This window comes from Streptomyces sp. NPDC005866, assembly GCF_040629895.1.
Classification (GTDB): domain Bacteria; phylum Actinomycetota; class Actinomycetes; order Streptomycetales; family Streptomycetaceae; genus Streptomyces.
Window position 1 is genome coordinate 55,980 of sequence record NZ_JBEXWP010000003.1, and the last position, 54,571, is coordinate 110,550.

The 54,571-nt window shown below is 69.2% G+C and carries 54 protein-coding genes, 1 tRNA gene and 6 pseudogenes (2 of these 61 only partly in view); 31 read left to right on the forward strand and 30 right to left on the reverse strand.

The genetic code is table 11. The annotated features are described in order from the left end of the window. Positions 1-816, reverse strand: partial view of a metallophosphoesterase gene (locus tag ABZ396_RS04930; RefSeq protein WP_358920325.1) — the 5' portion only. 168 nt of this gene lie to the left of the window's left edge; 816 of the gene's 984 nt are visible here — the first part of the coding sequence; it begins with the start codon at positions 814-816; its stop codon lies off the left edge, out of view. Positions 817-1,272: 456 nt separating this feature from the next. Between ABZ396_RS04930 and ABZ396_RS04935 the strand changes: the two genes are divergently transcribed. The 4 genes from ABZ396_RS04935 to ABZ396_RS04950 all read left to right on the forward strand — a co-directional run bounded on the left by ABZ396_RS04935 (position 1,273) and on the right by ABZ396_RS04950 (position 4,127). Beyond that, positions 1,273-1,413 (forward strand): hypothetical protein, encoded by a 141-nt coding sequence (locus tag ABZ396_RS04935; protein ID WP_358920327.1) that lies wholly within the window; start codon positions 1,273-1,275, stop codon positions 1,411-1,413. Positions 1,414-1,483: 70 nt separating this feature from the next. Continuing rightward, positions 1,484-2,920 (forward strand): molybdopterin-dependent oxidoreductase, encoded by a 1,437-nt coding sequence (locus tag ABZ396_RS04940; RefSeq protein ID WP_358920328.1) that lies wholly within the window; start codon positions 1,484-1,486, stop codon positions 2,918-2,920. 2 nt (positions 2,921-2,922) lie between these two features. Continuing rightward, complete coding sequence (locus ABZ396_RS04945; RefSeq protein ID WP_358920417.1) at positions 2,923-3,426, forward strand: hypothetical protein; 504 nt, start codon at positions 2,923-2,925, stop codon at positions 3,424-3,426. Next, the gene (locus ABZ396_RS04950) at positions 3,423-4,127 is read left to right on the forward strand and encodes a methyltransferase domain-containing protein (RefSeq protein WP_358920330.1); all 705 of its coding nucleotides are present in this window, start codon (positions 3,423-3,425) and stop codon (positions 4,125-4,127) included. The genes ABZ396_RS04945 and ABZ396_RS04950 overlap by 4 nt, the downstream gene beginning before the upstream one ends. Here the strand turns inward: ABZ396_RS04950 and ABZ396_RS04955 are convergent, their stop codons facing one another. The 5 genes from ABZ396_RS04955 to ABZ396_RS04975 all read right to left on the reverse strand — a co-directional run bounded on the left by ABZ396_RS04955 (position 4,128) and on the right by ABZ396_RS04975 (position 8,564). Beyond that, positions 4,128-4,478 carry a MerR family transcriptional regulator gene (locus ABZ396_RS04955; RefSeq protein ID WP_358920332.1) on the reverse strand — a complete coding sequence of 117 codons (351 nt, stop codon included), beginning with the start codon at positions 4,476-4,478 and terminating at the stop codon, positions 4,128-4,130. Positions 4,479-5,048: 570 nt separating this feature from the next. Beyond that, positions 5,049-5,375: a CBS domain-containing protein gene (locus tag ABZ396_RS04960; RefSeq protein ID WP_358920334.1), complete on the reverse strand. Its 327-nt coding sequence runs from the start codon at positions 5,373-5,375 to the stop codon at positions 5,049-5,051. A gap of 46 nt (positions 5,376-5,421) precedes the next feature. Further along, entirely contained in the window at positions 5,422-6,942 is a 1,521-nt protein-coding gene (locus tag ABZ396_RS04965) for a DEAD/DEAH box helicase (RefSeq protein WP_358920336.1), read from the reverse strand. Between the two features lie 248 nt (positions 6,943-7,190). Next, the gene (locus tag ABZ396_RS04970; protein WP_126916548.1) at positions 7,191-7,394 is read right to left on the reverse strand and encodes a cold-shock protein; all 204 of its coding nucleotides are present in this window, start codon (positions 7,392-7,394) and stop codon (positions 7,191-7,193) included. A 432-nt stretch (positions 7,395-7,826) separates the two neighbouring features. After that, positions 7,827-8,564 carry an SDR family oxidoreductase gene (locus tag ABZ396_RS04975; RefSeq protein ID WP_358920338.1) on the reverse strand — a complete coding sequence of 246 codons (738 nt, stop codon included), beginning with the start codon at positions 8,562-8,564 and terminating at the stop codon, positions 7,827-7,829. 196 nt (positions 8,565-8,760) lie between these two features. Here ABZ396_RS04975 and ABZ396_RS04980 point away from each other — a divergent pair, with 196 nt between their 5' ends. The 5 genes from ABZ396_RS04980 to ABZ396_RS05000 all read left to right on the forward strand — a co-directional run bounded on the left by ABZ396_RS04980 (position 8,761) and on the right by ABZ396_RS05000 (position 11,943). Further along, positions 8,761-9,588 carry a helix-turn-helix transcriptional regulator gene (locus tag ABZ396_RS04980; protein WP_358920340.1) on the forward strand — a complete coding sequence of 276 codons (828 nt, stop codon included), beginning with the start codon at positions 8,761-8,763 and terminating at the stop codon, positions 9,586-9,588. 165 nt (positions 9,589-9,753) lie between these two features. Beyond that, entirely contained in the window at positions 9,754-10,056 is a 303-nt protein-coding gene (locus tag ABZ396_RS04985) for a hypothetical protein (RefSeq protein WP_358920342.1), read from the forward strand. Further along, the gene (locus tag ABZ396_RS04990) at positions 10,053-11,189 is read left to right on the forward strand and encodes a DNA alkylation repair protein (RefSeq protein WP_358920344.1); all 1,137 of its coding nucleotides are present in this window, start codon (positions 10,053-10,055) and stop codon (positions 11,187-11,189) included. Before ABZ396_RS04985 ends, ABZ396_RS04990 begins: the two co-directional genes overlap by 4 nt. 44 nt (positions 11,190-11,233) lie before the next feature. Further along, a complete protein-coding gene (locus tag ABZ396_RS04995) occupies positions 11,234-11,668 on the forward strand; it encodes a VOC family protein (RefSeq protein WP_358920346.1) in 435 nt (144 codons plus the stop codon). Positions 11,669-11,814: 146 nt separating this feature from the next. After that, positions 11,815-11,943, forward strand: coding sequence for a hypothetical protein (locus tag ABZ396_RS05000; protein ID WP_358920348.1), 129 nt, complete (start codon positions 11,815-11,817; stop codon positions 11,941-11,943). A gap of 83 nt (positions 11,944-12,026) precedes the next feature. Here ABZ396_RS05000 and ABZ396_RS05005 read toward each other — a convergent pair whose 3' ends face one another. Both ABZ396_RS05005 and ABZ396_RS05010 read right to left on the reverse strand, forming a co-directional pair. Then, positions 12,027-13,460, reverse strand: coding sequence for a gluconate:H+ symporter (locus tag ABZ396_RS05005; RefSeq protein ID WP_358920350.1), 1,434 nt, complete (start codon positions 13,458-13,460; stop codon positions 12,027-12,029). A 144-nt stretch (positions 13,461-13,604) separates the two neighbouring features. After that, positions 13,605-13,808: a hypothetical protein gene (locus tag ABZ396_RS05010; protein ID WP_358920419.1), complete on the reverse strand. Its 204-nt coding sequence runs from the start codon at positions 13,806-13,808 to the stop codon at positions 13,605-13,607. 48 nt (positions 13,809-13,856) lie between these two features. Between ABZ396_RS05010 and ABZ396_RS05015 the strand changes: the two are divergent. After that, a pseudogene (locus ABZ396_RS05015) lies at positions 13,857-14,156 on the forward strand (ATP-binding protein); the annotation flags it as partial. After that, positions 14,153-14,872, forward strand: coding sequence for a response regulator (locus ABZ396_RS05020; RefSeq protein ID WP_358920352.1), 720 nt, complete (start codon positions 14,153-14,155; stop codon positions 14,870-14,872). The pseudogene ABZ396_RS05015 and the gene ABZ396_RS05020, both read left to right, overlap by 4 nt. 168 nt (positions 14,873-15,040) lie before the next feature. Here ABZ396_RS05020 and ABZ396_RS05025 read toward each other — a convergent pair whose 3' ends face one another. Continuing rightward, complete coding sequence (locus ABZ396_RS05025; RefSeq protein WP_358920354.1) at positions 15,041-15,880, reverse strand: DUF1206 domain-containing protein; 840 nt, start codon at positions 15,878-15,880, stop codon at positions 15,041-15,043. Between the two features lie 199 nt (positions 15,881-16,079). Here ABZ396_RS05025 and ABZ396_RS05030 point away from each other — a divergent pair, with 199 nt between their 5' ends. The 3 genes and pseudogenes from ABZ396_RS05030 to ABZ396_RS05040 all read left to right on the forward strand — a co-directional run. Beyond that, positions 16,080-17,663 (forward strand): FMN-binding glutamate synthase family protein, encoded by a 1,584-nt coding sequence (locus ABZ396_RS05030; protein WP_358920356.1) that lies wholly within the window; start codon positions 16,080-16,082, stop codon positions 17,661-17,663. A 14-nt stretch (positions 17,664-17,677) separates the two neighbouring features. After that, positions 17,678-19,441: a thiamine pyrophosphate-dependent enzyme gene (locus ABZ396_RS05035; RefSeq protein WP_358920358.1), complete on the forward strand. Its 1,764-nt coding sequence runs from the start codon at positions 17,678-17,680 to the stop codon at positions 19,439-19,441. A gap of 195 nt (positions 19,442-19,636) precedes the next feature. After that, positions 19,637-19,830 (forward strand): annotated as a pseudogene (locus ABZ396_RS05040) (sigma-70 family RNA polymerase sigma factor); the annotation flags it as partial. Here ABZ396_RS05040 and ABZ396_RS05045 read toward each other — a convergent pair. Both ABZ396_RS05045 and ABZ396_RS05050 read right to left on the reverse strand, forming a co-directional pair. Beyond that, positions 19,823-20,287: an ATP-binding protein gene (locus ABZ396_RS05045; RefSeq protein ID WP_358920360.1), complete on the reverse strand. Its 465-nt coding sequence runs from the start codon at positions 20,285-20,287 to the stop codon at positions 19,823-19,825. The pseudogene ABZ396_RS05040 and the gene ABZ396_RS05045 overlap by 8 nt on opposite strands. A gap of 183 nt (positions 20,288-20,470) precedes the next feature. Continuing rightward, on the reverse strand, positions 20,471-20,665 hold the full coding sequence (locus ABZ396_RS05050; RefSeq protein WP_358920362.1) for a CsbD family protein: 195 nt from the start codon (positions 20,663-20,665) through the stop codon (positions 20,471-20,473). A gap of 140 nt (positions 20,666-20,805) precedes the next feature. Between ABZ396_RS05050 and ABZ396_RS05055 the strand changes: the two genes are divergently transcribed. Then, entirely contained in the window at positions 20,806-20,976 is a 171-nt protein-coding gene (locus ABZ396_RS05055; protein WP_358920363.1) for a hydrophobic protein, read from the forward strand. A gap of 312 nt (positions 20,977-21,288) precedes the next feature. Continuing rightward, positions 21,289-21,801 carry a hypothetical protein gene (locus ABZ396_RS05060; RefSeq protein ID WP_358920365.1) on the forward strand — a complete coding sequence of 171 codons (513 nt, stop codon included), beginning with the start codon at positions 21,289-21,291 and terminating at the stop codon, positions 21,799-21,801. A gap of 176 nt (positions 21,802-21,977) precedes the next feature. On the opposite strand, the gene ABZ396_RS05065 is transcribed toward ABZ396_RS05060, so the two are convergent. From ABZ396_RS05065 to ABZ396_RS05075, 3 genes are all read right to left on the reverse strand, one after another. Further along, positions 21,978-22,661: a DUF6766 family protein gene (locus ABZ396_RS05065; protein ID WP_358920366.1), complete on the reverse strand. Its 684-nt coding sequence runs from the start codon at positions 22,659-22,661 to the stop codon at positions 21,978-21,980. Positions 22,662-22,748: 87 nt separating this feature from the next. Continuing rightward, positions 22,749-23,129: a hypothetical protein gene (locus ABZ396_RS05070; protein WP_358920368.1), complete on the reverse strand. Its 381-nt coding sequence runs from the start codon at positions 23,127-23,129 to the stop codon at positions 22,749-22,751. A 243-nt stretch (positions 23,130-23,372) separates the two neighbouring features. Next, positions 23,373-24,902, reverse strand: coding sequence for an FAD-dependent oxidoreductase (locus ABZ396_RS05075; RefSeq protein ID WP_358920370.1), 1,530 nt, complete (start codon positions 24,900-24,902; stop codon positions 23,373-23,375). 659 nt (positions 24,903-25,561) lie between these two features. Here ABZ396_RS05075 and ABZ396_RS05080 point away from each other — a divergent pair. Continuing rightward, the gene (locus ABZ396_RS05080) at positions 25,562-27,724 is read left to right on the forward strand and encodes a SpoIIE family protein phosphatase (RefSeq protein WP_358920372.1); all 2,163 of its coding nucleotides are present in this window, start codon (positions 25,562-25,564) and stop codon (positions 27,722-27,724) included. Positions 27,725-27,788: 64 nt separating this feature from the next. Here the strand turns inward: ABZ396_RS05080 and ABZ396_RS05085 are convergent, their stop codons facing one another. After that, the gene (locus ABZ396_RS05085; RefSeq protein ID WP_358920374.1) at positions 27,789-28,973 is read right to left on the reverse strand and encodes a type III polyketide synthase; all 1,185 of its coding nucleotides are present in this window, start codon (positions 28,971-28,973) and stop codon (positions 27,789-27,791) included. 757 nt (positions 28,974-29,730) lie between these two features. Between ABZ396_RS05085 and dacB the strand changes: the two genes are divergently transcribed. Further along, positions 29,731-31,011, forward strand: a complete 1,281-nt coding sequence (gene dacB / locus ABZ396_RS05090; protein WP_358920376.1) for a D-alanyl-D-alanine carboxypeptidase/D-alanyl-D-alanine-endopeptidase — start codon at positions 29,731-29,733, stop codon at positions 31,009-31,011. 24 nt (positions 31,012-31,035) lie between these two features. On the opposite strand, the gene ABZ396_RS05095 is transcribed toward dacB, so the two are convergent. Together ABZ396_RS05095 and ABZ396_RS05100 are read right to left on the reverse strand one after the other, a co-directional pair. Continuing rightward, complete coding sequence (locus tag ABZ396_RS05095) at positions 31,036-31,488, reverse strand: hypothetical protein (protein ID WP_358920378.1); 453 nt, start codon at positions 31,486-31,488, stop codon at positions 31,036-31,038. 704 nt (positions 31,489-32,192) lie between these two features. Further along, a pseudogene (locus tag ABZ396_RS05100) lies at positions 32,193-32,369 on the reverse strand (helix-turn-helix transcriptional regulator); the annotation flags it as partial. Between the two features lie 174 nt (positions 32,370-32,543). Between ABZ396_RS05100 and ABZ396_RS05105 the strand changes: the two are divergent. Together ABZ396_RS05105 and ABZ396_RS05110 are read left to right on the forward strand one after the other, a co-directional pair. Continuing rightward, a complete protein-coding gene (locus ABZ396_RS05105; protein ID WP_358920380.1) occupies positions 32,544-33,278 on the forward strand; it encodes a DUF4232 domain-containing protein in 735 nt (244 codons plus the stop codon). 62 nt (positions 33,279-33,340) lie between these two features. Beyond that, positions 33,341-33,472 carry a hypothetical protein gene (locus ABZ396_RS05110; RefSeq protein ID WP_358920382.1) on the forward strand — a complete coding sequence of 44 codons (132 nt, stop codon included), beginning with the start codon at positions 33,341-33,343 and terminating at the stop codon, positions 33,470-33,472. 121 nt (positions 33,473-33,593) lie between these two features. Here ABZ396_RS05110 and ABZ396_RS05115 read toward each other — a convergent pair whose 3' ends face one another. Beyond that, positions 33,594-33,737 carry a ricin-type beta-trefoil lectin domain protein gene (locus tag ABZ396_RS05115; protein WP_358920384.1) on the reverse strand — a complete coding sequence of 48 codons (144 nt, stop codon included), beginning with the start codon at positions 33,735-33,737 and terminating at the stop codon, positions 33,594-33,596. Between the two features lie 465 nt (positions 33,738-34,202). Here ABZ396_RS05115 and ABZ396_RS05120 point away from each other — a divergent pair, with 465 nt between their 5' ends. From ABZ396_RS05120 to ABZ396_RS05130, 3 genes are all read left to right on the forward strand, one after another. Beyond that, positions 34,203-34,862, forward strand: coding sequence for an RNA polymerase sigma factor (locus ABZ396_RS05120; protein ID WP_358920386.1), 660 nt, complete (start codon positions 34,203-34,205; stop codon positions 34,860-34,862). A 658-nt stretch (positions 34,863-35,520) separates the two neighbouring features. Beyond that, positions 35,521-36,678, forward strand: coding sequence for a hypothetical protein (locus ABZ396_RS05125; RefSeq protein ID WP_358920388.1), 1,158 nt, complete (start codon positions 35,521-35,523; stop codon positions 36,676-36,678). Between the two features lie 208 nt (positions 36,679-36,886). After that, a complete protein-coding gene (locus tag ABZ396_RS05130) occupies positions 36,887-37,027 on the forward strand; it encodes a hypothetical protein (protein WP_358920390.1) in 141 nt (46 codons plus the stop codon). Positions 37,028-37,084: 57 nt separating this feature from the next. Here ABZ396_RS05130 and ABZ396_RS05135 read toward each other — a convergent pair whose 3' ends face one another. Then, positions 37,085-37,438: a hypothetical protein gene (locus ABZ396_RS05135; RefSeq protein WP_358920392.1), complete on the reverse strand. Its 354-nt coding sequence runs from the start codon at positions 37,436-37,438 to the stop codon at positions 37,085-37,087. Positions 37,439-38,145: 707 nt separating this feature from the next. On the opposite strand from ABZ396_RS05135, the gene ABZ396_RS05140 reads away from it, so the two are divergent. Further along, positions 38,146-39,417, forward strand: coding sequence for a protein kinase (locus ABZ396_RS05140; protein ID WP_358920394.1), 1,272 nt, complete (start codon positions 38,146-38,148; stop codon positions 39,415-39,417). Between the two features lie 151 nt (positions 39,418-39,568). After that, positions 39,569-40,045: an ATP-binding protein gene (locus tag ABZ396_RS05145; RefSeq protein WP_358920396.1), complete on the forward strand. Its 477-nt coding sequence runs from the start codon at positions 39,569-39,571 to the stop codon at positions 40,043-40,045. Between the two features lie 360 nt (positions 40,046-40,405). On the opposite strand, the gene ABZ396_RS05150 is transcribed toward ABZ396_RS05145, so the two are convergent. From ABZ396_RS05150 to ABZ396_RS05170, 5 genes are all read right to left on the reverse strand, one after another. Continuing rightward, on the reverse strand, positions 40,406-41,674 hold the full coding sequence (locus tag ABZ396_RS05150; RefSeq protein ID WP_358920398.1) for a S53 family peptidase: 1,269 nt from the start codon (positions 41,672-41,674) through the stop codon (positions 40,406-40,408). A gap of 439 nt (positions 41,675-42,113) precedes the next feature. Then, positions 42,114-42,338, reverse strand: coding sequence for a hypothetical protein (locus ABZ396_RS05155; RefSeq protein ID WP_358920400.1), 225 nt, complete (start codon positions 42,336-42,338; stop codon positions 42,114-42,116). Between the two features lie 249 nt (positions 42,339-42,587). Then, a complete protein-coding gene (locus ABZ396_RS05160; RefSeq protein WP_358920402.1) occupies positions 42,588-43,283 on the reverse strand; it encodes a hypothetical protein in 696 nt (231 codons plus the stop codon). A gap of 137 nt (positions 43,284-43,420) precedes the next feature. After that, positions 43,421-44,167, reverse strand: coding sequence for a hypothetical protein (locus ABZ396_RS05165; protein ID WP_358920403.1), 747 nt, complete (start codon positions 44,165-44,167; stop codon positions 43,421-43,423). A 61-nt stretch (positions 44,168-44,228) separates the two neighbouring features. Beyond that, positions 44,229-44,774, reverse strand: coding sequence for an RNA polymerase sigma factor (locus ABZ396_RS05170; protein ID WP_358920404.1), 546 nt, complete (start codon positions 44,772-44,774; stop codon positions 44,229-44,231). Between the two features lie 108 nt (positions 44,775-44,882). Between ABZ396_RS05170 and ABZ396_RS05175 the strand changes: the two genes are divergently transcribed. After that, positions 44,883-45,791 (forward strand): serine/threonine-protein kinase, encoded by a 909-nt coding sequence (locus tag ABZ396_RS05175; protein WP_358920406.1) that lies wholly within the window; start codon positions 44,883-44,885, stop codon positions 45,789-45,791. 626 nt (positions 45,792-46,417) lie between these two features. Here the strand turns inward: ABZ396_RS05175 and ABZ396_RS05180 are convergent. The 5 genes and pseudogenes from ABZ396_RS05180 to ABZ396_RS05200 form a co-directional block, all read right to left on the reverse strand. After that, a complete protein-coding gene (locus ABZ396_RS05180; protein WP_358920408.1) occupies positions 46,418-46,945 on the reverse strand; it encodes a YcxB family protein in 528 nt (175 codons plus the stop codon). Positions 46,946-47,140: 195 nt separating this feature from the next. Then, positions 47,141-47,902 (reverse strand): annotated as a pseudogene (locus tag ABZ396_RS05185) (IS481 family transposase); the annotation flags it as partial. A 383-nt stretch (positions 47,903-48,285) separates the two neighbouring features. Next, positions 48,286-48,960, reverse strand: coding sequence for an LAETG motif-containing sortase-dependent surface protein (locus ABZ396_RS05190; RefSeq protein ID WP_358920410.1), 675 nt, complete (start codon positions 48,958-48,960; stop codon positions 48,286-48,288). A gap of 636 nt (positions 48,961-49,596) precedes the next feature. Then, on the reverse strand, positions 49,597-49,821 hold the full coding sequence (locus ABZ396_RS05195; protein ID WP_358914794.1) for a hypothetical protein: 225 nt from the start codon (positions 49,819-49,821) through the stop codon (positions 49,597-49,599). Further along, on the reverse strand, positions 49,818-50,936 hold the full coding sequence (locus ABZ396_RS05200) for a DUF1152 domain-containing protein (RefSeq protein ID WP_358914796.1): 1,119 nt from the start codon (positions 50,934-50,936) through the stop codon (positions 49,818-49,820). The genes ABZ396_RS05195 and ABZ396_RS05200 overlap by 4 nt, the downstream gene beginning before the upstream one ends. A gap of 81 nt (positions 50,937-51,017) precedes the next feature. Between ABZ396_RS05200 and ABZ396_RS05205 the strand changes: the two genes are divergently transcribed. The 3 genes and pseudogenes from ABZ396_RS05205 to ABZ396_RS05215 all read left to right on the forward strand — a co-directional run. Then, a complete protein-coding gene (locus ABZ396_RS05205; RefSeq protein ID WP_358914798.1) occupies positions 51,018-51,758 on the forward strand; it encodes a GntR family transcriptional regulator in 741 nt (246 codons plus the stop codon). A gap of 310 nt (positions 51,759-52,068) precedes the next feature. Beyond that, positions 52,069-52,448, forward strand: a pseudogene (locus tag ABZ396_RS05210) (ATP-binding protein). 52 nt (positions 52,449-52,500) lie between these two features. After that, positions 52,501-53,301 (forward strand): annotated as a pseudogene (locus ABZ396_RS05215) (tyrosine-type recombinase/integrase); the annotation flags it as partial. 89 nt (positions 53,302-53,390) lie between these two features. Here ABZ396_RS05215 and ABZ396_RS05220 read toward each other — a convergent pair. Next, a tRNA-Gly gene (locus ABZ396_RS05220) sits at positions 53,391-53,464 on the reverse strand. A gap of 283 nt (positions 53,465-53,747) precedes the next feature. On the opposite strand from ABZ396_RS05220, the gene ABZ396_RS05225 reads away from it, so the two are divergent. Both ABZ396_RS05225 and dcd read left to right on the forward strand, forming a co-directional pair. Next, positions 53,748-53,945: a hypothetical protein gene (locus tag ABZ396_RS05225; protein WP_358914800.1), complete on the forward strand. Its 198-nt coding sequence runs from the start codon at positions 53,748-53,750 to the stop codon at positions 53,943-53,945. Between the two features lie 86 nt (positions 53,946-54,031). Further along, on the forward strand, positions 54,032-54,571 hold the 5' portion of the coding sequence (gene dcd / locus ABZ396_RS05230) for a dCTP deaminase (RefSeq protein ID WP_358914802.1). Its footprint extends 36 nt past the window's final position; 540 of the gene's 576 nt are visible here — the first part of the coding sequence; its start codon is at positions 54,032-54,034; its stop codon lies off the right edge, out of view.

Sequence of the window (54,571 nt, forward strand, 5' to 3'; positions counted from 1 at the left end):
CAGCGGCTGGTCGGCGTTGTAGGCGTGGCTGTCGCCGTTGAACAGGTACACCGGGCCGTGGAACCGGGCGGATTCCTGGGCGATCGCGTCGACGATCGGCTGGAAGGCGTAGTAGTCGGCGTACGAGGGGTCGGTCACGGTGGGGTCGAACATGTCGGCCTGGGTGAGCAGGGCGACGGCCTTGTCGTGGTGGCGGCGGGCCCCGTCGAAGGTGTCGCGGATCGACTGGACCACGGCGGCGGTGCGGCCGAGGACCTCAGCGGCCTGCTCGGGGGTGGGCTGGGTGTTGCCGGTCCACGGCGCCATGCTGTTGTTGCTGCCGACGATGTGCAGCGCGGCGAAGGCCACGTCGGCCCGGGTGTAGCGGACGTCCTCGGGGTATCCCTGGTCCGCCTGCGAGGCGACGCGGACACTGTGCTGCCCGAGTGTCGAGCCGGGCCGCGGGAAGAACACCTTGCGGATCGTGGCGAGGCGGTCGAGCGGGTTGTAGGGGCCGTTGTTCGGCCGGTGGCAGTCGGTCCACTCATTGTCGCCGACGGTGTAGACCAGCGGGTCCTTGAACTGGTCGAAGTCCGACTTGATCATCTGGAAGTAGGCGTCGCTGCATACGGACGAGCCGTTCTTGATGTCGCCGAGGTGATCCACGAACTGCACGTCGGGGTCGGCGTTGATCTGCTGGATGACTTTGGGGAACTGGGCGATCTCGGCGTCCCCGTAGGGAATGTCACCGATCACCGCGAAAGTGAACCGGGAGTCCGGGGAGCCCGCGGTGGCCGCGCCGGCCGACCCCGAGCCGCTGGACAGGGTGACGGCCAACACGCTCAGGGCAACCGCTGCGGATACTGCATGACGCCGCTGTCTCATCGTGTTCCTCCTGTGATCGGAAAGGCGCGTCAATCTCCCGGGCGTGATCGACCAACAGGTCCCTTCACGGAGGACAGGCGGTGAACAGTGCCCGGCGAGGCCGAACGCGGCTCGGCGAACCGCTCGCACAGTTCGCCCTGCCCGGTCACGCTGATCAGGCGTCATACTCCTCACGGCATGCCAAGCGCACCGCATGGGACGCCGGTTGGGACCCCGACGGCCGGGGCAGCCGCGCGCGGCCCGGAAGTGGCGTCCGTCTGCGCCGCCGGGCGGGCGCGGTGCCGGGTCGTCAGTCCAGCACGCCGAGAGCCGCGAGGATGTCGCCGGGTTCGGCTCGGGCGGTGTCGTCGGAGTGGACGAAGGCCCAGCGGATGGCGCCGGCGCGGTCGGCGAACCAAGCAGTCAGCCATGACCCGCGCGACGCCGTACCGCTTCGGTGAATTCGCCGCCCTGTTCATCAGCTGCGAGCCCCCTGTGGTCGCGGGTGGTTCGGCCGTTCGGCTGGAGACGGGCACCGGCTTGCGCCTCAGGCCCGGACAGCCCACCTGACCTGTGCCAACGTGTAGGCGCGGGGGACGTTCCTTTGCGAGCGCGGCTCCAAGACTGGAGGAGACGGCCGATGGCAAATGGCGGGCGGCCGTCGGGTCCGGCCCCGACCGGTGGGTCGAGACGCCGGAGACCGGAAGAGACATCGGCGCTGAAGCGACTCAGGCGCCTCCGTGGCGCTGTGGCCGCCGCCGCGGCCGCGGCCCGTGCTCGCACTCGTGCAACGGCACGGCGTGCCGGGCAGCTGCCGCCGCCCCCGGGCCCGTTCCGTCCTGGGTTCTGGCGCAGTCCGATCCGCGGGCCCTGGCTCACCTCGGTGTTCGGCCTGGTCCTCCTGATCGGCATCCCGGTGCTGTTCATCACCGGACTGCTCTCCTACGCCTCCTACAACCCCGGGCTGAGCCCCCTCAACGACGAGACCCCCGACAAGGGCGTCCTGGGCTTCTACCTCTTCAGCTGGCCCACACATCCCTACTGGTTGTACCGGCTGATCCAGGGCGTGCACGTGACGCTGGGCGTGGTACTGGTGCCGGTGCTGCTGGCCAAGCTGTGGTCGGTGATCCCGAAGCTGTTCGAATGGCTGCCGGTACGCTCCGTCGCCCACGGCCTGGAGAGGCTGTCCCTGCTGATGCTGGTCGGCGGCGTCATCTTCGAATTCGTCACCGGCATCCTCAACATCCAGCTCTACTACGTCTTCCCGGGCTCGTTCTACCGCCTGCACTTCTATGGCGCCTGGGTGTTCATCGCCGCCTTCGTCGTCCACGTGTGCCTCAGACTCGGCCGGCTGACGCGGGCACTGCGCTCGCGCGGCCTGGGCGCCGAGCTGCGTACCGACCTTGCCCACACCGTGCCCGAACCACCGGATCCCGACGGCCTGGTGGCAACCGCTCCCGCCGCGCCGACGATGACCCGGCGCGGCGCGGTGGGCATGGTGGGAGCGGGTTCGCTTCTCCTCCTCGTGGTGACCGCCGGTCAGAGCATCGGCGGACGGCTGCGCGACACGGCGCTGCTCGCCCCGCACAACCGTGATCCGGGCAGCGGCCCGAACAGCTTCCAGATCAACAAGACGGCGGCGAAAGTGGGCGTCACCGCCGCGCTCGTCGGACCGACCTGGCAGCTGGAGGTGTACGGACGCGGAGCGCCACGGGTCTTCACCCGCGATCAGCTTCTGGCGATGCCCCAGCACGCCGCCGCACTGCCGATCGCCTGCGTGGAGGGATGGTCCACCGAGGACCAGCACTGGAGCGGCCTACGGCTGGCCGACCTCGCCGCTCTGGCCGGACTGCCCGACGCGGGAAGTGTCCTGGTCAGGTCGATCCAACCCCCCGGCCCCTTCACCAGGGTGATGCTGCGGGGCAACCAGATCCACGATCCCCGGTCGCTGCTCGCGCTCCGCGTCAACGGCGCGGACCTCTCGCTCGATCACGGCTACCCGGCCCGCGTCATCGTTCCGGCCAACCCCGGTGTGAACAACACCAAGTGGGTTCACCAGCTCACCTTCAGGGCGTGACCATGGCACGATTCGTCCGCTGGTACGGCTCCGGACCTCTGCACCTGCTCGTCCTGATCGCCTCGTTCGCCCTGACCGGCTACGCCATGGAGCGCCTGTTCACCGTCCAGCCCTGGGACGTGGCGATCTGGTTCGTCGGTGCGGCGATCCTCCATGACCTCGTCCTCCTGCCGTTGTACTCGCTCGCCGACCTGTCGGCCCTGTCGGTACTGCGGCACCGAGCCGCCGCCGGCCCGAGGGTGCCGTGGATCAACTATCTGCGCGTCCCCGTCTTCCTGTCAGGTCTGCTCCTGCTGGTCTGGTTCCCTCTCGTCTTCCGTCTGGCGGTTCCCTACCCCGGCGACACCGGGCTGTCCGACAGCGTCTACCTGGGCCGATGGCTGGCGATCACCGGTGTGCTCTTCGCGGCCTCCGCGGTGGCCTTCGCGATGAGACTGCGCCGGGCGAGACGGGCCGGCCAGGGCGACGAGAGCCGACCCGCTGCGGGGCATGGCACGACACTATGACAGCGGACGACGAGCTGTACGACGCCGACGAGGATCCCTACGCGCTCACCCTGCGACCTGACCGGGAACCGGTGTACCTGCGGCTGGCCGACGGACGCCGGATCCGGATGCCGGTGCACCGCTGGCACGAGCGGCCCACGATGGCCGACAGGACCGTACTGGAACGCTGCATCGGTCCCGTCCTCGATGTCGGCTGCGGCCCGGGCCGTATGTGCAGGACCCTCCTGAGCCGGGGAGTCTTCGCTCTCGGGGTCGACATCGCGCCTCGGGCGGTCGCCCTGACCACCGCTCTGGGCGGGCTCGCACTGTGCCGATCGGTCTTCGACCAGTTGCCGGCCGAGAGAGTCTGGCAGACGGTGCTGCTCATCGACGGCAACATCGGCATCGGAGGCGACCCCCATGGCCTGCTGCGCCGCTGCGGCGGGCTTGTCGCTCCGACCGGGCGCCTCGTCGTCGAGGTTGACCCCGACGACGTCGAGGAGCTGTGCACCGCCCGGTTCGAGGACCTCCAGGGCCAGAGCGGTCCCTTCTTTCCCTGGGCACGGCTCGGACGACGAGCGCTCCAGGGGATCGCCGCCGGCCTTGACCTCAGCGTCACCGATCAGTGGACGAGCGGGCACCGCTGCTTTGCCACCCTCGTGCACCAGGGCTCATCCGGGCCCCCTCCCAGCAACGGCGACCGCCGCCCCACGCCCGCGTGATCAGCTGGAACCGGGACTGGAACTGCCGGACGCTTCGTTCGCGGCACGGCGGTACTCGGCGTTGATGCGCTGAGCTTCCTCGAGCTGGTCCTCGAGGATGACGATGCGGCAAGCAGCCTCGATCGGGGTTCCCCTGTCGACGAGCTCGCGGGCGCGGGCGGCGATCCGCAGTTGGTAACGGGAGTACCGGCGATGTCCTCCCTCCGAACGCAGCGGAGTGATCAGACGAGCCTCACCGATGGCTCGGAGGAAGCCAGGGGTGGTGCCGAGCATTTCGGCGGCCCGGCCCATGGTGTACGCGGGGTAGTCGTCGTCATCCAGACGACCGCTGAGCGGAGTATCTGCTGCCATGTCACCTCGTTGTGCAACGCGTCGAGGGGCCCTGGTGCCGTACGGCACCAGGGCCCCGAAGGAAATTGAACACCATCGGTCGGCCCTAATGCTGCGCCGACCTTCTGTTTCCGCTACCCGGCCCGGTAAGGGGAGGGGTGCGAGGATCGCGGCTGCGTGACCGGGGACCACCTTCCATTCCGGGTTGTCTTGCGGTACCTGGACCGAGAGCTTCTCGGACCGAGCGTCCTGATGGCGTCTGCTCCTCCGTCCTTCCTCTGAACCAACCGACCTGCGAACTTCACGTACTGCTACCCGCCAGTTCGTGTCTGCCGGGTCTCACTTGACCGTGTCAACGAGAAGAACACTAACCATCCCGGGAGCCAATGTCTACTCCGACAAGGATAGATTTTCGCGTCCAGGAACCACAGGGCAGCCGCCCCGGCCAGGAGGATCCGAACGGACGGCGACACGGCGACACGTAAAGACCCAGAGACCCAAGAGACCCGGTGGGGGTCTCTGGGTCTCTGGGCCTGTGGGTCTCTGGTGGCGGTCGCCGCCTGTCCTTCACACCTTCACGGAAGTGGTGCCTTAGCGGACGTGCTCCCCGGCGGTGCCGGGCCGGGCGCCGTGCATGGTGAACGGTCCGGCGAGGACGTCCCGTAGACGGACCCGGTCCGTGTAGGTGGGGCTGTCGCGGAGGAGGGCGAGCCGGGTCCGGGTGATCAGGCCCGTGCGCTGGTCGTCCCCGTCGCACAGGACGAGGTGATCGACACGGGCGCCGGCCATGAGCGACAGGGCCACCTCGATCGTCATGTCGTCACGGACCCGGGGTCCGGCGGCATACGCGTCCCTGTCGTCCACGACGCCCTTGGGGAAGCGATCCGCTACATGGTGCTGTGTCTGAGCCGGCGCCATAGGTGCCTCCTGCCGAAGGAAAGGGTGACCTGTGATCACAGCGGCTCTAGGCAGCCGAGCCGACGCTGGGCCGCCGCTCCGCCCTGCGGCGCGCCGCCTCGCCGACGGGCCGGCCCTGGCCCGCGCGGCCCCGGCGACCCCGGCGCCCCTGGGACCGCCCCTGGGACGAAGAAGACGCGCCGCCGGGACGTTCCACGGCCGGCGCGGCGATGACGACCGGGACACCGGACGGAGCCTGGGCACCCGTGATGCGGCTCAGCTCCGCCTCGCCCGAACGAACCTGGGCGACCTGGGGGGTGATGCCTGCCGAAGCCATCAGTCGGCTCATGTCGCGCCGCTGAGCAGGGGTCACCAGAGTGACGACGCTGCCGGACTGGCCGGCGCGGGCCGTACGACCGCCGCGGTGCAGGTAGTCCTTGTGGTCGCTGGGCGGATCCACATTGACGACCAGGTCGAGGTTGTCGACGTGGATCCCGCGCGCCGCGACGTTGGTCGCCACCAGTGCCGTCACATGCCCGCTCTTGAACTGGGCCAGCGTCCGCGTGCGCTGTGGCTGGGACTTGCCACCGTGCAGGGCCGCGGCGCGGACACCGCTGCTCAGCAGGTGCTTGGTCAGCCGGTCCACCGCGTGCTTGGTGTCGAGGAACATGATCACTCGGCCGTCTCGCGCCGCGATCTCGGTGGTCGTCCGGTGCTTGTCCGCGTCGTGCACATGGAGGACGTGGTGCTCCATCGTGGTGACCGCGCCCGCCGACGGGTCGACGGAGTGGACCACCGGGTCCGTCAGGTAGCGGCGGACCAGCAGGTCGACGTTGCGGTCCAGGGTGGCCGAGAAGAGCATCCGCTGCCCGTCGGGCCGTACCTGGTCGAGCAGGGCCGTGACCTGGGGCATGAAGCCCATGTCGGCCATCTGGTCGGCCTCGTCGAGGACGGTGATGGCGACGGCGTCCAGCCGGCAGTCGCCCCGGTCGATGAGGTCCTTGAGCCGCCCGGGCGTCGCGACGACCACCTCGGCCCCGGTGCGCAGCGCACCGGCCTGCCTGCCGATGGACATCCCGCCGACGACGGTGGCCAGCCGCAGGCTCACCGAGCGGGCGTACGGCGTGAGCGCGTCGGTGACCTGCTGGGCGAGTTCGCGGGTGGGGACGAGGACGAGGGCGAGCGGCTGCCGTGGTTCGGCGCGCCGTCCCGCGGTACGGGCCAGTGCGGCGAGTCCGAAGGCGAGGGTCTTGCCCGAGCCGGTGCGGCCACGGCCGAGTACGTCACGACCGGCCAGGGAGTTCGGCAGGGTCGCCGCCTGGATCGGGAAGGGTACGGTCACGCCTTCGTGGCCGAGCGTTGCCAACAGCCGTGCAGGCAGGGCGAGTTCGGCGAACGACTCGACAGCCGGCAGCGCGGGCGTGATCGTCTTCGGCGTCGCGAACTCGCCCTGTACGGCTCCGGCCTGTCCGGGCCGCCCGGACTGTCGATTTCCGTAGCCCTTGGAACGGCGCGGACCAGCGGAACGCTTGGCGCCGGCGCCTCCTCCGAAGCGGTCATATGTTCGGGATGTCTGTGCACGAGTCATGCGGAACCTTCCTTGATGCGGCGCGTAGCAAGGAATTCCCGCAGCAGATGAGCGGCGCAGAGAATCTCGAGACGAGCCGAGTTCGATGTGGGCGGAGTCGGACCGACGGGGAATGCGTCACCGGCCGGTGATGTGGCGGGGCCTTCCCGTCGCGCGCCCTTAAAATGCACGCGAACTGGGGCCCGCACCCCAGAGGTGCGGGCCCCAGCTGCGAAGTATGCGTCAGCGAGTGTGCGTCGGCGCCGGTGTCAGGCGGGGACGATGTTCTCGGCCGTCGGGCCCTTCTGGCCCTGCGCGATGTCGAACGACACCTTCTGGCCTTCCTGCAGCTCGCGGAAGCCCTGGGCGGAGATGTTCGAGTAGTGGGCGAAGACGTCGGCGCCGCCGCCGTCCTGCTCGATGAAGCCGAAGCCCTTTTCCGCGTTGAACCACTTCACGGTGCCAGTAGCCATTTCATTTCTCCTTCGGAGGCGGTGTCAGGAGTTCGCCGTGTGCGAATTCCGTGTCGCCGTGGTGATTACCCCGTAGGAAATGAACCTTCTGGCAACCACACCTGCAACTTCGATCGACAGTAGCACGGAGCGACCGCCCTTGCACGCTGGGATAATTGCACTCGGGTCGGTGGTCGAGGAATACTCGCTGTACCCCATACCCATTTCTCATTTCACGGGCACAGGTATTGCTCTGCGCGGGCACGGCTTTCCTGCGCCGCGCTTCCGCCCGCAGCCCTGTGACCTCCGCCATCGGGAGATATGTCGCCCCCACCGCCGCCGGCGGTTCGCGCAACGGTGAACGCTCCGGGACTCCCCCATCGCGATGAAGATCACATCCTCCGCGCCGGGCCCGACGACCGGCGGCGGCCGGACGACTGCGGTGCCGAAATATCAGCCCTGCGCGGTCGGGCGCACGATGAGTTCGTTGACGTCGACGTTTGACGGCTGGTCGACGGCGAAGGCGATGGCGTCCGCGATGGCCGAGGCCGGGATCGCCAGTTGCTCGGCCGCCGACCGTGCGGCGGACCGGGCCTGGGCCGAGCCGCCGCGGTCGGTCAGCTCGCTCCGCGTGAAGCCGGGGCTGACGACGGTGACGCGGACGTCCCGGCTCTCCTGCCGCAGCCCCTCCGACAGCGCCGCCACGGCGAACTTGGTGGCGCTGTAGACCGCGGCGGTCGGGTCCACCCGATGCCCGGACACCGAGGACACGTTGACGATGTGCCCGCCCCCCTGCCGCTGCATCTGGGGCAGCACGGCGGCGATGCCGTGGAGCACGCCGCGCAGATTGACGTCGATCATCTGCTCCCACTCGGCGATCCGCAGTTCGGCGATCGCCGACAGCGGCATCACCCCGGCGTTGTTGATCAGTACGTCGATACGGCCGTACTCCTCGATGCCGGCGGCGGCGAAGGCGCGCACGGAGTCAAGGCTGGTCACGTCCAGCGCACGGTGGGCGACCGGCGCCCCGCCGGCGCGCAGCTCCTCGGCGAGCGAGGACAGGCGGTCGGTTCGACGGGCGCCGAGGAGCAGACGGTGGCCGACCCCGGCCAGCCGGCGGGCGGTCGCCTCGCCGATGCCGCTGCTGGCACCGGTGATGAGGACGGTCTTTGATGCTGCTGACGTGGTCACGCGTGCTCCTTCGGGGTGTTGCGGCGGCGGTCGCCGTCCCTTCAACTCCAACGCGCGGGGTCGGATCCAGGAAGGGAGCGTCAGCCTGGGTGTGCGGCACCCAGGCTCACGCCGCCTTTCTCGTCGCCCGCACCCTTCAGGGCATGGGGCGCAGGTTCGTGACCGCGCTTCCAGCGGAGCGCATAGCATCGGTGCCATGACGGCACGCGACAACGAGCTCGGCGCGTTTCTGCGCGCGAGCCGCGCACGTCTTGAGCCGGCTGACGCCGGACTCGTCGGCGGGGTCTCGGGGCGACGGGTGCGCGGCCTTCGACGGGAAGAGGTCGCTGTGCTCTCCGGGGTCAGCGCGGACTACTACGCCCGCCTTGAGCAGGGGCGCGAGCGCAATCCCTCCGCGCAGGTGATCGATGCCATCGGGCGCGCGCTTCGCCTGGCGCCCGACGCACGCGAGCACCTGCACCGGCTGGCGGGGCTGCACCCCAGGCCCGGGCCGGACAGCCCACGCAATCTCGTGCACCCTTCCCTGCTGCACCTGCTGGACGCCTTTCCCCACGCGGCGGCCTATGTGCTCGGCCCGGCCTTCGACGTACTCGCGACCAACCCGATCGCCGACGCGCTGCTCGCGCCGTTCGGCGACGAGCGGAGCATGCCGCGCATCCTGTTCACCCACCCGCAGGCGAGCACGGTGTTCACGGATTGGGAGCTGCTGCGACGCAGCACCGTGTACGCACTGCGCCTGAACGCCGGGCGGTTCCCGGACGACGGGGACATCGCCGGCCTGGTTGCCGAGCTGAGGAAGGCCTCACCGGAGTTCGTCGCCCTGTGGGACGACCACAACGTCGGTGGACTGACCCGCGCCTTCAAGGTGTTCGTGCACCCCGAAGTGGGGCGCATCGAGCTGACATACCAGACCTTCGACGTGCGCGACGCCCCAGGGCAGCAACTCCTCGTCGGTACCCCCGAGCCCGGGAGCCGCAGTGAGGAGGCCATGACCTGGCTGGCCTCGACGGCGGAACCGGCTTGAGCTTCCACTGCCCCGCACGGACCACGCGTCCGCTTCCTGGGTGCCGTACACCCAGGAAGGCGCTGCCTTCTGGCCCGCCGCCCCGCACGCCACGCTGGAGAGGCCGCCGGCGGACGACACCGGCCGGCGGCGTCGCACTCACCCGCCACCGGAAAGGACCCCGTCATGGCCGAGATCCTGGAAGTGACCAGCCTGCGCCCCGCGCCCGGCCGTACGCCGGAGGACTTCGTCGCGGCGAACGCGGACATCAACGAGTACCTCAAGGGCCGGCCCGGCTTCCAGTGGCGCCGCATCGTCCTGCGCCAGGACGGCACGATCCTGGACATCGTCGCCTACGACAGCGTCGAGCACGCCCGCTCCGGGGCCGCCGGAATCACCGGCGAGATGGGCGGCTCACCGGTGCACGCCGCGATCGACCACAGCGCCGTCGACTGGCAGTTCACGACCGTGCTCCAGCACGTCGAGTGAGCACCCCGAATCACCTGGAAGAGACGACCATGCCCTTCGCCGACGAACTCATCAACGGTCACACGGCGCAGGCCCTGACCCGGGCCGTCCAGACCGCGGCTCCCGGTGCGGAACTCGCCTCGTTGCGGGCGGCCGCGCAGCAGCTCGGCGCGCTCTCGCTGCGTGAGCGGGCCGACCTGCTGAGGGACGCCCTGCTCGCGGACGTACCGGGGGACTACGCCGAGCTGGCGCGAGTCGTGCGGGCGGCCCGGGACGGCGTGCCGGCGTTCGGCGGATGGCTCATCTGGCCGGTCACGAGTGCCGTCGCCACGAAGGCCGTCGCCGAACGGACCGACGATGCCTTCGACGACGCGATGGCGCTCCTCGCCGACCTCACCGGGCAGCTGACCTCCGAGTTCGCCCTCCGCATCCTGCTACGGCACGACCTGGGCCGAGCACTCGGCATCATTGGGGGATGGACGGTGTCCCCAGACACCGATGTGCGCCGCCTCGCTTCGGAGGGCACCCGGCCCTACCTCCCGTGGTCGATCCGGGTTCCGGCGCTCATCGCCCGCCCCGGCGCGACCGTGCCGGTCCTCGACACCCTCTACGGCGATGAGAGCGAGTACGTACGGCGATCGGTCGCCAACCACCTCAACGACCTCAGCCGCGACCACGCGGACCTCACCGTGGCGACCGCCCGCCGCTGGCTCGCCGCCCCGGCCCCGACCACCGAACGGCTGGTGCGTCACGGGCTGCGTACGCTCCTCAAACGCGGTCACCCCGGCGCCCTCGAACTGCTCGGCTTGGCTCCGGCGACGCTGGAGATCGACGGGCCGGTGCTCGACCGCGTCGGGGTGCCCTTCGGCGGCAGCGTCCGCTTCACCGCGACCATCCGCAACAGCGGCGCCGAGCAGGCCCGGTTGTCAATCGACTACGTGGTCCACCACCACAAGGCCAACGGCTCACAGAGCGCCAAGACGTTCAAGCTCACGACCCGCACCGTCGCCCCGGGCGAGACGATCGAGGTGAGCCGTGAACACTCCTTCCGGCCGATCACCACCCGCCGCTACCACCCGGGCCCGCACGCCATCACGTTGCAGATCAACGGCGTGGCGTCGGACAGGGCGGAGTTCGAACTCAAAGCACCCTGACCACCACGGAATCGCAGGGCAGGACGCGCCACTATGGTGGTCCGATGGCATCGGTCAAGCAGTTCCAAGTCACCTTCGACTGCGCGGAACCTGAGCGCGTCGCTCGTTTCTGGTGCGAGGTGTTGGGGTACGTCGTACCACCGCCACCTGAGGGGTTTGCCACTTGGGACGATTTCAAGCGCTCACTGCCACCTGAGCAGCAGGACGCATGGTTCGCCTGCATTGATCCCTCGGATGTGGGACCGCGCCTGTTCTTCCAGCGCGTTCCCGAAGGCAAGGTCGTCAAGAACCGGGTGCATCTTGACGTGCGGGTCGGCACCGGGCTCGTGGGTGAAGAACGCCTCGCCACACTCGAGGCCGAGTGCGCACGACTGGTGGCGCTCGGCGCCGTACGTGTGGGACTACTGCCTGCCGATGGCGTCAACGAGTCGTGCATTCCGATGCAGGACATCGAGGGCAACGAGTTCTGTCTCGACTGAGGGGCCGCGAACGTGCCCCCGTCGCTCGGGCACGCGGCATGGGAGGGGCCCGCAGCCGGCCCGGGAGGGATGAACTCCTACCCGATCCACAGGATCCTGCCAGGCAGGCTTTAATCGCCGGCGAAATCGGCGAAATCGTCAGCGACATGGCCAACTCAACGCACGCCACCCCGTCCGGCCCGCCCGCCGGTGGCGGCTTCGGCCAGACCATCGCGTACGACGACTTCGTCGGCGTCACCACCGACGGCACCAGTGGAACGAAGCCGTGGTGCTGATCCGGTGAGCGGGGACCAAGGCGCGGTGGGCGATCGCCACGTTGGCGTCCCGGATACCGACGGCTCCGTCCCCGCCCACCTCGCTAGGCGAAGACGGACAGCAGCAGGGCCATGCCCAAGCCCAGCACGCTGACCAGAGTCTGCACGACGGTCTGTGTCTTCGTGGCCTGCGTGAGGTCCATGCCGAAGGATTCCTTGACCAGCCAGAAACCGGCGTGGTTGACGTAGTTCAGGCCGAGGGAGCCCGCCCCGATGGCCACGACGAGCAGCGAGGCTTCCAGGCCACCCCCGCTGACCAGCGGGGCGACGATGCCGGTGGCGGAGACGATGCCGACGGTGGCGGAGCCGGTGGTCAGCGACAGCAGGAGTGCGATCAGCCAGCCGAGCACGATGATGTTGAGATGCGCCCCCTCGGCGGCGGTGGCGATCGCGTCACCGATACCGGAGTCCTGGAGAACCTGCTTGAACGCGCCACCGCCGCCGATGATGAGCAGGATCGCCGCGATGGACTTCAGGCTGTCCGTCAGGGACGCGCGGACCTCGTCACCGGTGCGGCCCGTGCGCAGGGCGGTCACGCCGAGGGCGAAGAGCAGTCCGGCGAGCATGGCCACGAGGGGTTCACCGACGAAGGTCAGCCCGGAGCGCAGGGTGTTGCTCTCGTCGAGCACCGTCTCTGCAAGGGTGCGCAGCAGCATGAGGACGACGGGGACGAGCACCACGGCGACGGCCAGACCGGTTGGTATGTGGGGACGGGGCTCTGTGTCCGTACCCACGGTGTCCGTACCGACGGTGTCCGTACCGAGTTGCGCGCCCGCGGGCCGCGCGGCACCGGTGAACTGGGCTATGAGAGCGGCGTCCGGGCGGACCTCGGGAAGACGGGGTGCGATCCACCGGGCGTAGACCGGACCGGCCAGGATCACCGTGGGCACGGCGCAGACGAGACCGACGACCATGGTGAGGCCGAGGTCGGCGTGGAGACCGGTCATGGCGGTGAGCGGCCCCGGGTGCGGCGGCAGCATGCCGTGCAGCGTGGACAGCGCGGCGATGGCCGGCACCCCGATCAGGACGTACGGGGAACCCTTCGCACCGCCCTGGGCCTCCATCCGCCGCGCTACGCTGAAGATCAGCGGCAGCAGCACGATCAGGCCGACCTCGAAGAACATCGGGATGCCGATGACGAACGCGGCGGCCGCGACCAGCCAGGGCAGTCTGTGGGTGCTGGACCGGTCCACCAGGGCGTGGGCGAGGGCGTCGGTGGCGCCCGAGTCGGACAGCAGGCGCCCGAGCATGGCGCCCAGGGCCAGGGTGACGCCCACGTCGCCGAGGGTGCCGCCGGCGCCGTCCTCGATGGACGCGACCAGTTTCGCGGCGGGCTCACCGGCCGCGACACCGGTGACGACGGTGACGACGACGAGCGCGACGAACGGGTGGACGCGCAGGCGGGAGTTGATGAGGTAGATCAGCGCCGCGATCGCGACGGTGAGGATGAGCAGCAGCCACCAGCTGTGCGAGGTCATGCGGGTGCCTTTCGACGGGCGGGTTTTCGATCCGGGGTGAGGTGCGGGGCAGGACAGGGCGCATGGCGGACCGGCTCGCGGGCAGGGGTGAGCGCGTAACGCCGTTCGCCGGTCGGTGGTCTGGAACAGGAAGCGGCAGCCCGGTCAGTTCAGTCCGAGGCTCGTGACAAGGCGGGCGACCGATGTGTCCTGTTCGGACAAGAACGTTCCGAAGGTGTCGCCGACGGCGAACGCATCGGTCCAGCCATGTCGGCGGAGTGCCGCTCTCCACTGGCGGGACGCGTGCAGCGCGGTCAGTGCGGCGATCCAGCGCTCGCGGTCGGCGTCGCTGATGCCGGGCGGGGCCACGATTCCGCGCCAGTTACTGAAGACGAGGCCGCCGGGAGCGCCCCCGGCGGCCGGGACCTTTGGGTGGAGGTCGAAATCAGGCAGGCCGCGGCCAGCGTGGAGATCGTCGTGTCCGACTCCGGTCCGGGCGTCGCCCCCGAACTCGCCCAAGAGGTGTTCCACCACGGCTTCACCACCAAGGCCGCCGCGGAGGGCGAGCGGGGCATCGGCCTCGCCCTGACCCAGCTCGTCTGCGAGCGCCGTGGCGGGGAGATCACGGTGGCCAACACCTCCGACGGGGCCCGTTTCACCGCCCGTATGTCCGTGAGCCACCCCGCCGAAGCGGTGGCGGAAGGAGCAACCCCATGACGGACACGTCGGACACGTCGGACACATCGGATACAACGGACACGATCGACGTCCTCATCGTCGACGACGACTTCATGGTGGCCCGGGTCCACCGGACCTTCGTCGAGCGGGTGGCGCCCTTCAGGGTCGTCGGCACGGCCGGCACCGGCGAGCAGGCCATCACCGCGGTCGACGAACTACGCCCGGACCTCGTCCTCCTCGACCTCTACCTGCCCGACCTCTTCGGCCTGGACGTCATCCCGAGGCTGCGGACCGCCGGGCACGACTGCGACGTCATGGTCATCAGCGCCGCCCGGGAGGCCGACACGGTGCGCCGCGCCGTACGCCACGGAGTGGTGGACTACCTGCTCAAACCCTTCGACTACGAGGACCTGCACCCTCGCCTGGAGCGATACGCCGCCCGACGCGGCCGGCTGCTGACCACGGTGGTGCGCAGCCAGGCCGACATCGACCGGGTCCTGTCCGCGGGCCCGGTCCCCAGCGCCCTCTCCACCCTGCCGAAGGGCCTGAGCGTGGAAACCGCCGACCTCGTCGAACGCGCACTCCGCGACGCGGGCGGCACCCTGTCCGCCGCCGAATGCGCGGCCGCCACCGGCATCTCCCGAGTCAGCGCCCGCCGCTACCTGGAGCACTTCCACACCACCGGCACCGCCGCCGTCTCCCTGCGCTACGGCGCCGCCGGCCGCCCCGAACGACGGTACGGCTGGCAAGGCTGATCCCGCTCTCGCGCGCGACCGGACGCGGTGCCGGACCGGGTGCCGTCCACCCGAAGGAACATGGACCCCGCTGCGGCCTCGCGGGCTCGGCCGCGCGATGTCCGCATCCGCTGGTTCGGCATCTCCAACTGGCCCTGACGAAAAGGCGATCTCGGCATCTCTCGCCTGTCAGACCTTGCGCCAGCGCGCGTTGGCCCAGGAGAAGACCCCGAAGGCCACGAGGCCGACCGCTATCAGCGCCAGCAGCCAGGGTCCCGCAGGGGTGTCGGCGAACGTACGCAGGGTGTCGTCCATACCCTTGGCCTTGCCGGGCTCGTGCTGGACGGCCGCGGCGATGGCGAAGCCGCCTGCGGTGGCGAAGACGATGCCCCGGGCCGTACCGCCGAACATGCCGAAGAAGGCCACGAACTCACGCGTCCTCCGTGACATCTCCGACATCCTGAGGTGCTTCTCGAACTTGCGCATCACGGCCCGGACGGCGATCCATATGCCGGCAGCGGTCACCGCGGCACCCGCGACACCGACGATCCACTGCCCGCCGGGCCAGTCCAACGCCTTCGCCGTGACGTCCTGGGAGTTCTTGTCGGAACTGCCGCTGCCGCTGGCCTTGTCCCCGGCGGCGTAGGAGAGCACGGAGTATGCGACGAATCCATAGAAGCAGAAACGTCCCGCGGCCATCGCCCTCCTGCCCGGCTTTTCGCCGTCGGGACCCGCTTGCCCGAAGGCAGCCTCGGACAGCCGCCACAGGGCCATCCCGGCCAGGGCGATTCCGAGCAGCCACAGCAGTACGGCACCGAAGGGCTTTTGGGCGATTTCGGCGATCGCGCCGCCCCGGTCGGCCTGCTTGCCCCCTCCGGAGAAGGCGATCCGCAGTGAGAGAACGCCGATCAGCGCGTAGAGGACCCCGCGGGCGACGAAGCCTGCACGGGCCGCTGCCGCGAGCGTTCTGCTGTTCGCCGCACGTTGAGCCTGACCGCGTCCGCGTGCCGTTGCCGATCCAGTAGCCATGCCCTACCGGATGCCCCCGAAGGACGAGGCCATCCCGGGGCCGACTCTCCGCTTTGTCCTCCGGCCCGCTGTCCAGGCAGGTGCAGCCACGGCACATACGCGGAATGCACCCGAAGATTCCGCCGGGACAACTGGAACCCGGAGCGTCCGGCGCCCGGCTGTCACGCATGGGTGCCGCCAACCGGGCAATGCGCCAGATGTGACACGCGTCGGAATCATCGTCCTGACCCTGGTGACGGCTGTCGCGGCGGTGGCCGCGGCGGTCGTCCTCTCGCCCTACTGGTGGTTCGCGGCCCTCCCCCTCACTTTCGTGGGTGTGGTGGGGGTCCGGGACCTGCTGCAGCGTCGGCACTCGGTGCTGCGCAACTATCCGGTCCTCGGCCATGCCCGCTTCCTCCTGGAGCGCATCCGCCCGGAGTTGCAGCAGTACTTCATCGAGCGGAACTACGACGGCCGCCCCTTCGACCGGGACGTGCGCAGCATCGTCTACGAGCGTGCCAAGGGCACCGACGCGGAGGAACCGTACGGCACCGAACGGGACGTGTACCGGCCCGGTCACGAGTTCCTGGTTCCGTCGATGGCGCCGTGCCCGGTGCCGGAGACACCGCCGCGTGTGCGGATCGGCGGTCCGGACTGCGGCCGTCCGTACGACATGGCGCTGCTGAACGTCTCGGCGATGAGCTTCGGCTCGCTCTCCGCCAACGCGGTCCTCGCGCTCAACGGGGGTGCGGCGGCCGGGGGTTTCGCCCAGGACACCGGTGAGGGCGGGCTGTCCGAGTACCACCTCCGTCCGGGAGGCGACCTCGTCTGGGAGATCGGCACCGGATACTTCGGCTGCCGTACCGACAGGGGCGATTTCGACGCGGCCGAGTTCGCCGAGAAGGCCGCCCACGATCATGTCAGGTGCGTGTCCCTGAAGCTGTCGCAGGGCGCCAAGCCCGGCATCGGCGGCGTTCTGCCGGGAGCCAAGGTGAACGCCGAGATCGCCAGGGTCCGGGACGTCCCCGCAGGGCGGACGGTGGTCTCCCCGCCGTACCACCGGGTGTTCTCCACCCCGCGTGAACTCGTGCGCTTCATAGCCCGCATGCGCGAGTTGTCCGGGGGCAAGCCTGCCGGGTTCAAGCTGTGTGTGGGCTCGCGCCGGCAGTTCCTGGCCGTCTGCAAGGCCATGCTGGAGGAGGGGACGGCGCCTGATTTCATCGTCGTGGACGGCGCCGAGGGCGGAACCGGTGCGGCGCCCCTGGAGTTTGCGGACCATGTGGGCACCCCGCTCACCGAGGGCTTGCACACCGTGCACAACGCCCTGGTGGGCGCGGGGCTGCGCGACCGGATCAGGATCGGGGCGAGCGGCAAGATCGCCACCGGCAGCGACCTGGTCAAACGCATGGTCCAGGGTGCCGACTACGGCAACTCCGCGCGGGCGATGATGTTCGCCGTCGGCTGCATCCAGGCCCAGAAGTGCCATACGAACACCTGCCCCACCGGCGTCACCACCCAGGACCCGCGCCGGGCCCGCGCCCTCGACGTCACCGACAAGACGGCGCGCGTCCAGCGCTTCCAGGAAGCGACCGTCGCCAGCGCGTTGCAGATCATGGCGTCCATGGGCGTCAGCGATCCCGCGGAGCTGCGTCCGCACATGCTCCGCCAGCGCGTGGACAGCTTCACCGAGCGTTCCTACGAGGAGCTGTACGACTGGCTCGAGCCTGGGCAGTTGCTCGCCGAGCCGCCGGCTTCCTGGGCGGCCGACTGGGCGGCCGCCGACCCCGACCGTTTCACCGTGTGACCTGGAGGATCCAAGTGGCCCGTACCGTTGCCCGCGTCATCGTGGACGCGCTGAGCGAGCTCGGCGTACGCCAGGTGTTCGGCGTCGTAGGAGACGCGCTCAATCCGCTGACGGACGCCATCCGCACCACCGAGGGCCTGGAGTGGGTGGGCTGCCGGCACGAGGAGGCGGCGGCGTTCGCCGCGAGCGCCCAGTCGCAGCTCGGCGGAGCCCTCGGCGTGTGCATGGGCACGGTCGGCCCCGGCTCCGTCCACCTCCTCAACGGGCTGTACGACGCGGCCAAGAGCCATGCCCCGGTCCTGGCGATCGCCGGTCAGGTACCGCTCGCCGAACTCGGCAGCGACTACTTCCAGGAGGTCGACAACGACTCGCTCTTCAGCGACGTGGCCGTCTTCCGCGCGACCATCACTTCTCCCGACCAGCTCCCGCAGATGCTGGAGACGGCGGTGCGCACCGCACTCGGCCGCAGGGGCGTCGCCGTCCTCACCGTGCCGGGCGACCTGGGCGAACGGGAACTGGCCGACGACCGGCCGGCCCGGTTCTCCCTGAACGCCGCGGTGAGCCGGCCGGACGGCCCGGCTGTCCGCCGCGCCGCGGAACTCCTCGACCGCTCCGAACGCGTCACCCTGCTCGTCGGCGAGGGAGCCCGCGCCGCTCGTGAGGACGTCCTCGCCCTCGCCGACCGCCTGGCCGCGCCGATGGTGCTCACGCTGAAGGCCAAGGCGGGCTTCGAGGGCGACCACAACCCCTTCCAGGTCGGCCAGACGGGATTGATCGGCAACCCCGCCGCCGCGTCGGCCCTCCAGGACGCGGACACCCTCCTGCTGCTCGGCACGGACTTCCCCTACCGGGACTGGTATCCCGAGGGCCGCACCGTGATCCAGGTCGACACCGAGGCCACCCACATCGGACGCCGGGTACCCGTCGACGTCGGCCTCGTGGGGGACACCGGCGCCACCGTACGCGACCTCCTGGACCACCTCACCACCGCGCCCGCCGGGTCCGAAGGCGCACGTGACCGCTCCCATCTGGTGAAGGCGCGCGACCGCTTCGACCAGTGGCGCGCAGGTCAGGCCCGGCTCGCCGACCCGTCGCACGACAAGGGAGTTGTGGGCCGTATCCGCTCCGCGCTGGACAACCGTGCCCACGACATACGGCCCGAAGCGCTGGCCGCGGCCGTCGACCGGATCGCCGCCGACGACGCCGTCTTCACCTCCGACACGGGCATGGCCACCGTGTGGCTGTCGCGCTTCGTGGAAATGCGCGGTGAGCGACGCCTCATCGGCTCCTACAACCTCGGCTCGATGGCCAACGCCATGCCCCACGCTCTGGGCGCCCAGAGCCTGGACCGCGACCGCCAGGTCGTGGCCTTCTGCGGCGACGGCGGACTGAGCATGCTCCTCGGCGACCTCATGACCCTGAAGACGTACCGCCTTCCCGTCAAGCTCGTCGTCTTCGACAACCGCCGGCTGGGCATGGTCAAACTCGAACAGGAACAGGCCGGACTGCCCGAGTTCGGCACCGTGCTGGACAACCCCGACTTCGCCGCCGTGGCCGAAGCCATGGGCATCACCGGCATCCGCGTCACTGACCCGGCCGACGTGGAGAACGCCGTGCGGCGCGCCTTCCACAGCCCGGGCCCCGTCCTGCTGGACGTTCTCACCAACCCCGACGAGATCGCCGTACCGGCCAAGCCGACCGTCGAACAGGGCTGGGGGTTCGCCGTCGCCAAGATGAAGGAGATCGTACGCAGTCACGGTGAGCCCGGCGAAGACTGACGGCAGCTTCAGGAATGCCGGTCGGCGGCCGGGGTAGGCGCGTGCTTGCCGGACGACGGACCGGCGAGGACCAGGGCGGACGGACAGGGGGGGCGCATCATACCGACGACGACCTTGCAGACCGCCGGGCAGACGGTGGACCAGTTGACGGTACTGGAGGAGGGCACGCCCGACTACCAGTACGCCCGCAACACGCTGGTGGAGGACTTCCGCGCCCTGGCCCCGTTGATCGCCGAACTCGGCGAGCGTGACCGGTAGATCATCCACATGCGGTTCGTGGAGGAACTCACCCGGGCCCAGATCGGCGAACGCCCGGGCGTCTCCCGGATGCACGTCTCCCGGCTCCTGCCCCGCACCTCGCCCGTCTGCGCGAAGGCATGCTCACCTGATACCTAACTCGGTGGCGGGCTTGCGCAGACGGAGGTGAGCGACGACCTGTTTGCCGGTGTCCAGTGCGTCGGTGTGCAGCCGCCCACAGAGCCGGGTGACCAGGTGCAGGCCATGTCCGCCGACGCGGCGGGCGTCGTGTGCGCGCAGCTCGGGCGGGCGAGGGGAGGTGTCGCTCACGGTGATGCGCAGCAGGGCGGCGTCGGGGGACACCTCCAGCGCCAGGCCGACCGGACCGGGTGCGTGGCGCAGCGCATTGGTGACCAGTTCACTGACGATGAGTTGGGCGTCCTGGCTCGGCCGGTGGTCGGGGTGGTGGCCGACCCGGGCCAGCAGCGCGCGGACGGCCGCTCGGGCGTCGGCGATCGATGTGTCCGTCGTGTCCCAGGCGGCGCTGTACCGCAGGGGCGCCGCGGATTCGGGTTCATTCGATACCCGGTTCTTCAGCGGGATGACCATAGAACTCTTCCTGTGGGTCGTCCTTCTCTTCTCGTCACAGGCTCTCGCCGTCGTTCCAGTTCATGTACCCGCGGTCGCGTTGTTCATGAGGCGACCGTGCAAAGCAGCCCGATCACGACACAACTGAGAAGGGCCTTCCCGGATCCTTTCCGGGAAGGCCCTCTGCCTGGGGAGAGAAGGACGTCAGCGCTTGAAAGCGTCCTTGGTCTTCTCCTTGGCCTCACGAGCGTCGCCCTTGCTCTTTTCCGCCTGCCCCTCGGCGGCCATGCGGTCATTGCCGATGGCGTTTCCCACAGTCTCCTTGGTCTTACCCTTGGCCTGCTCGGTCTTCGCCTTGGCCTGCTCGGTCTTCGCCTTGGCCTTCTCGCCGGCAGTCATGGAACATGCCTCCTCATAGCTTATAGTGCCGCCTTCGCGGTAACTCCACGAGTGCCCGGCCCTTCGCTTCATAAACAAGGCGCCACGAGTGAGTGGCGGGGAATTGGCGGGGCACACGGAGACGCAGGAGGTCGATAATTATGGTTCCCCTGCTTCTTGTGCTGCTTCTCGCGGTAATCCTTTTCGGCGCCGGCTTCGCCGTCAACGTTCTTTGGTGGGTGGCCCTCGCCGTGCTGGTGCTGTGGGTGCTCGGATTCGCGATGCGCTCCCCCAGCGCCGGCGGGGGCCGAGGTCGCTGGTACCGATGGTGATCTGACTGCGCGCACCCCATCGCAGGGACCGGCCGCCATGACGGCCGGTCCCTGCGGGTGTGCCCGACGAACGAGGGCACGGGCGGCCGGGGCGGAGGTGCGCGGCCGGGCACCGTCGCATCGATGTTCAGCCGCTCACCGTCGTGGCCCGCGTCGTCACCGCGGCCGGTGATCTGTGATCGGGCTCATTCCCTCTTCGGGTTCGGCCGCCTACGCTGGTGCGTCACGAGTGGGGCAGCGTAGCTCCGCGAAACAGCTCGCGGGCCCGATCTGCCGGACACAGGCGAGCACCCTCCCAAGGGACCGACCGCCGTGACCGATGATCTGACACCTGTCATAACCGCCTCCACCCGTTGGCTCCTCGCCGCCTATCCCGCCCCCGGCGGCGCGCTCAGCCGGGCGCTGGCCGAGGCCCAGGCCCGCCAGGCCGTCGCCCTCGCCGCCACCCTGCGGTACCCCACCGATATCGACGTGGAGCTCCTCCACCTGCTCGCACCCAGCGGATCCCATCGCCTGGACTGGCTCACCGGATGCGAGCCGCAGCCCGACGACACCGCCTGGCGGACCTGGATCGACGAAACCGTCGTCAGCTGGGCGGCCTGCCTCCTGGCCGCCCCCGCCCTGGCCGCCCACGCCGCCGGCCAGGCCCACTCCATGAGCGAGCACGAGTCCGCCGGAGGCCTGCGGCGGCTGACCGACCCCGGGAAGTGGGACACCGAAGCCGCGCCTCTGCTGCGCCATCCCGACCTGCTCGAGGACATAGCCGGCCTCCACCGGACCCAGCTCATGGAACTGCTCAGCCTCGACAGCGCGGAGCTGCCCTGATCCAAGCGCCCGAGAGCCTGCTGCTCCGCTCGGGCACCGACGAGCTGCCGAGACGTCCTCACGCTGCTGCGACGTCTCTACGCGGCCCCGGCACGCCAAGCGCCACGGGAGCCTCTCACACCGCTCGGCCGGCTCCCGCACGAGCGAGCACTGCGCCCTCGGCCTGCTGGTGTACCTCAGCCCTCGACTCCGGTGGCGGTGTGGGCGGCGCCCACGGGCTTGGACTCGGGGGATCCGCGCTGGCGCAGGTAGACGGAGAGGATGGCCATGGAGGCGACGGCGAGGAGTTCGGACTGCCAGTTCTGCAGGGTGCGGTTCCAGAAGTCGGCGGAGCCGAGGTACTGCGTCCACGAGACGGGTGCCTCAAGCTGGCGCAGCTGTTGCTCGTTGTAGGCGGACGTGCCGGTGATGGACTGAGCCAGCCACGACCACAGGAAGATGGCGCCCATGACGATGCCGAGTGAGTGCGAGTACAGCTTCTGCCGCCATCCCTTGTCGGCTGCCCAGCGGGGCGATGACGGGTCGGCGTGGTCTCCGACTTTCTGCTCGCGGTCGCTTTCCACACCGGCCTGGTGCAGTTCCTTGGATTCGGGCGAGCCGCGTTGGAGCAGCCAGATGGTGCCGAAGATGTAGAGGGAGAACTGGAGGTATTCCGACTGCCAGTTCTCCGTGACGTCCACGGCGAAGTCGGAGGTCGTGAGGTAGGCGAGGAAGCCGATGGGGTGGAGGCCGTCGGTGACCAGCTGGTTGTTGAAGTCGGCGTGTCCGGATACGGCCTGGCCGGCGAGGGTGAGCAAGAAGCCGGTGCCGAAGGCCAGGGTCAGACTGTTGTGCTTCACGAACCGTGTCAGGCGGCTCATCGGTGCATCAGTCCGATGGCGGTGAAGTAGCCGAGGCCGGCGCCGACGGTGAGCAGCAGCAGGGTGAAAAGGGTGCGCATCCTGCGGTCATCCTCCCTTGACCTGGCACTGGTAGGGCTGTTGGGGGCGCGGCACACAGCCTGCCGCGGTGACCTTCCAGCCGGCCGGGAACGCTGACAGGAAGAGGGTGTCGGTATGGAGGACCACCCGTGCCTGCCGTCCGTAGACCTGGACCCCGCGTACCGGCCCCGCCTGGGTCAGTTCCTCATCGAACAGAGCCTGGACGCAGGGCTTCTTCGCGGACTGCTCGACTTCCTGCCGGGTTTGGGGTGCCAGCGCCGCGCAGGCGCGTGCCCCGTCCTTCCGCCGGAGGCTCTCCTCGAAGCTCAGGGCCGCACGGGATGCGGCCGTCTCCCGTTCGCCGAGCGTGGTGCACCCGGTCAACCAGGCAACACAGACGGCGGCCATCAGCCCAGTGCTCCTCCAGCGCGACAAGAAAGACCTCCACCTGCACGTCAGGGGCGTGTCGGGCCATGCTGGTGCGGTGGCGATCGTGATCGGCGGACGCCGCGCCGTATTTCAGGTGAGCACAGAACGTTCGGGCTATTCGGCCGGGGTGGGATCGCGGCAGTCCCCCCAGCGGGTGGCGCAGTGCCCCGTCCGCGCACAGCACCGCATCCGTGAGGTCCCTACCGGGAAACACCGTGCGCCTCACAAGTCTCGCTTCTCCAGCGGTTTTACGGCGGGCCCCTGGAGGATCCGGCCGTCCGGGGCGAAGCGGGAACCGTGGCACGGGCATTCCCACGCCTGCTCGGCGCGGTTGAAGGCGACGAGACAGCCGAGATGGGTACAGGCGGCGGACACGGCCTGGAGCTGACCGCTCTCGTCGCGGTGGACCGCGCAGTAATGTCCGCCGATCCGCACCACGGCGCCGTCGCCCGGGACGATGTCCTCCGGGCGCGGTCCGGTCAGAGCCGGCAGCCGGTCGCCGATGAAGTGCCGGGCGACCTGCGCCTGGTGCTTGAGGAACGACATCCCCTCACGGACCACCGGGCCCAGGCGCCGAGGGTCGTACAAACCGGCCCACTCGACCTCGCGTCCGCCGACGAGGTCGCTGATCAGACGGCCCGCCATGATGCCGCCGCTCAGACCCCAGCCGCCGAAACCGGTGGCCACGTAGGCGTGGTGGCTGCCGGGGTGGAGCGGGCCGACCAGGGGTACGGAGTCGGTCGAGTCGTTGTCCTGGGTGGCCCAGCGGTGGGTGAACGTCAGCCCGGGGAAGTGGTCGCCGGCCCAGTCGGAGAGCCGGGCGAAGCGTTGCTCGACGTCGGTGGTGCCGGGCGTGAAGTGTTCGCCGGTGACGATCAGCAGGCGTTTGCCATCCCCGTAGGGTGCGCTGCGGACGGACCGGGTGCCCTGCTCCGGCGTGATGTACATGTCGCGCGGGGCCCGGTCCTCGTCGACGGTCCCGGCCACGACCAGCTCCCGGCGCGGGGAGAGCCGGGTGAACAGCATGGCCCGGTCGAAGACGGGATAGTGGGTGGCGACCACGACCTTCTCGGCACGCACCGACACCCCCGAGTCCGTCTCCAGCACACAGGGATCGCCCTCGGTGAGACCCACGACCCGCGTCCCCTCGTACACCGTGCCGCCGCGCCGGCGCAGGTCGTCCGCCAGTGCCAGCAGGTACTTGCGGGGATGGAACTGGGCCTGCCCGGTCACCCGGACCGCCCCGGCCACCTCGAAGGGCAGGTCCGTCTCCGTGACGAAGTCGGCGGGCAGCCCGGCCTCCCGTGCCGCCCGAGCTTCCGCGCGCAGTTCCTCCACCCGCCCGGGGTTCTGCGCGTACGTGAAAGCCGCCGCTTCCTCCCAGTCGCAGTCGACGCCCAGCTCCGTCACGATCTCGGCGGCATGCCGGATCGCCTCGCTCTGCGACAGCGCGTAGAGCCGCGCGCCCTCGGGGCCGCGGGTCCGGCGCAGGTGGTCGTAGATCAGGGTGTGCAGGGCGGTCAGCTTGGCCGTGGTGTGCCCGGTCACCCCGGAGGCCAGCCGGTCCGCCTCCAGCACCGCCACCTCGCGACCCTGCCGGGCCAGCTCCCAGGCCGTACTGAGCCCGGCGATGCCACCGCCGACCACGGCGACCTCCACCGAAAGGTCACCGGGCGGCGGCGGCGCGGGTTCGGCGGGCGGCGCCGTCTCCAGCCAGTACGACCCCCGGATTCCACTTTCGGCGTCTTTCATGGGCGTGCCCCTGTCTCAGCGTTCATGGCCGCCGGGTTCCCGCCATGGCGACATGACACCCGGAACTGGGCCAGAAGCCGCGGGAACGCCCGTTCGGCCGCCTGCAAGGGTCACAGGGTCATCGGACTCTTCGAGGAAGGGGATCCCGGCGGATGCGCAGCAGACGGTGACCCGCTTCCGGCGGGGAGCGGCGCTCGACCTCCCCAGGCGTGCGCCGCTCCCCCACCAGCCCGCGTCGATTACCCCCGGATTCCCGCCCTACACCCACCCGCGGCCGGCTCGTGCGCCATCGCGCGTGCCGGCATCATGCCGTCCCGGCACAACGACGACCCGGGGGCCTGCAAGCTGCGCCAGACCGCCGGGCAATGCGTCCACCGCCCCAAGCAGTGCCGCGGCCGCGCTTCCCACCCCGTTTCGGGGGCACTCCTGAGCGAATTGGTGCCCTTCTCGCGCTGTCACCGCCTGGCTCGCGCGGACGCCCTGACCGAACGTTTCCTTCCATCGCTCCCGTGCTCACTGTGCGATCCGCTGGTGTAGGCGAAGCGGTCCCGGGTGTTATTGAATGAGGTGTGCGGTCAGGAATCTCGGGACCCTGTCGCCCGGGTTCTGGTACGGCCCCGGCGCTGTGCCGGGGTTGGCGAGCGAGCTGAGAGAGCCGCATGGACTCCACCCCCTCCCCCTCGTCTGCGTCGCCGTTCGACATGGTCAGCGGCGCTTTGGGGCAGTACATCCCGGGCGGCGGAGCGGCAGCGGCCGGCGGTACCGCCGACCCGCAGGGTGACAGTGCCGCCCGCCAACGCGTACAGGCCAATGCGACCCCCAGCCGTCAGGAGCAGATCCTCGGTGCGGTCAACCTGGACCGGGATCTGAGAATCGCCCGCTGCAATCTGGACGCCGCCGTTTTCGCGGGGGTGGAGGCCGTGGCCGGAAGCCCCTTCGTCGATCTTCTGCCTCCCTGGGACGTACCGACGGTCACTCGTCGGTTGCGGCAGGTCCTCGAGACCGGTGAGCCGCACGTCGCCCGGGTCCAGCGCCTGCGGCGCAGCGACGGGTCGGAGCTGGTGGTCTCGATGAGCATCCTGGCCGCCGCGGCGCCCCAGGAGGGCCTGACCGTCTCTCTGATCGCCATGGCCAGGCGGCTGCACCTGTACGCCGCCGAGACCGCGATCGGCACCTCCCTGGACATCGGCGAGACCGCGCAGTCGCTGGCGGAGTCTCTGCTGGCCTGGGGAGACGTGACCGCCATCGACCTCGACTTCGCCGTGTGGACGGGCGAGGTGGTCACCGAGCAGCCGCAGGGGCGCATCCGGCTGCGGCGGGCGGCCCTGGTGCCGGACCGGGCGTGGCCCGACGGCTACGTGACTCCGGGCGACGATCTTCCCAGCGACGCGAGCCGCTTGCTGTCGCAGGCGATACGGCGTGACGATGCCGCGCAGGCCATCGTCATACCCGACCGGGAAGCGATCCTGCGCGTACTCGGCAGTCCGCGGCTGGTACATGCCCTGGTGCCCGGTGACCGGGCGGCAGGTGTGGCGTGCATACCGCTGGTCCTGGACGGCGCGCCGCCCGTCGTTCTGGGGGTGGCGGAGGTGTGGCGGCGGGCGGACCGCCCCTTCGACGACAGCGAGCTGTTCGACCTGCAGGAGCTGGTGGCCAGGACGTCTCATCACGTCGACCTGGCCCGTCAGCATCAGCGCGAGCACACGCAGGTGCTGGCGTTGCAGCGCCGGCTGCTGCCTCGGTCCGCCGGCGACACCATCGAGACTGCCAGCGTCTACCAGCCCGCCACCCCCGACAGCGCGGGCGTCGGCGGTGACTGGGTGAACAGCTTTCCGCTGCCGGACGGCCGTACCGCGCTGGTGGTCGGCGACGTCGTCGGGCACGGCCTGGGAGCGGCGGCGACCATGGGACAGCTGAGCATGGAGGCCCGCGCGCTGCTGTCCGCGGGGCTGGCGCCAGACGAGGTGCTGGAGCACCTGGACGAGACCGTGACGCTGCTGGACGACGCGGAGTCCGGGCTGGCGGCCGGTTACAGCGCCCTCGGGTCGACCTGCTGCATCGCCGTTTACGACCCGGTCAGCCACCACTTGGCGCTGTCCAGCGCCGGCCACCTCCCCCCGGTCCTGATGCCCCCGGACGGGCCCGCCGCCCCGGTCGCGGTGCGCCCCCACCCCGGGCTGGGCGCCGAGTTCGCGCTGCGGGAGCCGTACGAAGTGCACGCGTTCGCCGCACCCCCGGGCTCGCTGCTCGCCCTCTACACCGACGGCCTGGTGGAGGACCCGGCCCTGTCGATCGACGAGGGCATCGGCAGGCTGGCGGACGCCGTGTCCACGGTGCACCCCTGGGATGCCCTGCAGCAGGCCGCGCGGCACGTGGTCTCCGCGCTGGCGCCTGTGCACCGGCGCGACGACGTGACCCTGCTGCTCGCGCGCATGATCGGCTACCGCAAGGAGGACACCGCGACCTGGCGTCTGCCCGCCCGCGGCGACGCGGCCGCACGGGCCCGCACGCTGGTCTCCGAGCTGCTGGGGCGGTGGCGCACCAGAGACGACACCCGGGACAGCGTGCTGCTGGTGATCAGCGAACTCGTCGCCAACGCCGTCCGCTTCGCCGAAGGACCCATCACGGTACGGCTGATCAGGACCGGTCACGGTCTGCTGTGCGAGGTGGGCGACAGCGGCAACGGCAGGCCCCGGCTGGGCCGCAACGCGCTCCTCGACGACGGTGGTCGTGGCTTGCACGTCGTCCATGGACTCACCTCCCGGTGGGGGGTGCGGTGGACGAACACCGGCAAGGTGGTCTGGGCGTCGGTCGAGAGGTGACGCGGCTGGTAGGGCCTGGTCAGGTTCGCTCGTCAGGCGGCGGTACGGGCGGCCCGAGCTCGCACTACAGCCACTCCCCTTCCAGCGCGGTGGCCGTGAGGCCCGGGGCCGCCGCGTACAGGACGGCACGACTGCCCCGTTCCTGCCCGGCGTCGTACGCCCTGCGCAGGATGTCGAACACGGCGGCGCCTCCGCGGTTGCCGCTGGTGTAGCTGTCCCGGCTGTAGTCCAGCAGCCCCGACGGCCACCCGTCGGGCATCGTGTGCTCCATGTACTCCAGCACTCGCGTCCCGCCGGGGTGCGCGAGCAGGACGTCGGGGTGCCAGGAGTCGGGGTCGTCCTGGTAACGGAGGCGCAGCCACTCCCACATCGCGGTGACCGTCTCCTGTACGGCGCGCGGCCCGCGCCGGTCCATCACGAAGTGGGTGCCGTCCTCCCGTGTCTCCAGGCGGTGCAGGTCCTGGGTGCCCGGCAGGGTGTGGTGCCAGGCGGCGTCCAGCCGCAGCACCGACTCGGGCCTCGGGCGGCCCGTGACCACCGCGGCGACCGCGGTGTCCGCGAACAGCAACCGGACGATCAAGGACTCCAGGGTGTCGTCCGCGGGCTGGTAGGTCGTGCTCAGTGCCTCCGCGATCACCACCAGGACCACCCGGTCGGGGTCCGCGGCCACGAGATCCGCCGCCAGTGCCAGGGAGCGGGTCCCGGCTATGCAGGCCCACTGCGTGGCCGGCAGCAGCAGCACATCGTTGCGGAGCGGGAGTTTGTTGGCCAGGGCGACGTCCAGCCCCGGCAGCGCTGGGGTGGTGGAGTGACTGGTGATCAAGCAGTCGATGTCCGCGGCGTCCAGCCCGGCGATCTGCAGGGCCCCCCGAGCCGCCCGCTCACCGCAGGACTGCACGGCCGCCCAGGCCGGTGCGGTGCGCTCCTGGACGGTCTGCGGCGCGGGTATCGCCTCGAGGGCGGCGATCACGCGATCCACGTCCTGCTCGGTGAACCCGTCGCCGGCCAGCGCCTCCCGGGCCGGCCCGATGCCGGCAGCCGGCAGGCCGCTCCCGTTGCCGGGCGCGACGGCGGTCTCCAGCGGCAGCATCCACCCGCGGGTTTCGATGCCCGTGCCGGCCGCGATGCCGTCAATCCGCGGCGCCCACGCCGCGTGCGGGTGCCGACCGCGCACTTCCGCCACGATCTGGCTGGTCTGCACGGTGTACTCGCCGTGTATCACGGCAGGCGGGCACAGGTAAGCGGCCATGATTGGGGCCTTTCTAAGGGGAATGAGGCAGGACGACTCGAACGCTGTGTCATGGCCCACTTCGACGCAGTGCATCCAAGTCCATGGCAGTGCGCTCTACTTCGGGGTTCCGTATCCGCTTCGAGGATGGGGGCTAAATGCACATTTGCGCTGTGACCTGGGCAACTTGGGCAGTCTTTGCGTGAGTGACACGGCGCACACTGCTCCACAGAAGGCCGACGCGGTGCGGCGCCCACCCGACATGCCGTCAGCCCAGCACCCGAATCCGAGGAACGGCCAACCCCATTCGTGCGAGTTCAGACGATATGTCCGAATCCCCGAGGGTGCCCTTCGCGATTCCATCGCCTCTCGCACCACGGGCCACTGAAGAAGCCTCGGTCCCGCTTCGGAAGGGCTGCCGCCTGATGCCCAACAGCAAGGCAGCCGTTGCCGTTTCGGCGCGATCAGACGGCTTCCGCGCGGCCGCTGCCCAGCCGGGGCCTGGACGCGACAACCGAGGGACCTCCGCTCTTCAGCGCACATCGCCTTCGGAGCGGTGGAGCGAGCCGGTGTCGGGGAGCCTGAGGCGCTCCCCGTGCGTGGCCGTCATTACGCACCTTCTTCACGAAGTACCCGGCGGTAACCATCGTCGCTCTTGCTACTTTCCCTTTCAATATCTTTTGGCCCGTCAGTTCTTCGACCCCAGTCTTAAGGCTCAACTGTGCTTAGATTCCTGCCTGCCGCGACTGTCAGCGGCCGTCACCGCAAGCCCAAAGCGATGAGCCCGGCGGTCCGCCGAGCACTCGTGGTCGTGGCGACCGGCCCCATCGCGGGGTCGATCCTGGCCGCTCCGTCGGCCTTCGCCGCCGACAAGGCCGTCTCGAAGAGCAGCGTCACCGAACTCGATGCCGCCGAGCAGAAGATCGCGGACAATCTCAACACCCGTAGCCAGGACACACGGCTCGGCAGCACGCTCAGCGGTGTCGTGGTCGACGCCAAGTCCGACAAGGTGGTCTGGGGCCATGACGCGACCACCGCGCTCATGCCCGCGTCCAACACCAAACTCGCCACCTCCACCGCCGCGTTGACCGTGCTCGGCCCCGACCACCGGTTCACCACCAGGGTCGTCTACGGCGACGGCACGCTCACCCTCGTCGGCGGGGGCGACCGCACGCTGTCCACCGGGGACCTCGACGCGCTGGCCAAGACCGCGGTCGCGGGTCTGAAGAACGCCGGTCTCACCTCCGTGAATGTCCGCGTCGACGACAGCCTCTTCCCCGAGCCGACACTCGCCAACGGCTGGAACACCGGCTACTACCCGACCGAGGTCGCGCCGGTCCGGGCCCTGGTGGTGGACGGACACGCCGTCACGGACACCTCCTTGGACGCCGGGCAGGCGTTCGCCAGACTCCTCGCCGACCGGGGCGTCACGGTCACCGGTGATGTCACCCGCGGTGTGGCCGGGGACGGAGACGTCCCCGTGGCTCGGCACCGGTCCGACAAGCTGTCCGCGATCGTGAAGCACATGCTCAAGGTGAGCGACAACAACTTCGCCGAAACGCTGCTGCGGATGACCGCGCTCGGCACCGGCCGCCCGGCCACGTTCGAGGACGGAACGGCGGTGGTACGGGAGGTACTCAGCCACACGTACGGCGTGTCGCTGGACAACTTCGAGCTGTACGACGGCAGCGGCCTCTCCCGCTCCACCCGGATCCCGGCCCAGACCCTGGCCGACATCCTCGATCTGACCACCGACCCCCGCTACAGCCGGACCCTGAAGTCCGTCGCGGACGGCCTGCCCGTGGCGGGCGAGGCGGGAGCCACCCTTGGTCCTGAGTGGGGCCGGTTCGACACCCCGGACTCCCAGTGTGCCGTCGGAAAGGTCAAGGCCAAGACCGGCACCCTCACCGGCGCCATCGCTTTGAGCGGCATGACGAAGGCACAGGACGGGCGTTGGAAGATCTTCTCCTTCGTCGAGAACGGTTCCACCGCCAACCCGGGCGACATCAAGGACGCCTTGGACGGCCTCGCCGCGACCGTCAACGGCTGCTGGGCGTGACACGCTGCAGCGCTACGGGTCCTGTCAGCTCTCCCGTTTGATCCACTCGCTGCCGCCCAGTGGGTAGTCGTAGCCCGGGCGGCCCGTGCCGGCGCTGGTGCGGAACGCGGTGCCGTTGTTGTCGATGTGGACGGTGCCGTGGTGGCTGCCGCTGGACCAGTCCAGGGTGAGGTCCCAGCGGACGTCGTGCGCCTTGGTGTGGGCGGTGACGTAGAAGACCTCCGGGTCGGACTCGCTGACCTTGTACGGGAAGCCGCGCTGACCGTTCTTGACGGTGACGGTGGGACTGCCGTTGTCGAGGTCGACGTCGAACGACTTGGTGTCGACGCCGCCGCCGCAGCCGACGCCCATCGAGTAGTCGTTCCAGGCGAGCGGCGCGCCCTTGGCGAGGACGCGTATGTGCAACGCCTCCAGGACGACGGTCTCCTCGCCGGTGCCCTGGACGGTGAGGGCGACCCGCTGTTCGCCCGAGGACACCGCCCCGTACGCGGCGGCCCAGCGCGGGGCGTCCTGCTCGTTCGCCGGCGGGCCGACCTGCGCGGGTTCGCTGTCGACGAGGAAGTGCTGGCTGCACGGGTTGTCGTAGACGTAGGGGCGGGTGCCGACGGTGAGCGGGACGGCGGTGGTGACGGCGGTGGGGGTGTGGCGGCGGGCTCCGCCGACTTCTGCTTGCCGTCGTCCTTCGAGGGGTCGGCCGCTGTGGACGCGGACGGCTTGTTCGCCTTTCGGCTCGGGGTCGGGGTGGCGGACGGCTTCGCGTTGTCCGTCGTGCCGGTGATCGAGGCTGCGGCGCCGGCCTCCTGGCGGCCCCCCGTGTCGTCCCCGCCGGCCGGCAAACGTATGGCGAGGGCCGCGGCTCCCAGCACCACGGCCACGGCGGCGGAGGCGATCAGCACGGTACGACGACCAGGGCGCGGACGTGACGGCGCGCTTGGGTGGGCCACGGCGACGACAACCGGGGCGCCGTCGCGGTCGCCGTCGCCGTCGCCTTCGTTCGATGCGGGCGGGTCAGCCACAGCGGTCGCACCGGCCGGACCGGGCCCCTGCGTCGAGTTCGTCGGCGCGGCCGCCTGGTCCCCCCTGCGCCCCCGTGCCGCGTCCGCCAGGATCCACCGTCGGTGCAGTTCCACCAGCTCCTGCGGCGTTGCCCGGCACAGCCTCGCGAGGCGCTCCACGGGTGCGTAATCGTTCGGCACCGCGGTCCCGTTGCAGTAGCGGTGCAGCGTCGACGTACTCATGTGCAGTCGCTTGGCCAACGCCCCGTAGCTCAGCCCCGAGCGGTCCTTGAGCTCGCCCAACTGCCGTGCGAAGGCCTCCGTCTCCTCGGCCCCTGTCGCCTCCGACACCCGTTCCTCCATGCCCCGGTGTTCCAGTCGCGCGTTCCAAGGACAGTGCTTTCTCCCTGGTCAGACCGTATTCCACCGTTCCAGTGTCCCCAACTGCCCGCCAGGCATGGCGGCTGGGACGGATCACCTCACAAGCTTCGGTCATCCAATCACCACCCCACCCGAACACCGAAGGGGATCAGTCACATGTCCGGCATCCGTACCTCCCGCACCCGTCTCGCCGCCGCCGCGACCGTCGTACTCGCCGCGCTCTCACTGACCGCGTGCAACGACGGAACAGGCATCAAGGACAACGGCGCCCCGGCGAACACCTCCAGTACCTTCCACAACTCCACCGCTTCCGCGGCCCCGTCCCCCTCTTCCGACGCCGGCGCCGGCTCCGGCTCCGGCTCCGGCGCCTCCTCCTCGGACTCGGACGCCAAGTCGGCCCCCGCCGGTGCGACGACCGCCACGCACACCCCCGCCGCGAAGACACCCGTCGTCTCCTCCGGCAAGCCGGTCACCTGCGAGGGCTCCAACACCAAGACGGTCGCGGCCCCGCTGACCCGCCCCGTGAACCACATGCTGCTCACGGTGACCAACACCGGCAGCAAGAGCTGCTTCCTCTACGGCTACCCGGCGGTCAGCTTCGGCGAGGCCCAGGCCGTGCCCCCGGTCATCGACGACTCCCAGCCGCAGGCGGTCGTCACGCTCAAGCCGGGCCAGTCCGGCTACGCCTCCGTGAACCTGTCCGCCGCCGACGGCAGCGGCTCGAACGGCTACACCGCGAAGTCCCTGACCGTCTACTTCTACGGCCCCTCCCTCAGCGGAAGCGTCGGCGCGGCCGCCCGTCCGTCGCTGCCCGCGAAGGGCGTCTACGTCGACGACTCGCTCAAGGTCACGTACTGGCAGCAGTCGATGGACGACGCCATCAGCTGGTGATGTCCGAGAACGCGCTCGAAGAAGAACAGCGGCCCACAAACCCGGTCAGGCAGGTACCTCGCATGAGCAGCACCCGCAAGATCTCCCGTTTCGTGACCATCTTCGTCGGCGCGGCCTTCCAGGTGATCGTCCTGGGCGGCACCGGCGACCTCGCGGAGGAAGCAGGGGTCGTCCGGCGGCACCACCCGGCCTGAACACGCCGGCTGCGGGTTCTCTTGGGTTGCTGCGGTGCTCCCCCCACACCGCGCCGCATGTGGAGCCTCCCCCGTACCGGTGCAGGTGGTCCGCGTCGGTGCGGGCGGGGTTCAGAGCCTGTCAGCCCAGCCGCCACTGCTGGTTGGCGCCGCCGTTGCAGGTGTAGAGCTGCACCTTGGCGCCGGGCGTGGTGCCGTTGTCGTAGGCGTCCAGGCCCCGGGTGCCGCCGTAGAGCCGGAGCTCACCGGCGGCGGTGATGGTCACGGCCTGGTTGGCGCTCCGCCGCAGTCCCAGATCTCGATCTTGGTGCCGGGGGCGGTCCGGTTGCGGTAGGCGTCCAGGCAGCGGTTGGAGGAGGCGCCGATCAGCGGTGAGTGCTACCGACGCTGGAGCCGCTTCCCGCCCCGGGCGGGTCCCACTGGCCGGCCTCAGCCGTCAATGGTCCGGCCAAACTGTCGTAAAACTGAACAACCCGTGCCACCAGAGGCGTTGACGATACCTCCTCGGCGTCGGAGGCGACCGCGGTGACCGCGGTGGGAGGCGCCGGAGACCAGGGGCCGACGCAGGTGCACTCAGCGCCTGCACGCGGATGAGACCATGCGGACCGCCATCCGCCGTGTTCGGCCGGACGGAAGAAGCCTTCTGAAGGGGCGCGCCGAGATCGAGTGTGGCGCAGGTCACGGGAAGTCGGTGTGGGGTGCCGGACAGCTCATTGAGGTGAGCACTCATATGCGAACCCGGGTACGGGCCGGGGAATCGAGCGCGTTCGCTGAGCTCTTCGACAGCTACGCCCGCGCGGTCTACAACCACGCCTTTCGGCTGACCGCCGACTGGTCGGTGGCCGAGGACGTGATGGCGGCGACCTTCTTGGAGGCGTGGCGGCTTCGCGACAGGGTCGAGCCCGAGGGCGGCCCCCTGCGGCCCTGGCTGCTGGGCATCGCCACCAACACGGCGCGCAACCAGTACCGGAGCAACCGGCGCTACCGGGCGGCGGCCAACGCCGCCGCGGCGGCCGAGCTGTCGGTGGCCGACCACGCCGACGAGGTGGCCGGCCGGGTCGACGACCGGCGGCGGCTCGCGACGGCCCTCACCGCACTCGCCGCGCTGCGCAGACCGGAACGCGAGGTCATCACGCTCTGTCTGGGGGAGGGCCTGGACTACGAGGCCGCGGCTCAGGCGCTGGGGGTCCCGGTCGGAACGGTGGCCTCCCGGCTCGCTCGCCGCCTTCCAGGCCGACGCGAGCCTGGCGTTCATGCACCCAGCCTTTACCGAGGCTTTCGAGGCCGCGATCGCCACCTTCCTCCGGGGGCTCATCGTGGAGACCGCCGACGCGACCTAACGGACATTTCGCCCCTGCTGCCCGCCCGCTGGACGAAGCCGGGAACGTGACTTCGGCATCCCACGCCCGCTTGATCAACAAATGATGCGTCGAGCGCCATCAAGCCAGCCCCACTGACAACGGGGCTGCGTCTGCGGCCGACCTGTTCCGACCGAGCCGCACCCGGACTCGCCTCCGCAACACCCTTGCCTCTGTTGCGAACTCGCCCTCTGCTAAAGCGATTTCAACGCACCTCCGCGCATGGGCGGCGCAGGTCACACAAAAAAGCGTCTGAATATCCGAGGCTCTCTGGGGCTGAAGCGCCAGAAATGGCATTCCGCCACCCCTGTGAGACAGTCCATCGTCGACTTAGGGCACACAGAGGGCACGCGACGCCCAAATTGGACTAGACAACAAAGAAGCCCCAGGCCATTGACCTGGGGTCTCATCATGGAGCGGGTGACGAGAATCGACTCGCGCTCTCAGCTTGGGAAGGCCTTCTCCCGGTTCGGAGCTCTTTGACGCGCAGGTCGGCTGGGAGGAGCCGTCGCGACTGCGCATGGGATGGATCGGGCGCATCCTTGCGAGCCGCATCCTGTCCGGCTCAGCGGACCGGGCGGCCGCTTCTTACCTCACGCCGAGAACCTGCCCTGCCTTCCGGCCATCTCACAGAGGGGCGCATGACGCAGGGGAACCGAGCAAGGCGACAAGAACCGAAAGTGAGAAAGCGTGTCGGCCATCAGCCAGCGGGTACACCTGATGCTGCTCACCGCCTGGACAATCCTCTGGTTCGCCGTGGTCCAGCCGCACGGAGGGTTCTCCTGGCACTACCTGCGTACTGGTGGGGAGTTGCTCTACGCGGGCTCGGGCAGGGCAGATGGGGGTCTGAATCTGTACGCCCACCACCCCGAACTCCAGATGGGTCCGGTCAGCTTCCTGGCGGCGGGCCTGTTCAACCCTCTTTCCGAGTCCGTCGGGCAGTTCCTGGCCGCAGGTGTGATGTCCCTGCTCGGTCTGCTGATCCTGGTGGTGGTCGGACGCAGCGCCGCCTGGCATCTCCTGGGCACGGGCACCAATCACCAGCGACTGCGCCAGCGGGTGCTGATCGCGGGCCTGGCCTTCATCCCGATGTGGATCGAGGTCGCCGTCCGTTTCGGCCATCTCGACGACGTACTGGCACTTTTCTTCACGGCCCTTGCCGTATGTACTCTCACCCGCGGCAACCCCGCTGCGACGGGCGTCTTCCTGGCTCTGGCCATGGACTCCAAACCGACCGCGCTGGCCTTCCTGCCGCTGCTGCTCGCCCTGCGGAGGGAGCAGTGGCTGCGCGCAGGTCTGTGGTGCGCGGCTCTGGTCGCGCTCGCCTGGCTGCCGTTCCTCCTCAGTGCCCCGCAGTCGTTGACCGCAGCCGAGTTCACCATCCCCACCCAGCCTGCGTCCGCGCTGCACTGGCTCGGCGTCCACAATCCGCGAACCCCTCCCTGGGACCGGCCGGCACAGGCCACGGTGGGGCTGGCGCTGGGTTGCATCGCGGTCTGGCGAGGCCGCTGGCCGGCCGTCGTCCTCCTCGGCGCCAACGCCCGGATCGCCCTGGACCCCAGCGTCTACACGTACTACACCGCCTCCGTCCTGCTGGGCACACTGCTGTGGGATGTGATCGGACAGCGGCGCCTGGTGCCTTGGTGGAGCTGGATCGGTCTGATCACCCTGTACGGCACGGTCTTCGTCGTTCCCGGTGACGCGGCCCGCGGCCTGATCCGCCTGGGCTTCGTCATCGTCTCCACCGCATATGTCCTGCTCTGGCCGGTACGAGACCGGCGTCGGCGACCCTCCCGGCCCCGCAGCAGGCGGGTGGGAACCGATCAGGCACTGGGCACGGCGAAGTGAACCACGCTCGGCGCGCCGGAAAGATCGCCTCCCTGACGTGTCAGGGCAGGCCGCACGCACCGTCACGTGGTTGTGGCGCCGGGCCGGTGGACCATGGTGACGCGGCCAGCGGACGTACCCGCGCCGTGGCCCACCCCTACGGCGGCGACCCGCGCCACTCCGGCTGACCAGCCGCAGCGGCTCGGGTGCTGTCGTCCCAACGACGGGCTTGCTGACCCGCATCCCGTCCGGTCAGCAACACCGCTGCCTGGTGCTGCGTGTGTTCCGCGGCGAGTTGAGCTTCGGCTACGACGTCACCCCGCTCGCGAATCAGGTCCTCATAGATCGGCAAGCGATCGTTTCCGGGTGAGCTGTGTGTCATGGTCGGCCCAGTTTCATGGCGATCAATAAAGGGGCCGGTCCACTGTCAGGCTCGGTTGAGCCGGGCAGCGATCCCGTGACCGATCAGCAAATAGATGACGGCCGGGAGACCGTAATTGAGGACAACGCGTAGCCCCTCTGTGTCCATTGTGAAAATGTCCTGTGACCACCAGGACAGCCAGCCCGCTGTGCCCCGCACGAATACGACGAACACATTCGCGCGGTTCGCGTCGAGCAGGAAAAGCAGGATCCACAGGCCCAGCAGGCCCGCCGCAATGTCGGCGATCGTGCAGATGGTGATGGCCGTACGCCGTGTGGTGGCCTGACGGTGCAGAGAGCGGTCCGGGTCCGGCGGCTCGTTGTATGCCTGGTATCCGGGAACCGGGTCGATGTTTCTCACAGGGATATCCGATCTGACGTAGTGCCGTGTCTGCGCGCTCGGGCCAGGGCACCCAGATTCAGCCGGTCGGTACCCCGCTTCTCCCTACTTCTGCGTTCCGCATGCACTGCAGCGTTACACCGACGTCTGTGATGTCCCGAATATGGCTGTCCATACAGGCACTTACCTGCATGTTCATACACCAGGCCAGATTTCCGGACGGAATGGACGGGTGCGATTTGGGTGCAGCCACATTCCCCGGCCTCCGGTATTCGCGTAATTCGTGACCAGATCATGAAGGAGGCCAGGGTTTTCCTTCACGCATTTGTCGTTCTCGCAACGATTCTCGTCCCCCCGCGACACTTCTGACCTGCGGGGCGCTGTTGGAATTGACTTCGGGCGGGGTCATGGCGCCCATCCTCCGGGGGGAGGTTCGCAGGCGCCGACGTGCTGGGGCAGGTTGGGTTCCCCCCGTGCCGGGCCTGCCCCTGCTCTCCCAGCTCGCAGAGCCGTGTGGCGTCGGGCGCTCCAGGGGTGTGACGGCCCGGCACTCCGGTGCGCTGTAGGAGTGGGCCGAGGGGCCTCGTGGCACCTGCTCGCCCCCTATTCCGAGTGGGTGGTCGCGCAATGAAGGGCAGGCAGGTGAATCCCCCGTCGTCTGCCTGCCCCGTGCGCACCCCGGTGCCGGGCCTGAGAGAGAGCGTGCGTCGACCGGGCAAAGGGACCCGATGACCGCAAACCGCAACCATCGGCCCTGGGGTTCTACGAGCAACGCGATGATCGAGGTGGGTGTGCAGGGTCTGCTGGCGAACCGCTACGAATTGCAGGAGCTGCTGGGACGCGGCGCGATGGGCGAGGTGTGGCGAGCCTGCGACCACCTCCTCGGGCGGCCCGTGGCGGTCAAACTTCTGCATGCCGAGGAGGCGGCGGACGCCGAGCGATTCCGCTTGGAGGCGCAGATCGCGGCCCGGCTCAACCACCCCAACGTCGTGGGCATGTACGACTTCGACTCGTACCATGACCAGCCCCACCTGGTCATGGAACTCGTCGAGGGCTGGAACCTGGCCGAAGAACGCTCCCTGCGCGGCGCCCTGGCCCCGGCCGAGGCGGCAGCCATCACGGCCCAGGCGGCCGCCGGCCTCTACGCGGCACACCGGCAGGGGGTGGTCCACCGGGATGTCAAACCCGCCAACGTGATGCTGACCACCGACCGCACAGCGAAGATCACCGACTTCGGCATCGCACGCTTCGCCGAGGAGGCCGCCAGCAGCCTGACCGCCACAGGCAAGATCATCGGCACTGCCGACTACCTGGCTCCGGAGCGCGCGCTGGGCCGTCCCGCTCAGCCCGCGTCCGACGTCTACTCCCTCGGCTGTGTCCTGTACGAACTGCTCACCGGGCGGCCTCCGTTCAGCGGAGCCACGTCACTCGCCGTGGTCCAGCAGCACGTCAGTGCCACACCAGCACCGCCCGACCGCCTGCGCCCCGACATCCCGCAGCCGCTCTCCGACTACGTGCTGCACATGCTCGCGAAGGACCCGGCCCACCGGCCCACCGCCGAACAGGCAGCCGCCTGGCTCGCCACGCAGAACGGGCCACCACGACCGGCCGAGCACAACGGCACCACCCTCATGCCCACCCCGACAAGTCCACCGCCTCCGGCCCTGCACGCCAGTGAATCCCGTACCGGCACGCACTCCCGTCCCATCGGTCGCCGCAAACTGGCCTCCAAAGCCGTCCTCGCCGGCGCCGGCCTCGTCCTGTTCGCCGGGGCCACGGCCCTCGGCGCCTCGCTCAATTCCGGCGCCACGGCACCTACGTCTCCGGCCTCTCCCTCACCCACTCGCATCGCGCCAACACCCGCCGGTCGAACCTCGGCCACGATGCCATCGGCTGCCCCTCCGTCCGCCAGAACGCCACCCAGACCGGGGCCCGGTGACGACAAGGGCGGCGAGTGGTCAGGCAAGCACGACGACGGGAAAGGAGGAAAAGGACGGTGACGGCACTCCGGCGACTGAGTCGCTGGGAGATGCCGCGTAATGCCGTGAAGGCAGGCAGAGGGAAGCCGGTTCACCTGCGTGAGGACTGCGCTGAGGTTTTGACGGTATCCGGGTGCGCAACTAGTGGCGCTTCGGATCTGAGGCTGAACGTATGGAGCTGCCTGGGCAGGAGGAGGGTCCACGGCCGCTCGCGGACCGTCTGATCTCGGCGTCTGCCGCGTTCGAGGGCACTGAGGAGATCGCCGAGGGCCGGGACCTGGCCCGGTCCTTCCTGACCGATGTGCAAGCGGTGCACGGACTGCCAGTGTCGATCCGCGCGATGGGCGTGGTGCAGCTGGTCGTCAGCGAGCTGGTGACCAACGCCCACAAATACGCACCCGGCCCGTGCCTGCTGACGCTGCAGGTCATCGGGGGCTGCGTGGAGGTCACAGTGTGGGACAGCGAGCCGCACCTGCCGGTCGTCCTCGCAACTGACCCGAGCCGGGTCGGGCAGCACGGACTGGAGATCGTCATCGCGGTCTGCCGGAGCTTGGAGATGCGTCGAGAGCCGGTGGGCAAGCGGATCACCGCGACCGTCGCGTTGGCCGATGATCCCGGCGGGGCAGTGGCCGGCCGCCAGATCCTCTGAGAGCCGCGTGCATGCGGGCGCTTCTACAGAGCCTCGTGGACACGATGTGGTCCAGGCGTCCTGCTGAGAGGTTCGCCATGGAGACCCACATCCTCGCGTCCATCGCGATCACCTCGAGCTGTGGCTCAGTGTGCGCCGTTGCCGCTCGGTGCGGTGAACGGCTCGACAGCGGTCCGTCGGCGGAGCCGACGGACACCCGCTCCGGCGCCGGTGTCCTGAGCAGGTTCCGTATCCGATAGGCCCGGCACGGCATGGAGCGTGCGGTCTTCGGCCGACTGGGGCTGAGACGAGGCAAGGGCTGGGCTCGCGCCGCAGTAGCGCGACGCGAGCCCAGCCCTTGTCGGTCAGATAGAGCCGCCGTCAAAAGGCGCCGGTGCCGTTGGGCGTGCCGAGACCGGTCGGCCCGTCGTATCCCGAACCCGCGGTGCACAGGTAACTGCCGCCGCAGGAGCCGCTGCTGCCCGAGGTGACGTCGTTGAGTGCCGACCTGTGGTTGTACGGGTACGAGCCGTTGACGACCTGAGAGGTGTTTCCGGCCAGTGCGTAGACGCTCGCGATGATCGGCGCCGAGACGCTGGTGCCGCCGGCTTCGACCCATCCGTCGGCACCCTGTGCGAGACCGAGTTGAAGCTCGGTGTCGCACAACAAACCGCCGCCGCAGCTGTTGTACGTGTCGTAGACCGCCACCCCGGTGTGGGGGTCGGCGACCGCTGACACATCGGCGACGGCGCGCTTGGCGCATCCGGAGTCGTGCTGCCAGGACGGCTTGGCCTCATAGGCCGAGCAGCCCGAGCCGGCGCCGCTCCAGGCGGTCTCGGTCCAGCTGCGGGAGTTGGACGCCCTGCTCAGCGAGGTGCCGCCCACGGCGGTGACGTAGGGGGAAGAGGCCGGCCAGGAGACGCCGTAACCGGAGTCACCCGAGCTCGCTGTGATCGCGACGCCGGGGTGGTTGAAGTGCGAGTCGAAGGAGGTGATGGTGTTGTCCTCGGACCCGCCCCAGCTGTTGGAGACAGAGACGACGCCCGAAGTGGTGGCGGCGGTGTCCTCGGCTGTCATGAGATCCGGGACGTTTGCCGAGTCCGCCTCGACCAGGACGATGTGGCAGCCAGGGCATGTCGCCGAGACCATGTCGAGGTCGAGGCTGATCTCCTCGGCCCATCCGTGGTCACCGGAGGGCAGCGGCGATGCCTGGCCCCTCTGGTTCACCTTGCGGAAGCAGCCGTTGGCGGTGGTGCACGACGGCAGACCGTAGGCGCTGCGGTAGGCAGCCAGGTCGGATTCGGCGTTCGGATCGTCCATGGCGTCGACGATCGCCACCGTTCGACCGGATCCCGAGGTACCGCCCAGGTTGTAGGCGGAACGCAGATCGGACGGTACGTACCCCACCGTGGTCGGGGATCCGGTGGTGAACGGTGACATGCGGCCCGAGGTGGTGCGGTGGGCCTTCATGACGCCGAAACAGTGGACTTGTCCCGGTTGCAAGGGATGGAAGCAGCCGAAGTCCGTCGTACCCGCGGAGGCGGATGCACGCGGAGCGGACGAGAGAGCGGCGGCCTGAGCGCCGGTGGCCAGGCCGATGGTGAGGGCAGTGACGACCAGTGTGAACATCGCGGTGAGGGCAGCTGCCATCCTCCGCACCCGGCGTCTCAGTTGATGGTGGTGGATCACCGGGGATCCGGAGGGTATCTCGCTGCCTTGCATCAAGCCTCCGTACGGTTGAGCCGGTTCGGAAGGGCCACATGACCAAAATCAGCGTTGACAGACGGCATGTCAGGTCAGTGGCCGCCGATTGGTTTCACCATGCTGTCCCCCTCTTGCACTGGTCAAGGCGATGCCAATGCAGGTCTTGTGAGGCTGCTGCGGTAAGCGAGTGAACCGTCGTTGACCCTGGTGTGTCTGCGCCAGTACTCACTACGGGCCACGAAAGCTTCTGCGCCACCTGTGGTATTGAGTTACGGCGGTGCTGCTGTCGTCCGGAGCCATCACCGGATCAACCCGCCTGCGGGCGATCGCCCACTCCTGCCATTCCCGCTCAGTCTCGGCCAGCTCGGCCCGGATTCGGGTCGGCCTACTCCCGCAGCCCGTCCACGCGACGGCGAGCAGCGAACTCCGCCGAAACGATGGTGCGGAACGCCGGTGGTTGTTTCCAGCCGTCCAACGACATCTGTTCGACGTCGACTCCGTAGGTGCGGGCGAGGCCGTCGATGCCGTCTGCCCATCCCTGACCGAGGGTCCGTAGCTTCCACGCGGGTAGGCCGTCGCCCGTGTGCCGATACAACTCGGTGACGACCATGGCTCGGATATCCGGGTGTGCGGAGGGCTGGAAAGCCCATGCCGCCCCGGCTCAAGCACCAGCTCGACGGTGAGACCCCGGTCGGCATGAACCACTTCGGTTTCCACAACGAGGACACGGCGGCCACCTCCGAAGTCTGGTGGCGGCCGGCACTCCGAAACCGGCCGAATGCTTCACCGGCCGCCCCGGACGGTCCCAGGACCGGGGGCAGCACCCCCGCGAAGAGCTCCCGGAACCGCCCGGACCAGATCAGTCGGCCAGCCGGTTGACGGCACCGGCGGTGATGCCCTCCATGTAGCCGGGGTCGTCACTGGGCTGACCGGTGAGTTCGACGATGCCGAACCTGTGGCCACTGCGGATCACCGCGACGCCGCCGGAAACCTTGCCGTCGCCGCTGAAGGCCGGGTACCAACTGCCCTCGCCGGCCTTGACGGTGATCGTGCGGCCCTTGCCGTAGTACCAGTGACCATGCGGCTCGTCCTGGCAGCCGCGCACCAGCTTGTCGAGCTGCTTCTCGTACGAGGCCGCCGATGTGTCGGTGGAACCGTCAGCGACGGATTCGGTCAGCGAGGTGCCTTTGGTGTCGAAGGACCAGGTCACGTCGGCATAGGCGGCGGCCTTCCCCTTGGTCAGCTCTCGCATCGTCTCCTCGCCGGAGCATGCAGAGAGAGCTTGCTTCCCGGTCAGGTCCACCGTCGCGCGGACCGGGGCCAGGCCCTGCTGGAAGAAGTCGTCACTCTGCATCAGGCCGGCGGAGCCGACGCCGGGTTCGGCAGGGGCGGCGGCAAGGGCGGTTGCCGACCGGCTCGCAGAGCTCGTGTCCGCGCCGGCGGCGGGAAGCGCGCCGATACCGACCGCTATCAGGGCGGCACCGACGGAGGCGACTATTCCTGCGGTACGACCGCGACGCGCGAACTTCCTGCGGGCTGTCTGGTTGTCGAACATCTCATCTCCTGTCTGGTCGCGACGCGGTTGGCGTCGTCATACATCTGGGAGATGCCGGAAGTACGGGAGATGTTGGATAGCGATCTACCGCGATCGATGTGACGTATGTCACGTCCACTGGTGGGGTGGTGGTGGTCTCAGAGCCGTGTCACGGCCGCACGGACGATCCGCGTCATCGCAGCCGTGTCCAGGCAGGCATCAATCTCCAGGACCCCGTAGTGCGAGCCGTTGCGGAGTATGGCGACGCCTCCACACGGCTCCTTGCCTCGTGGTGCGGTCCCTGTGGTGTTCAGGCCGCCGCCGTAAACACCCATCCAACTCGCGGTGATGTCCGCAGCGACGTCAATCGTGTGCGTCGGCCCGTAGATCCAGTGGGTGGCGGGCTCGCTCTGGCACGGCACTTCCTCCAACAGCAGGCGTTGCGCGTAGTTCTGAGCCAGTGCGCGGCTTCCGGCGTCGTCGGCGACTTCGCGTGCGACCTGATCGTCGATGTTCGCCGCCTCGGTAGGGTCGCCGTGGCCTGTGTCCTTGCTCGTCACCAACCCGCGGAAGTGCGCGCCGTACGATCCCAGCGTCTCGCCGAGGGTCTTCTCGCCGGCGCAGGTCGCGTTGGCGTAGTTGCCGTCTCCGACGCGATCCCGCACGTAGATGCGCTTGGAGAGACCGACCTTCCTGAATTCGGCCGCTGTCAACAAGTGCCGGTTCGTCATGGGCCCGCTCGCGGGCCTCGGCGTCGGAGAGCCGTTGCCTGGCGAGGACGCCGCAGCGCCCGGCGTCACCTTCGGGGTGGCCGGAGCAGAGGGCGCGGGCAGGACGAACCGGCCGGTCAACAGGCCGAGTCCGATGGCTACCGCCAGGATGACGACGATCGTCCGAGGACGCACGGCAGCACCTCCCGGCCCGCGGTCGAGTTGATGCCAGGTGAGAGCGGGAAGCCGGGGCGTCTCAGAGGCCACCGCCGAGGCGGTCCCGCATGAAGCGGCGGGCCTGATGGATGCGGTCCTTGACCGTGCCCAAAGGAGCGTCGGTGATCTCGGCGACCTGAAGATAGGTCAGGTCTCCGAGATCGCGGAGCACGAAGGACTCCACCAGGGCCGGGTGCCGCTCCTCCAGTGCGGCCAGCGACTCCATCAGGTCCAGGCGGGTCCCCGCGATGACGCTCGTCGTCCGTGGATCGACACCGTCGGGAACGACGGCATGACTGTCCTCCGCGCGTCGGCGCATCGAGCGATACGTGGACCTGGCGGCGTTCGAGGCGATCACTGTCACCCAGCCGAGGAACGAGCCTCGCCCGGTGTACTCGTGCAGATGTGTGCTGATGGACAACAGGGCGTCCTGCGCGGCCTCTTCGGCGTCGGCGTGGTGCGGAAGAAACCGGGAGCAGCGGCGCATCACGGTGGGTCGAAGCCTGACGAGGAGGCGGTCCAGGGACGCCCGGTCACCTGCCTGGGCAGACGCCACGAGGTCCGTCAGTTCATCCTGCTCGAGCACCCTGCTGTCCCCCCGCTATCGTCCGACCTGGACCCCACTGGGTCGCACGGAAGTTCCCGACTACAGCCGGCCACATCCGCCACATCGCCCCGGGAAAAATGTTGCCACATGCAGAAGCTAGGTCGTTATCTCCTTGAGGACAGGCTGGGAGCCGGTTCGTTCGCCACCGTCTGGAAGGCATACGACCCCGAGCTCGACACCGATGTCGCGGTCAAGGTGCTGGCCGACAACTGGGCGTCGAACGCCGATGTACGACAGCGCTTCCTGGCGGAGGCGAGGCTGCTCCGCAGGATTTCCAGCCCACGTGTCGTGCGCGTTCACGACGTCGGCGTCCAGGACGACCGGCCGTACTTCGTCATGGACTACGTCCGAGGCGGCACGCTGGCCGAGAAGACAGGGCACTGCCGGCCTGCGGAGGCGCTCCGGCTCGCGGCCGAGGCCGGATACGCAGTTCAGGTGCTCCATGACGCGGGCGTCATCCACCGCGACATCAAGCCGTCGAACCTCCTGCTCGACGCCGGCCGCACGCCTGCCGCCGTACTTGTCGCGGACCTCGGCAGCGCGAAGCAACTGGCCGACGCGTCGGGGCTGACAGTCACCACCGGCACTCCCGCGTACATGGCGCCCGAACAGGCCTTCCAGACGGTCGGGTTCGACGGCCGAGCCGATGTGTACGCCCTCGGTGTCGTCGCGTTCGAGTTGTTGACCGGACGCAAGCCGTTCGGGTCGGGCGGTCGCACAGTCCTTGTGACGCAGCAGGCGTCGACGACGTCGTTGCCGTCCCTTCCCAGGGAGCTGGGGGTTCCGGACGGCATCGAAACACTGCTTCGCGCTGCGCTGTCCGTTGAACCTGACGAACGACCGCAGACCGCGCAGGCGTTCGCGGACGCGCTGCTGTCACGGGAGGGAGAGGAGTGGGCGTCGGTCAGGTCTTCGGGGCCGACGCGCCTGATGGTCTGGCTTGCGGCGGTCGTCGTGTTCCTGATGACAGCGGTGCTGACCTGGTTGTTCCGCTGAACTTGCGGGTACCGCCTCCCATGCAGAAGGTGCCGCCTGTTCGCGAGCGCCGCAGCAGGTTCCGGTACGACGCTCGCCGCGGCTCATGGTCCGCCTCGGTGCCTTCGGCCCGCTGCGGAGACATTGCTGTCCGCGGTGCACTGCCGGACGAGTGGCTCGCCCGCCGACCTGTACTCGTACCGACACGGGAGAGCCGGCCGCTCATGGTCGAGCCGTCGGAGCCGGGCGCTTCGGTCAGCGCCCCCACATGACCGAGCGGGCCGCGCTGCACAAGATCGCCCGCATCCTCGGAGTGGGCACCAGTCCGCGCTGGGCCTCCTTGTCTTGCATGGTTACTGGGATCCGCTGCCAACGGCACGGCACCTCGTCACCATTGCGGAACCGACGAGGGAAGTGTTCTCAGGCGTCTGGGCGGAACGGACTTGGCGCAACGTCCCAGGCCCGTTCTACGGTGCGGCCACCGACTCCATGGCCACCGGCCGGCTGGATGCACGGTTGTGGCACGGCCTACCCTCTCGACCCTCCCTGTCAGTCTGTGGCGAGACACCCGGTATGCCAGGTTTTGACGTGAGCGCGGTGACCGTGTGCCTGGAGTGGCAGCCTTGCAGTACGGCGATGCCCTTGGATCAGACCCGGTTGGCGTTCCGGTCGAGGATGGCCCGCAGCTGGTCGACATCCGCCGGTTTCGCGGTGCCGCGCTTGGGGAGGACGACGATGCCGACGCTGTGCTTGTCGGGTGTCATCAGCACGAAGAGCGTGTCAGTCTCCGTGTACCGGGTGATCATCGGCCACCGGTACGTCGCCTCGCTGTCGTGCGAGGTCAGCCGCACCCCGACGTCGCCCACAACAGCCCGGAACTCCCCCTGCGGGGCGACCATCCGGTGTACCTGTCGCCCCTGCAGGGCGGGTACCAGCAGATGCATACCGATGAGCAGGGCCAGCGCCGCGAGGCAAAGCACCGTCAACCCCAGGTGGGGCCCCTTCGGTCCCGTGAAGGTCACAACAAGCGCGCCCAGCACGACGATTGCCCCGGCAAGGAATATCCCGCTCTGCAGCCGCCCCGCCGATGTGGCCCGTATCCGCGCGCGGAGTGCCCCCGTTGCGTCCGCGGTAGTCGGCACGTAGGCCAGCTCCACGGTGCTCGTTTCCTGCATGGTCCCTCCCCAATCGGCGCGCTGCCGAGCCGCGATCGTAGCGGGCCCGCCGACAGCCGGGCCCCAGGGCTACGCCTTGTTGAGCTGGCATGCACCTTCGCTGGAGGAAGTGATGCCGGGGGGGCCACTGACTACAGGGCGGCGGAGTTTCAATGACCCATTCAAGCGCTGCTGCCCGGGGCTTGGGCACTGGGTGTATTGACCCGCAGGGTTGTTCACACGGCTGATCGGTGGCTGGCCTCCGAGTGCGGTGTGGCAGCGGTGGTGGTTGTAGGTGTGCAGGAAGTCTGCCAGGGCCGACGTGCGCTCGGTGTTGCCGGTGTAGGGCCGCAGGTAGGCCCACTCCTCCAGCAGAGTGCGGTTGAAGCGTTCGACCTTGCCATTGGTCTGGGGCCGGTAGGCACGGGTGAGTTTGCCGGCCGCGCCCAGGTCGGCCAGCGCCTGCCGCCAGGCGAAGCTCTTGCGGTAGGGCCAGGCGTTGTCGGTCAGGACCCGCTCGATGCGGTCGATGCCCGTGGCGGCGAAGAAGGCCGCGGCCCGGCGCAGGAAGCCGGCGCACGTGGCGGCCTTCTCGTCGCTGTGGATCTCGCTGTAGGCCAGGCGGGAATGGTCGTCGACGGCGGAGTGGACGTAGTCGAAACCCACGCTGCTACGCCGGGCGCGGCCGGCCTGGCGGCCCAGGACTTTATGGCCGCCACCGTCAGGGATGCGGCCCAGTTTCTTCACGTCCACGTGGACCAGCTCGCCGGGCCGGTCGCGTTCGTAGCGGCGGATGACGTCGCCGGTGGCTCGGTCCATGAACGCGAGACGGTTCAGGCCGTGCCGGGTCAGGATGCGGTGGACGGTCGAGGCGGGCAGGCCCAGGATCGGGCCGATGCGGGCCGGTCCGAGCTTGCGGTCCTGGCGCAGCCGGCAGACGCGGGCCTCCACCGTCGCCGCAGTGCGGTGCGGTGTCGTTCGTACACCACTTCCCTGGACGCAACCGCCTGCGGTGAGGACGGCGCCCTTACGAGACCGAGGCTTTGAGGTCTGTGCGCATCCTTATCAGGTCGATCATCGTGAACTCTAGGCACTGGTTCTTGGCCGCCATGCGGCGTGGGCGTGGTCGCTAGGGTTCGCCCTGATCCGCCTTCGTCCGCCGCTGTTGGTGTCAACCGCGGGTGTCAGACTTCAGTCGCCCACTTGACGGTCGTCCTGGATAGGGATTAGGGGTGGCACTCAGTCGCCGTCGCCAGCGCGACGAGCCCCAGAGCTACGGTGGAAAGCACCATCGCCGCTCCGGAAGCGAAGCCGAGGAGTTTGGGTTCTCCGTCCAGGAGGGGGCAGCCAGCCATCGGCGGTCAGTGCCGTGCGGCTGCCGTACGGCGTCGCGCCGCGAATAGCACGCCTGCGCCAGCCGTGATCACCACGGCGGCCGATCCGCCGATCAGCGTGGTGTTACTGCCGCCTCCGGTCTCAGCGAGTCCGGTGCCCGCAGCTGGCGAGGACGCGGACGTCGAGGGGACCGGGGACGTCGAGGTCGCGGGCGCGGCGGCCGGAGAGGTCGGCGTCGCGGTGGCGGTCGGCGATGCCGAGGGGGCCGGGCCGGTCGGCGTGCTGGAGGGGTGGGAGGAGGTGGCCACGCAGGGGGTGTCCGGGGAGATCGGCAGGTTCGTCAACGGCTCTTCGTGGATGGTGCCCGCCGTCACGTAGATGTTCCACTGGTAGCCCTGCATCCACGGCACCAGAACCGTCGTGCTCACACCTGCCGCGGTGGGGTGCTCGATGTGCCCGGTACCGACGGTCTCACCGTCGCTACCAACCGCCATCCGTATCCGCACGGTGATGTCCGCGGGTGTGCCGGAGGGATCCTTGTCCGTGACCGTGATGGCGGCCCGGGCCTCGCCCGTGCTGGTGTCGCATGTCGCCTTCGCGGTGAAGTCGCTGATGCTGCAGGCGTAGGCGCTTCCGGAGGCCAGGAGCACGGCAGCTGTTGCGGTCGCGGCGGCAGCGGTGACGGCACGCTTGAATGTCACGGGTCCCTCCCCAGGGAACGTTCCACGAAGGGTGCCCGGATCCAGGCACCTGTTTGCCGCGGGCGCACACCCACGGAAGGCTTCGAGGGGCCGGAAGCCCGATCGGAGCGGCTCATCATTGCACCCTGGCGATCTGTCTCGCACCTGCCCCGGGCTGCGAGAGACGTGCCCGTCGGCTCTCACCGCCCCGCTCACTCACCTCAAGCACCGTCCCCAGCTCCCATCCCGTCTGCCGTCGGCCCACACACCGTGGAGCAGACGCGGCCCAGGGCGTCCAGGTGGAGCGCGCCACTGCACGAACGACCTGGACGCCATGGGCCGCGTCTGCTCGGCTTTGCCTGGGTCGACGGTGTACCGGATGGGAGCACCCCGCGCACGCCACGACGAACCCGCAGTCGGGAACGGCGCCCCATCCATCCCGGTGCCGGCCGATCCCCCGCCGGAGGCTCTGTTCTGACCGGGGCCGCGAATGCGGTGATCGACTCATGGCCGCCGGCCCTATCCACATGTGGGCGCGCGTCGGCGCAGCGCGGGCGGAGCGGGCCGAAGGCAGGAGCGGCGCCCGCAGCGGAGCCGGGAGCGCGCCCGGCGGAGCGGAGCGCAGCCGGGGCTTGAACCAGTAGAGAGGGTTGTTACTCAGTCGGCGCTTGGGGCGGCTGTGATGCTGCGGGACTGTGCTGCGGCTCGTCGTAGAGCGTCGGCTACTCGGTCGGCGGCATCGGCGGACAAGAGGATCTCTTGCGTCCACAGAATCGAGAGCCTGATGTCGCCGTTGAGCAAGTTGGTGGCAACGTCGACTTCCGTGCCGTTGCCCGTGACGTCGTACACGTTGAGGTCCGGATCGCTGCTGTAGGCGCTCATGGTGTCCGGCTCGGGTCCTGAGGGCTCGCGCCCGAAACGCTCCACAACGGGGCTGTGTACTGCTCCGGGTGGCTGTTAAGGAGCATCTGGCGCAGTTCATCGCGCTGTGAGCCGTCGAGGCTCAAGACCTCGGTGAGGTGGCGGAACGTCGTATGAGTGACTCCGCGGCTCCGGGCCTCTTCCTCGAACTGGGCGAGTCGGCGTTGGACCGACTCGGGGTCGAGCGTGGCCGGCTGTTGTTCCTTGAACCAGAGAGCCTTGTTGCGCTCGTAGTCGATTTCGGAGAAGCCGCAGATCTCGCGGCTGAGGGCCTCCGCTTCGGCCAGTGTCGTGGTCGACATGATGGCGCGGGACAGCTCATTGCGGCTGAGGGCCTCGTCCAGGTCGACTTCGTGGACTGTCGGGCTCTCGTCAGTGAGGGGGATGGGAAGGCCGGCGTCCCGGATTTCGCATGTGCCGCGTACGCCTCTGGCTGTCGCCGCGAGCATGCCTGTCGCCTCTGAAGGGTGCCATTCCAGGATGGGGCCGATCGGCTCGGCGTCCTTCGCGGTGAAGGTGTGGATGAGCGGACCGAGGATGCCCCGTAGGTCCTCGTGTCGAAGCTCGCCGTCCAGGCCGGGGCCTGCCACCAGCAGGCGGATAGGCGCGTTCACTTGGGCGCAGGCTGCCAGTGTCAGGGCATCGGCCAGCGGGCTTTTCAGGGTTGGTTCGTCACCTCGGGCCAGTACGTCACCGCCTACGTCGAGGAGATCGATCGAGGTCGGCTGAAGGCGGGTGATCAGGTCTTCGAGCTGGTGGGTGATGCCCTCGGCGCCGTTGTTCGGGTCGATCAGCGCGATGGTGTGAGGGAGCTCCGCGGCGAGTCGAGGAAGGGTGGAGCCTGCCGGTGCGATCGGGCGGGCCTCCGCCGGCACCTTCGAGACGGCCGGGCTGAGCGGTTCGAGACCGGTGAAGTCTTCGGTTCCGCGGGGCCCCGGTAGAGGGTCGATCAGCAAGCGGTCCCACGCGTACGTGAGGATCACCGCCTGGTCCGCATCGCCGTACAGGGCGGCGTGAAGCATTGCGGCGGCGACGGCGTCGCCCCCTCCTCCTGCTGCGACGATCAACCGCGTCATGAGCCCCAGGGTACGGGGTAGGGCATTGACCACTCACCCTATAGTGGCTAGAGGCTATAGCCACTTGGACGAGGAGGGGACATGCCTCAGATCGAGGAGGCGCAACCGAAGTATCTGCAGATCGCGCACTTCATCCGCGATCAGATCCTTCGAGGTGACCTGCGGCCCGGGGACGAGGTTCCCTCGGAACGGCAACTGGCGTCGGACTGGAAGGTGTCCAGGCCGACGGCAGCGCGGTCGCTGGAGGCGCTGAGCCATCAAGGGCTCGTCGAGAAGCGGCAGGGATCCGGGACGTACGTTCGGAGTCTTGAGGTGAACCGCCGGGCTCGGGAGTTGTACGGGCGGGCTCGGCCCACCGGGAAGATCTACTCAGCCGGTGAGTATGCGGTGATCACGTCGGCTGGATGGTTGGACGCGCCGGACCACGTTGCTGAGGCGCTGGGGCTGCTGAAGGATCGCCGGGCCGTCCATCGCCGGCGGGTCACCAACAGCCAGGACGGGCCGATCACGCTGTCCTCGTCGTGGTTCGCACCGGACGTGGGGCAGCGTGCGCCCAAGCTCCTGGAGCCGGAGCGGATCCAGGAAGGCACCCTGATGTACGTCGAAAACATCACGGGGCGGAAGGGGAGCTACGCGGAAGACCGCATGTGTGCTCGACAGGCGACCGAAGAGGAGGTTGCAGACCTCCAGCTGGAGCCCGGTTCTGCGGTGCTGATCGTGCATCACGTCGTCTTCGACCTCCAGGACCGGCCGCTGGAGTTCGCCGAAGCCACCTATCCGCCGAACCGTTGGGCCTTCGAGCAGGGGTATCCACTTACCTGACGGAGTGTCATTTCGTGGAACTGCTTGCGCCGCGCGAGTGGCTAAGGCCACTTACTGGAAAGGGGGGCCCGGCGTGACGAGTCAGCGGCCGGACCAGGGAGCGCACTTACCTTGCCGGAGTTGCCGGGGGCGCGGCTGGAAGCGCGTTGGATCGCGCACATCTCTGGTGCTCTCCTCTGCCGCCGACCGCACCCGTGCCACATCGAAGTGGCGCTGCCTCGACTGCGACGGCAGCGGCAAGGAGTGAGCGCGAATGGCGGCTTACACGATCGACCGCGACCCCTCTGAGGGCTCACCGCGACTCGGAGCGATGGCGTTGCATCCGGGCCCGGAGTCCGTTCCTCGGGCTCGCTGGTTCCGGAAGTTCATCGCCCCGTACAACCCGCCTGTTCGGTCGAGGACTGTGTGCTGATGATCTCGGAACTGGTCACCGACGCGATCCGCTACGGGCAGGCTGACGAACCGTGGCTTGTGCGAGTCGAGTGGTTCCGGGACGGCACCTCGCTGCGGGTTGAGGTGCACAACCCTGGCTTCCCGGCGAACGTGAGGCTCCGGCGGCCCGATGCCACTGACGCACACGGGCGGGGGCTTCTGCTGGTCGACTCGATCGCCGAGTCCTGGAACTCCGGACCCAGTCGCTTCGGTGGGACGGTGGTCTCCTTCGTGGTGGCCGATGCCTGGCCGAGCTGATCGCTCGGCAACCCCTGTTGCGGGCGCAACAGGGAACGCTAGTCAGGAGGGGCTCCGGGCAACCAGAGCCAAGACGACCGTCGCCAAGGCGTACCGGCTCGTCAAAGCCGTCATAGAAACCGCCGTTGACGACGAACTGATCAGCCGCCACCCGTGCCGGATCAAGGGCGCGGGCAAGGAGTCAGCCGCCGAACGTCGTATCGCCACCGTCGCCCAGGTCGACGCTCTCGCTGATGCAATGGGTATCCGCTGGCGGCTCATGGCTTGCATCGGCGCGTACGGCCCGATGCGCCCCGAGGAGCTGGCCGGCCTTCGGCGCCGCGACGTCGATCTCGACGACCTGGTGATCCGCGTCCGCGTCGCCGAACCGGAGCGGACCAACGGCAAGCGTGCTCCTGGCGAGACAAAATCCGATGCAGGTATCCGGGCCGTCGTCCTCCCGGCCTTCCTGCACAAGGAGGTGAGGCAGCACCTCGCCTGGTACGCCGAGAAGGGGCCCGACGCTCTGGTCTTCGTGGGTGAGAAGGGCGCGCCTTTCCGGCGCACGTCGTTCGGCCGGAAGTGGCGTCGTGCTCGCGCCGTCACCGGGCTTCCGGACGGCTTCCGCTTCTACGACCTTCGTCACACCGGACACACGCTCTCGACCCGTTCGGGCGCCACCCTCAAGGACACGATGGTCCGCGCCGGCCAGTCCTCGGAGAAAGCCGCGCTGATCTATCAGCACTCCGACGAGGAGCGGCAACGAGAGGTGGCCTCCGGCCTCGATGGCTTGGTCCGCGCCGAGCGTGCCAAGCACCACAAGGACATCGACCACAACCGTGCGCACCACAAGGAGGAACACACGGGCAGCTAGCAGCGCCTTGTGGTGCGGATGTGGCGCGCACTCCGCCCACCGGTCTAGACAACAAAGAACCCCCGGGCCTCTGGCCTGGGGGTTTCTGCTGGAGCGGGTGACGAGAATCGAACTCGCGCTCTCAGCTTGGGAAGCTGATGTTCTACCATTAAACTACACCCGCGTAAGACGCCGACCGGAGTCGGTGTCCGAACGCTCGCTCACTCTACCTCATCGCGAACCCGCGGCGCCCAGACCGGGGAGTTCGGGTGCGTTTCAGGGGTGAGTCGGGGGTGGGATCCGGGTGCGGGTGACCGGAGTTGGGGCGTACGGTGGGGACTTGGGAGAGGGGCCGGGTGAGCCGGAGTGCCGCCTGGAGAGCCGTCCCTTTGATCCCGTAATGTGGCTTTCCGTCGTCACGGTAGTAAGCCCGACGCGGCTCCTGGGGAAGGGACTTAAGGGACTTGATGGAACGCACCGTCGTCCGCTGTGCCGAAGGGCACGTGTTCAGTACCGCTTCGTTCCCGATGCAGCAGGCCGAGCGGCTCGGCCCTGGCCGGCTCGTCCGGTGTCCGAAGTGCGCCCGGCTGCGCAGCGTCGTGCCGGTCGCACTTGAGAAGCATGAGCGGGAAGCAGTCGTGAGAAGCGGTAGCTGGAAGCAGTAGCTGGAACAGGTTCAAACAGCTGTCGCAGAGGCGCGTGGGCTCGTCATGGTTTTCCTGGGTCCGCGCGCCTTGCGTATCCTCGGGGCGTGCTTCTCTCAGACAAGGACATCCGGGCCGAGATCGACGCCGGGCGGGTGCGGATCGATCCCTACGACGAATCAATGGTGCAGCCGTCGAGCATCGACGTGCGGCTGGACCGCTTCTTCCGGGTGTTCGAGAACCACCGGTACCCGCACATCGACCCCTCCGTCGAGCAGCCGGACCTGACCCGGCTGGTGGAGCCGGATGGCGACGAGCCCTTCATCCTCCACCCCGGTGAGTTCGTTCTCGCGTCGTCGTACGAGGTGATCTCGCTGCCCGACGACCTTGCCTCCCGGCTGGAGGGGAAGTCCTCGCTGGGGCGGCTCGGGCTGGTCACACACTCCACCGCAGGGTTCATCGACCCGGGATTCAGCGGGCATGTGACCCTTGAGCTGTCCAATCTCGCAACCCTTCCCATCAAGCTGTGGCCGGGCATGAAGATCGGGCAGCTGTGCATGTTCCGGCTCTCCTCCCCCGCCGAGCACTCCTACGGCAGCGAGCGCTACGGCTCCCGTTACCAGGGGCAGCGCGGACCCACCGCCTCC

Excerpts from the sequence above, each read along its gene's own strand:
- ABZ396_RS05020 (WP_358920352.1), top strand. The coding sequence starts at position 14,153 with ATGACGGACACGTCGGACACGTCGGACACATCGGATACAACGGACACG.
- ABZ396_RS05110 (WP_358920382.1), top strand. The coding sequence starts at position 33,341 with ATGAGCAGCACCCGCAAGATCTCCCGTTTCGTGACCATCTTCGTCGGC.
- ABZ396_RS05180 (WP_358920408.1), bottom strand. The coding sequence starts at position 46,945 with ATGCAGGAAACGAGCACCGTGGAGCTGGCCTACGTGCCGACTACCGCG.
- ABZ396_RS05195 (WP_358914794.1), bottom strand. The coding sequence starts at position 49,821 with ATGAGCGCCTACAGCAGCGATCCGGACCTCAACGTGTACGACGTCACG.
- ABZ396_RS05105 (WP_358920380.1), top strand. The coding sequence starts at position 32,544 with ATGTCCGGCATCCGTACCTCCCGCACCCGTCTCGCCGCCGCCGCGACC.
- ABZ396_RS04980 (WP_358920340.1), top strand. The coding sequence starts at position 8,761 with ATGACGGCACGCGACAACGAGCTCGGCGCGTTTCTGCGCGCGAGCCGC.
- ABZ396_RS04940 (WP_358920328.1), top strand. The coding sequence starts at position 1,484 with ATGGCAAATGGCGGGCGGCCGTCGGGTCCGGCCCCGACCGGTGGGTCG.
- ABZ396_RS05000 (WP_358920348.1), top strand. The coding sequence starts at position 11,815 with ATGGCCAACTCAACGCACGCCACCCCGTCCGGCCCGCCCGCCGGTGGC.
- ABZ396_RS05065 (WP_358920366.1), bottom strand. The coding sequence starts at position 22,661 with ATGAGCCGCCTGACACGGTTCGTGAAGCACAACAGTCTGACCCTGGCC.
- ABZ396_RS05045 (WP_358920360.1), bottom strand. The coding sequence starts at position 20,287 with ATGGTCATCCCGCTGAAGAACCGGGTATCGAATGAACCCGAATCCGCG.
- ABZ396_RS05200 (WP_358914796.1), bottom strand. The coding sequence starts at position 50,936 with ATGACGCGGTTGATCGTCGCAGCAGGAGGAGGGGGCGACGCCGTCGCC.
- ABZ396_RS05205 (WP_358914798.1), top strand. The coding sequence starts at position 51,018 with ATGCCTCAGATCGAGGAGGCGCAACCGAAGTATCTGCAGATCGCGCAC.
- ABZ396_RS04995 (WP_358920346.1), top strand. The coding sequence starts at position 11,234 with ATGGCATCGGTCAAGCAGTTCCAAGTCACCTTCGACTGCGCGGAACCT.
- ABZ396_RS04950 (WP_358920330.1), top strand. The coding sequence starts at position 3,423 with ATGACAGCGGACGACGAGCTGTACGACGCCGACGAGGATCCCTACGCG.
- ABZ396_RS05175 (WP_358920406.1), top strand. The coding sequence starts at position 44,883 with ATGCAGAAGCTAGGTCGTTATCTCCTTGAGGACAGGCTGGGAGCCGGT.
- ABZ396_RS04945 (WP_358920417.1), top strand. The coding sequence starts at position 2,923 with ATGGCACGATTCGTCCGCTGGTACGGCTCCGGACCTCTGCACCTGCTC.
- ABZ396_RS04955 (WP_358920332.1), bottom strand. The coding sequence starts at position 4,478 with ATGGCAGCAGATACTCCGCTCAGCGGTCGTCTGGATGACGACGACTAC.
- ABZ396_RS05025 (WP_358920354.1), bottom strand. The coding sequence starts at position 15,880 with ATGGCTACTGGATCGGCAACGGCACGCGGACGCGGTCAGGCTCAACGT.
- ABZ396_RS05160 (WP_358920402.1), bottom strand. The coding sequence starts at position 43,283 with ATGTTCGACAACCAGACAGCCCGCAGGAAGTTCGCGCGTCGCGGTCGT.
- ABZ396_RS04935 (WP_358920327.1), top strand. The coding sequence starts at position 1,273 with ATGACCCGCGCGACGCCGTACCGCTTCGGTGAATTCGCCGCCCTGTTC.
- ABZ396_RS05075 (WP_358920370.1), bottom strand. The coding sequence starts at position 24,902 with ATGAAAGACGCCGAAAGTGGAATCCGGGGGTCGTACTGGCTGGAGACG.
- ABZ396_RS05225 (WP_358914800.1), top strand. The coding sequence starts at position 53,748 with ATGGAACGCACCGTCGTCCGCTGTGCCGAAGGGCACGTGTTCAGTACC.
- ABZ396_RS05005 (WP_358920350.1), bottom strand. The coding sequence starts at position 13,460 with ATGACCTCGCACAGCTGGTGGCTGCTGCTCATCCTCACCGTCGCGATC.
- ABZ396_RS04960 (WP_358920334.1), bottom strand. The coding sequence starts at position 5,375 with ATGGCGCCGGCTCAGACACAGCACCATGTAGCGGATCGCTTCCCCAAG.
- ABZ396_RS05055 (WP_358920363.1), top strand. The coding sequence starts at position 20,806 with ATGGTTCCCCTGCTTCTTGTGCTGCTTCTCGCGGTAATCCTTTTCGGC.
- ABZ396_RS05155 (WP_358920400.1), bottom strand. The coding sequence starts at position 42,338 with ATGGTCGTCACCGAGTTGTATCGGCACACGGGCGACGGCCTACCCGCG.
- ABZ396_RS04965 (WP_358920336.1), bottom strand. The coding sequence starts at position 6,942 with ATGACTCGTGCACAGACATCCCGAACATATGACCGCTTCGGAGGAGGC.
- ABZ396_RS05145 (WP_358920396.1), top strand. The coding sequence starts at position 39,569 with ATGGAGCTGCCTGGGCAGGAGGAGGGTCCACGGCCGCTCGCGGACCGT.
- ABZ396_RS05080 (WP_358920372.1), top strand. The coding sequence starts at position 25,562 with ATGGACTCCACCCCCTCCCCCTCGTCTGCGTCGCCGTTCGACATGGTC.
- ABZ396_RS04985 (WP_358920342.1), top strand. The coding sequence starts at position 9,754 with ATGGCCGAGATCCTGGAAGTGACCAGCCTGCGCCCCGCGCCCGGCCGT.
- ABZ396_RS05085 (WP_358920374.1), bottom strand. The coding sequence starts at position 28,973 with ATGGCCGCTTACCTGTGCCCGCCTGCCGTGATACACGGCGAGTACACC.
- ABZ396_RS05050 (WP_358920362.1), bottom strand. The coding sequence starts at position 20,665 with ATGACTGCCGGCGAGAAGGCCAAGGCGAAGACCGAGCAGGCCAAGGCG.
- dacB (WP_358920376.1), top strand. The coding sequence starts at position 29,731 with ATGAGCCCGGCGGTCCGCCGAGCACTCGTGGTCGTGGCGACCGGCCCC.
- ABZ396_RS05140 (WP_358920394.1), top strand. The coding sequence starts at position 38,146 with ATGACCGCAAACCGCAACCATCGGCCCTGGGGTTCTACGAGCAACGCG.
- ABZ396_RS04970 (WP_126916548.1), bottom strand. The coding sequence starts at position 7,394 with ATGGCTACTGGCACCGTGAAGTGGTTCAACGCGGAAAAGGGCTTCGGC.
- ABZ396_RS05150 (WP_358920398.1), bottom strand. The coding sequence starts at position 41,674 with ATGGCAGCTGCCCTCACCGCGATGTTCACACTGGTCGTCACTGCCCTC.
- ABZ396_RS05070 (WP_358920368.1), bottom strand. The coding sequence starts at position 23,129 with ATGGCCGCCGTCTGTGTTGCCTGGTTGACCGGGTGCACCACGCTCGGC.
- ABZ396_RS05120 (WP_358920386.1), top strand. The coding sequence starts at position 34,203 with ATGCGAACCCGGGTACGGGCCGGGGAATCGAGCGCGTTCGCTGAGCTC.